51 protein-coding genes (2 of these 51 cut by a window edge) are annotated in these 57213 nt (G+C 68.1%); 17 read left to right on the top strand and 34 right to left on the bottom strand.

Annotation, left to right across the window (positions count from 1 at the left end):
- The 3 genes in view from efeB to efeU are tightly spaced (at most 38 nt apart) and all read right to left on the bottom strand, a layout consistent with a single transcriptional unit that may run on beyond the window.
- On the bottom strand, window positions 1-740 hold the 5' portion of the coding sequence (gene efeB / locus BQ2383_RS10635) for an iron uptake transporter deferrochelatase/peroxidase subunit (protein ID WP_091033549.1). It extends 565 nt beyond the left edge of the window; the window shows 740 of its 1305 coding nt (coding positions 1-740); the start codon lies at window positions 738-740; the stop codon falls past the left edge of the window.
- A gap of 38 nt (window positions 741-778) precedes the next feature.
- Complete coding sequence (efeO, locus tag BQ2383_RS10640; protein WP_091033551.1) at window positions 779-2011, bottom strand: iron uptake system protein EfeO; 1233 nt, start codon at window positions 2009-2011, stop codon at window positions 779-781.
- Window positions 2008-2952 (bottom strand): iron uptake transporter permease EfeU, encoded by a 945-nt coding sequence (efeU, locus tag BQ2383_RS10645; protein ID WP_091033554.1) that lies wholly within the window; start codon window positions 2950-2952, stop codon window positions 2008-2010. Before efeU ends, efeO begins: the two co-directional genes overlap by 4 nt.
- Window positions 2953-3121: 169 nt before the next feature.
- Here efeU and BQ2383_RS10650 point away from each other — a divergent pair, with 169 nt between their 5' ends.
- On the top strand, window positions 3122-4126 hold the full coding sequence (locus BQ2383_RS10650) for an isopenicillin N synthase family dioxygenase (RefSeq protein WP_091033556.1): 1005 nt from the start codon (window positions 3122-3124) through the stop codon (window positions 4124-4126).
- Window positions 4127-4134: 8 nt separating this feature from the next.
- On the opposite strand, the gene BQ2383_RS10655 is transcribed toward BQ2383_RS10650, so the two are convergent.
- From BQ2383_RS10655 to BQ2383_RS10670, 4 genes are all read right to left on the bottom strand, one after another.
- A complete protein-coding gene (locus BQ2383_RS10655) occupies window positions 4135-4464 on the bottom strand; it encodes a transcriptional regulator (protein ID WP_091033559.1) in 330 nt (109 codons plus the stop codon).
- A complete protein-coding gene (locus BQ2383_RS10660) occupies window positions 4457-5326 on the bottom strand; it encodes a hypothetical protein (RefSeq protein WP_091033562.1) in 870 nt (289 codons plus the stop codon). The genes BQ2383_RS10655 and BQ2383_RS10660 overlap by 8 nt, the downstream gene beginning before the upstream one ends.
- Before the next feature lie 75 nt (window positions 5327-5401).
- The gene (locus BQ2383_RS10665) at window positions 5402-6067 is read right to left on the bottom strand and encodes a GntR family transcriptional regulator (RefSeq protein ID WP_167381605.1); all 666 of its coding nucleotides are present in this window, start codon (window positions 6065-6067) and stop codon (window positions 5402-5404) included.
- A gap of 19 nt (window positions 6068-6086) precedes the next feature.
- Complete coding sequence (locus tag BQ2383_RS10670; protein ID WP_091033568.1) at window positions 6087-7553, bottom strand: chlorohydrolase family protein; 1467 nt, start codon at window positions 7551-7553, stop codon at window positions 6087-6089.
- 192 nt (window positions 7554-7745) lie between these two features.
- Here BQ2383_RS10670 and BQ2383_RS10675 point away from each other — a divergent pair, with 192 nt between their 5' ends.
- From BQ2383_RS10675 to BQ2383_RS10705, 7 genes are all read left to right on the top strand, one after another.
- Window positions 7746-8759, top strand: coding sequence for an ABC transporter permease (locus tag BQ2383_RS10675; protein ID WP_244175991.1), 1014 nt, complete (start codon window positions 7746-7748; stop codon window positions 8757-8759).
- Between the two features lie 46 nt (window positions 8760-8805).
- A complete protein-coding gene (locus tag BQ2383_RS10680; RefSeq protein ID WP_091033573.1) occupies window positions 8806-10530 on the top strand; it encodes an ABC transporter substrate-binding protein in 1725 nt (574 codons plus the stop codon).
- Window positions 10531-10599: 69 nt separating this feature from the next.
- Window positions 10600-11598: an ABC transporter permease gene (locus tag BQ2383_RS10685; RefSeq protein WP_091033576.1), complete on the top strand. Its 999-nt coding sequence runs from the start codon at window positions 10600-10602 to the stop codon at window positions 11596-11598.
- The gene (locus BQ2383_RS10690) at window positions 11598-12620 is read left to right on the top strand and encodes an ABC transporter ATP-binding protein (protein WP_091033578.1); all 1023 of its coding nucleotides are present in this window, start codon (window positions 11598-11600) and stop codon (window positions 12618-12620) included. The genes BQ2383_RS10685 and BQ2383_RS10690 overlap by 1 nt, the downstream gene beginning before the upstream one ends.
- Entirely contained in the window at window positions 12617-13648 is a 1032-nt protein-coding gene (locus BQ2383_RS10695; RefSeq protein ID WP_091033581.1) for an ABC transporter ATP-binding protein, read from the top strand. Before BQ2383_RS10690 ends, BQ2383_RS10695 begins: the two co-directional genes overlap by 4 nt.
- The gene (locus BQ2383_RS10700) at window positions 13635-14843 is read left to right on the top strand and encodes an amidohydrolase (protein ID WP_091033583.1); all 1209 of its coding nucleotides are present in this window, start codon (window positions 13635-13637) and stop codon (window positions 14841-14843) included. Before BQ2383_RS10695 ends, BQ2383_RS10700 begins: the two co-directional genes overlap by 14 nt.
- Entirely contained in the window at window positions 14827-16041 is a 1215-nt protein-coding gene (locus BQ2383_RS10705) for an MFS transporter (protein WP_167381606.1), read from the top strand. The genes BQ2383_RS10700 and BQ2383_RS10705 overlap by 17 nt, the downstream gene beginning before the upstream one ends.
- Window positions 16042-16114: 73 nt before the next feature.
- On the opposite strand, the gene rpsO is transcribed toward BQ2383_RS10705, so the two are convergent.
- A complete protein-coding gene (gene rpsO / locus BQ2383_RS10710) occupies window positions 16115-16384 on the bottom strand; it encodes a 30S ribosomal protein S15 (RefSeq protein ID WP_017830938.1) in 270 nt (89 codons plus the stop codon).
- Between the two features lie 186 nt (window positions 16385-16570).
- Here rpsO and BQ2383_RS10715 point away from each other — a divergent pair, with 186 nt between their 5' ends.
- Window positions 16571-17863: an MFS transporter gene (locus tag BQ2383_RS10715; protein WP_091033588.1), complete on the top strand. Its 1293-nt coding sequence runs from the start codon at window positions 16571-16573 to the stop codon at window positions 17861-17863.
- A gap of 33 nt (window positions 17864-17896) precedes the next feature.
- Here the strand turns inward: BQ2383_RS10715 and BQ2383_RS10720 are convergent, their stop codons facing one another.
- The 4 genes from BQ2383_RS10720 to BQ2383_RS10735 form a co-directional block, all read right to left on the bottom strand.
- The gene (locus BQ2383_RS10720; RefSeq protein ID WP_091033591.1) at window positions 17897-18451 is read right to left on the bottom strand and encodes a YceI family protein; all 555 of its coding nucleotides are present in this window, start codon (window positions 18449-18451) and stop codon (window positions 17897-17899) included.
- 181 nt (window positions 18452-18632) lie between these two features.
- Window positions 18633-19001: an FKBP-type peptidyl-prolyl cis-trans isomerase gene (locus tag BQ2383_RS10725; RefSeq protein ID WP_091033593.1), complete on the bottom strand. Its 369-nt coding sequence runs from the start codon at window positions 18999-19001 to the stop codon at window positions 18633-18635.
- 207 nt (window positions 19002-19208) lie between these two features.
- A complete protein-coding gene (locus BQ2383_RS10730; RefSeq protein ID WP_091033595.1) occupies window positions 19209-19889 on the bottom strand; it encodes an alpha/beta fold hydrolase in 681 nt (226 codons plus the stop codon).
- A gap of 39 nt (window positions 19890-19928) precedes the next feature.
- Entirely contained in the window at window positions 19929-21158 is a 1230-nt protein-coding gene (locus BQ2383_RS10735) for a PrsW family intramembrane metalloprotease (protein ID WP_279627351.1), read from the bottom strand.
- An 89-nt stretch (window positions 21159-21247) separates the two neighbouring features.
- Between BQ2383_RS10735 and BQ2383_RS10740 the strand changes: the two genes are divergently transcribed.
- The gene (locus tag BQ2383_RS10740; protein WP_091033598.1) at window positions 21248-22117 is read left to right on the top strand and encodes a fumarylacetoacetate hydrolase family protein; all 870 of its coding nucleotides are present in this window, start codon (window positions 21248-21250) and stop codon (window positions 22115-22117) included.
- A 67-nt stretch (window positions 22118-22184) separates the two neighbouring features.
- On the opposite strand, the gene BQ2383_RS10745 is transcribed toward BQ2383_RS10740, so the two are convergent.
- The 4 genes from BQ2383_RS10745 to BQ2383_RS10760 all read right to left on the bottom strand — a co-directional run bounded on the left by BQ2383_RS10745 (window position 22185) and on the right by BQ2383_RS10760 (window position 26398).
- Window positions 22185-23645: an aspartate ammonia-lyase gene (locus tag BQ2383_RS10745; RefSeq protein WP_091033603.1), complete on the bottom strand. Its 1461-nt coding sequence runs from the start codon at window positions 23643-23645 to the stop codon at window positions 22185-22187.
- Between the two features lie 61 nt (window positions 23646-23706).
- Window positions 23707-24627 (bottom strand): phosphodiesterase, encoded by a 921-nt coding sequence (locus BQ2383_RS10750; protein ID WP_091033605.1) that lies wholly within the window; start codon window positions 24625-24627, stop codon window positions 23707-23709.
- Between the two features lie 59 nt (window positions 24628-24686).
- A complete protein-coding gene (locus BQ2383_RS10755) occupies window positions 24687-25022 on the bottom strand; it encodes a peptidase (RefSeq protein WP_091033608.1) in 336 nt (111 codons plus the stop codon).
- The gene (locus BQ2383_RS10760) at window positions 25019-26398 is read right to left on the bottom strand and encodes an inorganic phosphate transporter (RefSeq protein ID WP_091033611.1); all 1380 of its coding nucleotides are present in this window, start codon (window positions 26396-26398) and stop codon (window positions 25019-25021) included. The genes BQ2383_RS10755 and BQ2383_RS10760 overlap by 4 nt, the downstream gene beginning before the upstream one ends.
- 156 nt (window positions 26399-26554) lie before the next feature.
- Here BQ2383_RS10760 and BQ2383_RS10765 point away from each other — a divergent pair, with 156 nt between their 5' ends.
- Window positions 26555-28654, top strand: coding sequence for a S9 family peptidase (locus tag BQ2383_RS10765; RefSeq protein ID WP_091033614.1), 2100 nt, complete (start codon window positions 26555-26557; stop codon window positions 28652-28654).
- A gap of 55 nt (window positions 28655-28709) precedes the next feature.
- On the opposite strand, the gene BQ2383_RS10770 is transcribed toward BQ2383_RS10765, so the two are convergent.
- The 6 genes from BQ2383_RS10770 to truB form a co-directional block, all read right to left on the bottom strand.
- The gene (locus BQ2383_RS10770) at window positions 28710-29738 is read right to left on the bottom strand and encodes a 6-phosphofructokinase (protein WP_091033617.1); all 1029 of its coding nucleotides are present in this window, start codon (window positions 29736-29738) and stop codon (window positions 28710-28712) included.
- 202 nt (window positions 29739-29940) lie between these two features.
- Window positions 29941-32085 (bottom strand): DEAD/DEAH box helicase, encoded by a 2145-nt coding sequence (locus BQ2383_RS10775; RefSeq protein ID WP_091033620.1) that lies wholly within the window; start codon window positions 32083-32085, stop codon window positions 29941-29943.
- A 233-nt stretch (window positions 32086-32318) separates the two neighbouring features.
- Window positions 32319-33272: a bifunctional riboflavin kinase/FAD synthetase gene (locus BQ2383_RS10780; protein WP_091033622.1), complete on the bottom strand. Its 954-nt coding sequence runs from the start codon at window positions 33270-33272 to the stop codon at window positions 32319-32321.
- On the bottom strand, window positions 33269-33706 hold the full coding sequence (locus tag BQ2383_RS10785) for a hypothetical protein (RefSeq protein WP_237682347.1): 438 nt from the start codon (window positions 33704-33706) through the stop codon (window positions 33269-33271). The genes BQ2383_RS10780 and BQ2383_RS10785 overlap by 4 nt, the downstream gene beginning before the upstream one ends.
- A gap of 57 nt (window positions 33707-33763) precedes the next feature.
- Window positions 33764-34132, bottom strand: coding sequence for a hypothetical protein (locus BQ2383_RS10790; RefSeq protein WP_091033627.1), 369 nt, complete (start codon window positions 34130-34132; stop codon window positions 33764-33766).
- A complete protein-coding gene (gene truB / locus BQ2383_RS10795; RefSeq protein WP_091033630.1) occupies window positions 34129-35028 on the bottom strand; it encodes a tRNA pseudouridine(55) synthase TruB in 900 nt (299 codons plus the stop codon). The genes BQ2383_RS10790 and truB overlap by 4 nt, the downstream gene beginning before the upstream one ends.
- 108 nt (window positions 35029-35136) lie before the next feature.
- Here truB and BQ2383_RS10800 point away from each other — a divergent pair, with 108 nt between their 5' ends.
- Window positions 35137-36033, top strand: coding sequence for an A/G-specific adenine glycosylase (locus BQ2383_RS10800; protein ID WP_091033634.1), 897 nt, complete (start codon window positions 35137-35139; stop codon window positions 36031-36033).
- A 5-nt stretch (window positions 36034-36038) separates the two neighbouring features.
- On the opposite strand, the gene BQ2383_RS10805 is transcribed toward BQ2383_RS10800, so the two are convergent.
- The 5 genes from BQ2383_RS10805 to nusA all read right to left on the bottom strand — a co-directional run bounded on the left by BQ2383_RS10805 (window position 36039) and on the right by nusA (window position 42942).
- Window positions 36039-37997, bottom strand: a complete 1959-nt coding sequence (locus BQ2383_RS10805) for a response regulator transcription factor (protein ID WP_140403339.1) — start codon at window positions 37995-37997, stop codon at window positions 36039-36041.
- A 279-nt stretch (window positions 37998-38276) separates the two neighbouring features.
- Window positions 38277-38702: a 30S ribosome-binding factor RbfA gene (rbfA, locus tag BQ2383_RS10810; protein WP_029263667.1), complete on the bottom strand. Its 426-nt coding sequence runs from the start codon at window positions 38700-38702 to the stop codon at window positions 38277-38279.
- A 94-nt stretch (window positions 38703-38796) separates the two neighbouring features.
- Window positions 38797-41547, bottom strand: a complete 2751-nt coding sequence (gene infB / locus BQ2383_RS10815) for a translation initiation factor IF-2 (protein WP_091033643.1) — start codon at window positions 41545-41547, stop codon at window positions 38797-38799.
- 94 nt (window positions 41548-41641) lie between these two features.
- Complete coding sequence (locus BQ2383_RS10820) at window positions 41642-41896, bottom strand: YlxR family protein (RefSeq protein ID WP_081859939.1); 255 nt, start codon at window positions 41894-41896, stop codon at window positions 41642-41644.
- Window positions 41897-41958: 62 nt separating this feature from the next.
- Window positions 41959-42942: a transcription termination factor NusA gene (gene nusA / locus BQ2383_RS10825; RefSeq protein WP_091033646.1), complete on the bottom strand. Its 984-nt coding sequence runs from the start codon at window positions 42940-42942 to the stop codon at window positions 41959-41961.
- Between the two features lie 127 nt (window positions 42943-43069).
- Between nusA and BQ2383_RS10830 the strand changes: the two genes are divergently transcribed.
- Window positions 43070-44425, top strand: coding sequence for a flavin monoamine oxidase family protein (locus BQ2383_RS10830; RefSeq protein ID WP_091033648.1), 1356 nt, complete (start codon window positions 43070-43072; stop codon window positions 44423-44425).
- Here BQ2383_RS10830 and BQ2383_RS10835 read toward each other — a convergent pair.
- A complete protein-coding gene (locus BQ2383_RS10835) occupies window positions 44394-45434 on the bottom strand; it encodes a TIGR00730 family Rossman fold protein (protein WP_091034489.1) in 1041 nt (346 codons plus the stop codon). The genes BQ2383_RS10830 and BQ2383_RS10835 overlap by 32 nt on opposite strands.
- Before the next feature lie 143 nt (window positions 45435-45577).
- Between BQ2383_RS10835 and BQ2383_RS10840 the strand changes: the two genes are divergently transcribed.
- On the top strand, window positions 45578-46081 hold the full coding sequence (locus tag BQ2383_RS10840) for a pyridoxamine 5'-phosphate oxidase family protein (protein WP_091033651.1): 504 nt from the start codon (window positions 45578-45580) through the stop codon (window positions 46079-46081).
- A 35-nt stretch (window positions 46082-46116) separates the two neighbouring features.
- On the opposite strand, the gene BQ2383_RS10845 is transcribed toward BQ2383_RS10840, so the two are convergent.
- Genes BQ2383_RS10845 through BQ2383_RS10855 form a run of 3 tightly spaced genes read right to left on the bottom strand, consistent with a single transcriptional unit; the run spans window position 46117 to window position 49791 of the window.
- On the bottom strand, window positions 46117-47874 hold the full coding sequence (locus tag BQ2383_RS10845; protein ID WP_091033654.1) for a proline--tRNA ligase: 1758 nt from the start codon (window positions 47872-47874) through the stop codon (window positions 46117-46119).
- Window positions 47875-47916: 42 nt separating this feature from the next.
- Entirely contained in the window at window positions 47917-48687 is a 771-nt protein-coding gene (locus BQ2383_RS10850; protein ID WP_091033656.1) for an isocitrate lyase/PEP mutase family protein, read from the bottom strand.
- Between the two features lie 48 nt (window positions 48688-48735).
- Window positions 48736-49791 carry a zinc-dependent alcohol dehydrogenase family protein gene (locus BQ2383_RS10855; RefSeq protein ID WP_091034491.1) on the bottom strand — a complete coding sequence of 352 codons (1056 nt, stop codon included), beginning with the start codon at window positions 49789-49791 and terminating at the stop codon, window positions 48736-48738.
- 107 nt (window positions 49792-49898) lie between these two features.
- Here BQ2383_RS10855 and BQ2383_RS10860 point away from each other — a divergent pair, with 107 nt between their 5' ends.
- On the top strand, window positions 49899-51314 hold the full coding sequence (locus BQ2383_RS10860) for an RNB domain-containing ribonuclease (protein WP_091033658.1): 1416 nt from the start codon (window positions 49899-49901) through the stop codon (window positions 51312-51314).
- Between the two features lie 61 nt (window positions 51315-51375).
- Here BQ2383_RS10860 and BQ2383_RS10865 read toward each other — a convergent pair whose 3' ends face one another.
- A complete protein-coding gene (locus tag BQ2383_RS10865; protein WP_091033660.1) occupies window positions 51376-52245 on the bottom strand; it encodes a hypothetical protein in 870 nt (289 codons plus the stop codon).
- Window positions 52246-52260: 15 nt separating this feature from the next.
- On the bottom strand, window positions 52261-53412 hold the full coding sequence (ispG, locus tag BQ2383_RS10870) for a flavodoxin-dependent (E)-4-hydroxy-3-methylbut-2-enyl-diphosphate synthase (protein WP_208617658.1): 1152 nt from the start codon (window positions 53410-53412) through the stop codon (window positions 52261-52263).
- Window positions 53413-53472: 60 nt separating this feature from the next.
- Between ispG and BQ2383_RS10875 the strand changes: the two genes are divergently transcribed.
- Both BQ2383_RS10875 and BQ2383_RS10880 read left to right on the top strand, forming a co-directional pair.
- Window positions 53473-54099, top strand: a complete 627-nt coding sequence (locus BQ2383_RS10875; RefSeq protein ID WP_091033665.1) for a pyroglutamyl-peptidase I — start codon at window positions 53473-53475, stop codon at window positions 54097-54099.
- Window positions 54100-54270: 171 nt separating this feature from the next.
- On the top strand, window positions 54271-56154 hold the full coding sequence (locus tag BQ2383_RS10880) for a chorismate-binding protein (protein WP_091033667.1): 1884 nt from the start codon (window positions 54271-54273) through the stop codon (window positions 56152-56154).
- Between the two features lie 4 nt (window positions 56155-56158).
- On the opposite strand, the gene BQ2383_RS10885 is transcribed toward BQ2383_RS10880, so the two are convergent.
- A protein-coding gene (locus BQ2383_RS10885; RefSeq protein ID WP_091033669.1) for a DUF4135 domain-containing protein crosses the window boundary here: on the bottom strand, window positions 56159-57213 show its end. 1681 nt of this gene lie beyond the right edge of the window; only the last 1055 of its 2736 coding nucleotides appear in the window; the start codon falls outside the window, past its right edge; it ends in the stop codon at window positions 56159-56161.

Below are 57213 nucleotides of genomic sequence, written 5' to 3' on the forward strand. Positions count from 1 at the left end.
GTCGCCTGGGCGGCGGTCGTGCGCGAGGTCTTGCCGAATCCCAGCTGCGACCAGCGCAGGCGGGCACGCCCGAAGGCGATGCGGCTGAGGTTGCGGATCGCATGCACCGCGACCTGCGGGTCGTCGGCGCACGCCTGGATGCAGAGATCTCCGTGGGACGCCTGCGGGTCGAGATCGTCGCCGAGGAACGCCGGGAGCCGTTCGAGCCCGGCCGGGCGCCGCGCGGCGATCCCGTAGCGGTCGCCGTCTTCGTTCTCGAAGAGGCCGGGCCCGAACCCGAAGGTGATCGTGAGGCCGGCCGCCGGGAGCCCCAAGGCCTCGCCGGTATCGTCCGGCGGCGCCTCGCCTGGCCCGCCGACCGCTCCACTCGCGCTGACCTCCAGTCCCTGCGACATGCGGGACGCGGCGTACGACCAGTCCTGCAACAAGGAGATGAGGTCATCGCGGTCGCTGCGCGGCATCATGTCGAAGCTCGCGAAGTGCAGATGATCCTGCACCGGCGTGGTGATGCCGGCCTGGTGCATACCGAAGAACTCGTACGCGGAATGCGCGTCCTCCGCCGCGCGGGCACGGCCCAGCGCCACCCCTCCGGCGAGGCCCGCGCCGGCGCCGACCGCAAGCCCTGCCACGCCACCGCCGATGGCGAGGCCGAGGAGTCCGCGTCTGCTCAGTCCGCCCGGAGCCGGGGCATCACCCGTCGATGAGGTGTCGGGCGAGGCCCCCGCGTCTGGTTCGTTCACGTCCGTGATGGTATCCGTTCGATTCCGCTCGACGCTGATCAGTCGAGGACGGTACTGGTGAGCTGCGAGAGCGGCTCGGCCAGTGCGTTGATCAGGTCGGTGAACTCGCGCTTGTCGTCTTCGGTCAGCTCCGCATAGGCGACGAACCCGTCGGTCAGCGAGCCGTGGGCGGCGAGAGACTCCTCGAGTGCGGCGTAGCCGCCTTCGATCTCGTCGACGAGGGCCTCACCGTCGTCACCCTGAGCTGCGGCGAAGTCCTGCACGAGCGAGAACGCCATCTTCGAGCCCTCGACGTTCGCAGCGAAGTCGTAGAGGTCGGTGCCCGACCACCAGTCCTCCTCGCCCGAGATCTTGCCGGTGGCGACCTCGTCGAGCAGCGCGATCGAGCCGTTCGAGATGCCTCCGATGCCCTGATCGTCGAGAGCCGTCGTGAAGTCGTCGGAGTGCACGTAGTCGTAGAGCTCCTGCACGTCGGCGAGCAGCAGGTCGCCGAAGTCGGCCCGCTCTGCCGGTGTCGACGGAGCCCAGTCCTGCCGGGCCGGGGTCTCGCCGTCGGCGTTCAGCGCGTCCTCCGCCGGCACCCACAGGTCCTTCTCGATGCGGTGGAAGCCCGTCCAGTCCAGCCCCTCGGCCACGGCGTCGACCTCGCGGTAGTCGATGCGCGGGTCGAGATCCCCGAGCGCCTCGGCGACCGGCTCGATGCGCTCGTAGAACGCGCGGGTCAGCGGGAACTGCTCGCGAGCGGTCTCGTCGTCACCCGATTCGTAGGCCGCGACGAACTCCTCGACGGCCGGGACGAGCTGGCCGACCTGGTCCTTGACGAACGCGGCGTAGAGGTCGACGGCCTTCTGCTTCTGCTCGGCATCGGGGCCGTCGACGGCGACGCGGTCGCCTGTGACGGTGAAGGCCGCCTTGCCGACGCCGTCGCCGAGCATGCCGGGCTTGCAGAGCGTGAAGTAGTCCCCCGGCTGTGCGACGACCGTGAGGGTGCGCGACGCGGCGGGCGCGATGTTCTCGACCTCGCCGACGATGCGCAGACCGTCCTCGGCCAGCAGATAGAACTCCGAGACCTGATCCGTGTCGTTCTTCACGTCGAACGTCAGCGTTCCGCTCTTCGCCGTGGCCTCCGAGACCGCGCAGTCCCCCTCGGTCGACGAGACGTCGAACGCGGCATCGGCGGCGACATCGCTCTTGGCGACGCAGCCACTCAGGACGAGAACCGCAGCGCCCGCGGCGGCGAGTGTCCCCAGGACACGGTGAGAGGTGGTCATGCTGCTCCTTGTGGTGAGAGAGAGGTCGTGTCGGATTCGGGTTCGGTCGAAGCGCGGGGCTTCGGAGCACGGCGCGAGCGGAGACCGCGGACGTACAGCGACCCGACGATGAGGATGTAGAGAGTCCAGGCGGAGACCTGCAGCCAGGTCATCGCGGGCATGAAGCCGACCGTGGCCTGCAGCACCGCCGCCAGCGGACCGCTCGGAGCGATGGCCGACGACACATCGAAGGCCCAGCCGAACGGGAAAGCCATCCACCCGATCGCGACCGCCCCGGTCGACGGGTCGAGCGGGGCCGCGGCCGTGAACGGGCCCGGCAGGGCGCCCGCCTCCTGGAGATCCATCAGGGCATACGCGAGCACACCAGCCGCGACGATGACGAGGAAGCCGCCGGTCCATGCGAAGAAGCGGCGGAGATCGAGCTTCACGGCTCCGCGGGAGATGAGCCAGCCGATGATGACGGCGGCGGCGAGGCCGAGCAGAGCACCGAGCAGAGCGGAGGGCGCATCGCCGAAAGCCTGCACCATCGACCACAGCAGCAGAGTCGTCTCGATACCCTCCCGCGCGACGGAGACGAATCCGATCGCGACGAGAGCCCAGAGCCCGCCGGTGGTGAGCGCGCGATCGAGTCCGCCCTCGAGCGTCGCCTTCATGGTGCGTCCGGCACGCTGCATCCAGAAGATCATCCACGTGACCATGGCGACGGCGAGCAGCGAGAGCCCTCCGCCGATCAGCTCCTGCGCCTTGAACGTGAGCTCATAGGCGCCGAAGGTGAGCACGGCACCGATGCCCAGGGCCAGGACGATCGCGAGGCCGACGCCGACCCACATCTTCGGCAGGGCGTCCTTCCGGCCGAGACGGCGGAGGTAGGCGACGAGGATGCCGACGACGAGCGCAGCTTCCAGACCTTCACGGAGGCCGATGAGAAAAGTGGCGAGCACGGAGACGATTTCTGTTGCGACGACTGAGGTAAGGCAGCCCTTACCTACGAGACTCTAGCACCGCGGTGACATCATGCCGGAACACCGTTGCCGCCGGCAGACGACGACCCGGCGGTAACGCGGCGCAACAGTCGCCCTCCCTCTCGGAAAGGCGACATACCCTCGGTCCATGCCTGAACTCTCGCTCCCGATCCTCGACCTGTCCCAGCTCGATGAAGGCCCGGAGGCCGCCGCGCGATTCCGCGACGACCTCAGGGCGGCGACGCACGACGTCGGCTTCTTCTATCTCACGGGCACGGGCATCTCCCCCGAGCTGGAAGCACGGCTGCACCGCGCGGCCCTCGACTTCTTCGCGCTCCCGGAGGCGGACAAACTCGCCATCGAGAACGTCAACAGCCCGCACTTCCGCGGGTACACCCGCATCGGCGGGGAACGCACACAGGGACAGGTCGACTGGCGCGAGCAGATCGATATCGGCCCCGAGCGCGAACCCGTCGAGGGCGGACCGGCGTTCAACCGCCTCGTCGGACCCAACCTGTGGCCAGCGGCGCAGCCGGAGCTGCAGGAGGTCGTCGCCGAATGGCATGCGACGCTGTCCGACGTCGCCCGGCGGTTGCTGCGGGAATGGGCGCAGACGCTCGGAGCCGACGAGACCTACTTCGACGATCACTTCGGTGAGCCCTCGACACTGATCAAGATCGTCCGCTACCCGGGAACACACGAGCCCGAGCCGCAGCAGGGCGTCGGCGCGCACAAGGACTCGGGCGTCCTCACGCTCCTCTGGGTCGAACCGGGCAAGGGCGGCCTGCAGGTCGAGCGCGACGGCGCCTGGGTCGACGCTCCCCCGGTGCCCGGCGCCTTCGTCGTGAACATCGGCGAGCTGCTCGAGTACGCCACCGGCGGCTACCTCAAGGCGACGAACCACCGGGTCGTGTCGCCGAAGGCCCCGAACGACCGGATCTCGATCCCGTTCTTCTTCAACCCCGCCCTCGACAAGCGCCTCCCGCTGATCGAGCTTCCGCCGGAGCTGGCGGCCGAGGCGAAGGGTGTCACGAAGGACCCGAGCAACCCGATCCACGCGCTCTACGGCGAGAACGCCCTCAAGTCACGCCTGCGCGCCCACCCCGACGTCGCGGCGATCCACCACGCCGACCTCGTGGAGGCCCCCGCCTGAGCGAACACTCACAGCGCCTGCCCACCGCCGAGAGCGACGATCTCACGCAGGGCCTGGAGGTGTGCAGCGAAGGCATCGCGACCCGTCGCCGTCGAACGGACCCAGGTGCGCGAGCGACCACCGACGTTCGCCTTGCGCGCGAACACGTAGTCAGCGGCCTGCAGATGCGTGATGGCCTTGCTCAGCGGCGAGTCACCGCACTGGAGGACTTCCCGAAGCGTCGGGAAGTCGAGCTCCATCCCGTCACCCAGCGCCGCCATCAAGGAGAACCGGATGGGCGAGGCGAAGTTGTCGTCCAGCTGGGTGCGCGGGTGAGGCCGGGAGGCCGACTCAGCCACGGCTCTCCCGCCCGGGGACGAAGGAGACGAGGGCGAAGAGCAGGATCACGACGACACCCCCGAGAAGTCCCGCCACCCCTCGGTCGCCGAGAGACTCTTCCCCGAGCGCGAGGCCGACGGGGATGCACGCCGCGACGAAGAAGGTGGCGACATGCGGCCAACGCCAGGCGGCTCCGACGGAGGGAAGCCCCAGCGGAGTGTTGAAGGCTACGATCCACGCGAGGAGCATCATCATCACCAGCAGCGGGATCACGCTCCGGAGCACGTCGTCGGGAGCCCCCGCCAGCATGGTGAGCACGCCGAGAGCGGCACCGACCAGGACCGTTCCCCACCGTACGGCGACGGGCAGCGGGGTCCAGGCAGGCCGCGGACGATGCGGATCACCTGACGCGCGGATGAGCTGCGCCACCCCGTAGCCGCCGATGCCGAGCAGAACCATGCCGGCAGGCAGGAGCACCCAGCCGACGGGGAGCGTGGTGTCCAGTGACACGAACCCGAACATCACGACGGCAGCGGCCAGCAGCACCCCTCCGCCCAAAATGACCGGCCACCGCGAACGAGTCATGCGCCACTGCATCCCGTTGCGCTGAGCCATGCCGCTCGCGAGCTGCCCCCACACCAGGAAGGTGAACAGGATCATCTGCGAGGCGATCACATCGTCGTTCCGGAGGACGAGCGCGAACGCGACGAGGTACGCCGCGGTGACCACTGCATTGAGGATCTGGAGCCAGGCGAGCGCACGTCGGTCGATCGCCCGGTCGCGGCGCCCCGCCACCGCATCAGCTGCAGCCAGATACTGCTGCGCGAGATCGGCATCCGGCGGGACGAGCGCGTCCTGACCGGGAATGGGCTTCTGCTCCACGATGGACCTCCTTCACTTTCCACACGGAAAGCTCCTACTTTCCTATCGGAAAGCAGGAGCGGGGTCAACCCGTCGTCACCAGTCAAGCGCCTGCGCGAGGGCTTCGATGATGGGTTCGCGCCCCTGATCGATGTGCGCGTAGGCCTGCGCAGCCGCCACCTCGCCGCGCCCGGCGACGATGGCGTCGAGCAGCTGTTGGTGCTCCACCGCGTGCTCCTGCTCCCGCGTGGCGTGCGTGATCCCGAAGATCCACTGCATCCGGCCGAGCATGGGCAGCAGACTGCGCTCGAGGATGCGATTGCCGGAGAGGCGGACGATCTCGAGGTGGAACCCGAGATTGGACTCCCCCAGCTCGGCCGTGTCACCCGGCGTGAGCGCACGCTCGAGGAGCTCGCGCAACCGATCCGCACTCGCCGCTCCCGAGTGGACACGGTGCGCCGCATGACGTGTCGCATAGGGTTCGATGCACAGCCGCGCGTCGTACAGCTCCTCGACGTCGGCTCTGGTCACCGGAGTGACACTCGCCCCCTTGTTGCGGGTCGTGACGACGAACCCGTCCGTCTCCAGCCGCTGGAGCGCCTGCCGGACGGGCACACGGGACACCTCGAACCGCTCCGACAGATCCCGTTCCTTCAGCCATGATCCCGGCGTGAGCTCTCCGACGATGATCCGGCGCAGCACACCGCGGTAGACCCGCTCGGCGAGGGCGGATCCGTCGGTGATCATGCTGTCGGAACTCATCGCGGAACCTCTCGGGGTATCAGGCATGACGGGGGAAGACCGGAGGGAAGAGCTCGTCCGTCGTTCCGCTCCGATGGTCGCGCCCAGTGTAGGCGTTCCGCATCCTCGCGAAGAGGATCTGCGTGTCGTCGCGGATCGCGTCGAGGTCGATCCCGTCGATCTTCCCGTCCCGCATGACGACCCGGCCGGCGACCATCGTCAGGCACGCATCGCGCGCCGTGCCGTTCAGCACGAGCGTGCGCAGCGGGTCATCGACGGCGCCCATCCGCACGTCGTCCAGCCGGAACGCCGTCAGGTCGGCCTGGGCGCCGACGGCGATCCGGCCAAGGTCCGGGCGATGCAGAGCCCGAGCTCCTCCGAGTGTCACCGCGTCCACGTAACCCGCGAGGTCACCGGCAGCCAGACTGCCGTTCTGCACCTTCGCCACCGACACCCCGGTGTCGATGCCGCGGATGAGGTCGGGCGGGAACGAATCCGTACCGAGGGCGATGTTCACCCCGGCGTCGCGATAACGCTGGAACGTCTCGAGCTCGGAGCCGTAACGCGCATTGGTCAGCGGACAATGCACGATCGACACCCCGGCGTCGACCAATCGGGCGAGGTCGCCGCGGTCTTCCCCGTGCACCCGCGGGTTCACGTCGAGGAACACGCCGTGCGGCACGAGGAGGCGATCGTTCAGCAGCCCCGACTTCTCGATCAAATCGAGCGGAGTGCAGCCGTGGGCATCGAGGATGAGCTCGCGTTCGACCTCCCCCTGCAGTGCGTGCAGCCGGACGATCGCACCACGCTCGGCCGCCGCCGCTCCCGTCGCCGCGAGCAGCTCGGGAGTCAGGGTCTCGATGCGACAGGGAAGGAAGACCGGGGTCAACAGCGGATCGTCGAGCGCTGCGAGTTCGTCGTGGAAGCGGACGGCGTCGGCGAATCCGGCCTCACCCTCCTCCGGAGCGAACCGCACGACGCGTTCGCCCGACGCTGTGACGGTGTTCACGCCCGAGCGATAGGACGGACCGAGGAATCCGCGCAGGCCGAGCCTCCGCGAGAAGTACGCCATCCGGTGGAGATCGGCCGCAGACTCCGCCCAGACCGAGTGCACCTCCGAAGCGATCGGCATGAACGAGGTGATGCCGTGCAGCGCGAGCTGCACCAGCGCGATCTCCCGGATCCGTGCGCGCTCGTCCTCATCGAAGACATGCCGTCGACGGTCGAAGTACTCGTCGGACCACTGCAGTCGGGCGGCCTGCTCCCGGGTGCCCCACGCGTCCAGGATCAGGTGATCGATGTCGGTGAGCGCGTCCAGATCGATGAGTCCGGGCATGAGCAGGCTCTCGCCGAGATCGATGCGCTCGTCGACGCCAGACGGCGCGTCCCCGGCCGGACCGACGTAGGCGATCACGCCATCCTCGACCACCACAGCCCCCTGCCGGAGTTCCGTGTGAGAAGTGCCGTCGAACGCCAGCACATGGTCGGCCGTGAGGAGTGTGCGCATGAGAGCCCCGATGATCTGAGATGCGATTTGGTATCCAAAAACTATCCCACGTCTCCGACCTTCTCAACACACACGCCCATCGCATTCGAGAAAACCGGCTATCTCGCCATGATCTCCGAATTTGGTATCCCAAGCTTGCCCACGCTGGTATACAATTCTGAGCACCCGCTCCCCGGACCATCAAGGAAGATCGTGACGGACACACAGACGCTGACCCCGAAGACGGAAGCGCTGCCCACCGCGCCGCCGAAGATCGCGACCGGACGCTCGCTCCTCGGGACGGCATGGCTGCGCATCCGTCGGAGTCCGGTCGCCCTCGTCTCCTTCGGGGTCGTCGTGGCGATCGTGCTCTTCGCTTTGCTCGCCCCGGTACTGGTCGCGATCGAGGGGCAGGATCCGTTCACCACGAACACCGGCCCGGAAGTCCTCGACAACTTCAACACCCCCGGCCTGCCGCTCCCCGCCTACATGTATCCCTCGGTGGAGCACTGGCTCGGCGTGGAGCCGGGACTCGGACGCGACATCTTCGCGCGCATCGCGTACGGAGCCCAGGTCTCGCTGCTGATCGCCCTGCTGTCTACCGTGGTCTCGGTCGTCCTCGGAACCGTGCTCGGGGCCGCGGCCGGTTACTTCGGCGGCAAGGTCGACATGGTCATCAGCCGCATCATCGACCTGTTCCTCGCTTTCCCGCACCTGCTCCTGGTGCTCTCGCTCACCCCGATCCTGCAGTCCCGGCTGCGCGACACGCCCCTGGGCCAGGGCAGCTTCGTCCCCATCGCCTCCCTCGTGCTGATCCTCGGATTCTTCGGCTGGGCATACCTGGCCAGAGTCGTGCGCGGCCAGGTGCTCAGCATCCGCGAGCAGGAGTACATCGAGGCGGCGAAGTCCTATGGGGCCTCGCACCGGACCATCATCTTCCGTCAGGTGATCCCGAACGTGCTCGGGGTGGTGCTCGTCTACGCGACCATGATGATCCCCGCGAACATCTCCGCCGAAGCCGCGCTGTCCTTCCTCGGTGTGGGCGTGAAGGACCCGACACCGTCCTGGGGGCAGATGCTCAACGCCGCGCAGGCGGGCAACTGGTACCTCAGCGATCCCTGGTTCCTCATCGTCCCCGGCACCGCGCTCATCATCACCGTGCTCGCCTTCAACCTGCTCGGCGACGCCGTGCGCGACGCGCTCGATCCCAAGGCCTCGCGCAGCTGACCTTCCCGACCCCGAACACCCGACCCCCACCGAAAGAGAACGCGTCATGAGACACCGCAGTCCCCTGCTCGCCGCTGCGACCGTGGCCATCGCCCTGGTCGTCACCGGTTGCACCAGCGTCACCGCACAGAACGGGCAATCCGCCCCCACCGGCTCGAAGGACCCGTATGCCGCGCACATCGTGCAGCCGGGCTTCGACGAGGCCGGCGGCAACGTCAACGTCCTGATGTCGAGCGACTTCATGACCCTCGACCCCGGCAACAGCAACTATGTGCAGACCGCGAACGTCGGCCAGCTCTACTACCGCACGTTGACGATGGCGAAGGAGACGGCCGGAGAGCCGCCCACGATCGTCGGCGACCTCGCAACCGACACCGGCACCGCCTCGGAAGACGGCCTCACCTGGACCTACACCCTCAAAGACGGCCTGAAGTACGAGGACGGCACGCCCATCACCGCCGCCGATGTGAAGTACGGCATCGCCCGCACGTTCGCGCGCGACGTCTTCACGCAGGCGCCGCAGGAGTTGAACTCCGCTCTCGACGCCGACCAGTACAAGGGCCCGTACTCGGGCGGCGGCGATCTGACGGCCGTCGAGACCCCCGACGACACGACGGTGATCTTCCATCTGAAGCAGCCGAACCCCGACTTCGCCGCCCTCGTGTCGCGCTCGAACACGGCGCCGGTGCCGCAGGCGAAGGACACGAAGCTCGACTACACGAACCACCCCATCTCCTCGGGCCCGTACATGATCGAGAGCTACGACCGCGGCCGGGAGCTGAAGCTCGTGCGCAACCCCTCCTGGGATCCCGCGACCGACGAGAACCGCACCGCGCTCCCGGACACCTTCACCTTCTCGCTCTCGACCGCGCAGGCGACCATCAGCCAACAGCTGATCTCGGATGCCGACCCGACCGCGATCACACTCGACTCGAACGGCGCCCTCCAGGCATCGGACACGTCACGCCTGACCGAGTCGTCCGTCGCCGACCGCACCGCCTCCGGACTGCTCGGCTGCACCGATGTGCTGAACTTCAACACCGAGACCATCACCGACCCCGACGTGCGTCACGCGCTCGCCCTGGCGATGGACCGTGCGGCGATCCAGGTGCAGTACGGCGGTGCGCGCTTCGGCAAGCTCACCAACTCGTACCTGAACGACTCGCAGGTCGGCTACGTCGCCGAGACCACCGACCTCGACATCGACGGCGCCCCGCAGCTCGAGGCCGCCAAGAAGCTGCTCGAGGGTAAGGATGTACCCGCCTCGCTCACGTACGGCTACTCGAACGCGATCGACCGGTACAAGAACCTCGGCACCGTGCTCCAGCAGAACTTCACCGAGCTCGGCATCGACCTGCAGCTCGTGCCGATCCCTGCCGCGAACTACTACACGGTGCTCGCCAGCGACGAGATGCCCGACCTCGCCCGCGCCGGCTGGTGCGGCGGTGCGGCCTCCGGCTCCACCCGGACAACGGTCGACCCCAACATCGGCCCGAGCCTGGACGGGACGACGTACGGCTTCAGCAACATCTCTCGCTTCTACGACACGAAGCTCTCCGGTGACATGTACGAGCTGCGCAACACCAACGGCACCTCCGAAGAGCTGAACACGCGCTGGGCCGAGCTCTACAACGAGGCCATGGAGTCGTACCCGCTCGTGCCGCTCATCCGCACCTTCACCAACAGCGTCGTGGGCTCGAAGATCCACAACGCCCAGGTGGGGTACTTCTTCGGAAGCATCGATCTGTCCACCATCGGCGTCGAGCAGTAACGGCCGACACCACACCTTCGGAAAGGACGGGGCCGACCGCTCGTTCGGTCGGCCCCGTACGGGACAGCAATGTTCGGATTCATCGTCCGCCGCGTGACCGCGCTGGTCATCCTCCTGCTCGTCGTGAGCTTCGTGACGTTCGCCCTGTTCCAGATCGGCCCCGCAGACCCTGCGGCAGCCGCCTGCGGCCAGGAGTGCACCCCTGAACGCATCGACCAGGCACGCGTCGCCCTCGGCATGGACAAGCCGTTCCTGGTGCAGTACTTCACCTACATCAGTGGATTCTTCGGCGAGCGACTCATCGGAGCGCCGGGCGCCGAGCAGGTCTGCGCCTGGCCCTGCCTGGGCAAGTCGTTCCAGACCAACGAGAACGTCACCGACGTCATCGTCAGGGCGCTCCCCTATACGCTCTCCATCGCCGTCGGCGCTGTCGTGCTGTGGACCGTGGTCGGCGTCGGCCTCGGACTGCTCGCAGCCCTCCGCAAGGGCAGGGCGACGGACAAGATCATCGTCGGAGCCGCATCCGTCGGCGTCTCGCTCCCCGTCCCCGTCACCGGGCTGCTGCTCCTGCTCGTGTTCGTGAGCGCACTGCACTGGCTGCCGTTCACGAGCAATCAGATCTCCTCCCCGTTCGGCCCCGCCGGACCCGGGGCATGGTTCACGAACTACCTGCTCCCCTGGGTGGCGCTGGCCATCCTGTTCAGCGCGCAGTACATCCGCATCACGCGGAACAACATGATCGAGACCTTCGGCGAGGACTACATGCGCACCGCGCGGGCGAAGGGTTTGAGCCCCGGACGGATCACGAGACACGGAGTCCGTGCCGGCATCACTCCGATCATCACGATGCTGGGCCTGGACATCGGTGCCCTGCTCGGCGGTGCCGTGCTGACCGAGCAGATCTTCTCGGTGCCCGGCCTCGGATTCACCGCGGTGCGGGCAGCCACCTCGGGAGACCTGCCGGTCACCATGGCGATCACGATGCTCGCCGCCTTCTTCATCATCACCGCGAACGTCATCGTCGACCTCGTGTACGCGAGCGTCGACCCGAGAGTGAGAGTCAACTGATGACCACGCCGATCCTCGACATCCGCGACCTGCGGGTGACCTTCCCCACCGACGACGGTCTGGTCAATGCCGTCAACGGCATGGACCTGACCGTGCAGCGCGGAGAGACCGTCGGCATCGTCGGCGAATCCGGCTCCGGAAAGACGGTGACCAGTCAGACCCTGATGGGGCTCCTCAAGGGGACCAGCGCCAAGGTCACCGGACAGGTGCTCTTCGACGGCACCGATCTGGTGCCGCTCAGCGAGAGCGAGATGCGCCCCTACCGCGGACGGAAGATCGGGATGATCTTCCAGGATCCGCTCTCGGCGATGCACCCCTTCTACACGGTGGGTCGGCAGATCGCCGAGGCGTATCGCGTGCACAACAGGGTGAGCGCGAAAGCCGCGAAGGCCCAGGCGATCGAGATGCTGAACCGCGTCGGTATCCCCGACCCGGTCGCGCGGTACGACTCCTATCCGCACGAGTTCTCGGGCGGTATGCGGCAGCGGGCGATGATCGCGATGGCGCTCATCTGCGAACCGGAGCTGCTCATCGCCGACGAGCCGACCACGGCGCTCGATGTCACCGTGCAGGCGCAGATCCTCGATCTGATCGGATCGCTCCAGGCGGAGACCGGCTCCGCCGTGATCTTTGTCACGCACGATCTGGGCGTCGTCGCCGAGGTCTGCAAGCGTGTCGTCGTCATGTACGGCGGCCAGTGCGTGGAAGAGGCCGACGTGCACGACCTGTTCTTCCGCACCGCGCACCCCTATGCCCAGGGCCTGCTCGCATCGATGCCCTCGATGGTCGACGAAGCAGGGCGGCTCACGCCCATACCCGGCTTCCCGCCGTCGCTGCTCGATCTCTCGCAGGGCTGCCTCTTCGCCGATCGCTGCCCCGTGGCAGCCCTGGTCCCCGACGACAGATGCCGCACCGAGCGCCCCGCCCTCACCCTCGTCGGCTCGGACCACCGCGCACGCTGTCACCTCGCGGAAGCCGACATCCAGACATCCGCGCTCGACCTGCAGGAGGTGGCCCGATGAGCGAACCGCTGCTGAGTGTCGAGAACCTCGCCAAGCATTTCAGCGTCAGCAAGGGATTCCTGCGCGGTTCCTCGCAGGTGAAGGCCGTGGACGGCGTCTCCTTCACACTCGAACGCGGATCGACGCTGGGGCTGGTCGGTGAATCCGGCTGCGGCAAGTCCACCACCGGACGACTGCTGATGCGTCTGCTCACGCCGACGTCGGGGCGGATCCTGCTGGACGGTGCCGACGTGTCGCAACTCCGCGGAGCCGACCTGCAGCAGTTCCGGCGCCGCGTGCAGATGGTCTTCCAGAACCCTTCGTCGTCGCTGAACCCGCGGCAGAGCGTGGGCGCCGCGATCGCGGCTCCCCTCCAGGCCCAGGGCATCTCCCCCCAGGAGGGCATGAAGAATCGGGTCGCGGCTCTCATGGACAGGGTGGGGCTGCGGCCGGAGCACTACAACCGGTTCCCCCACGAGTTCTCGGGCGGACAGAAGCAGCGCGTCGGCATCGCCAGGGCACTGGCGTTGGAGCCCGACGTCCTGGTCTGCGATGAGCCGGTCTCCGCTCTCGACGTCTCGGTGCAGGCGCAGGTCATCAACCTGCTGCAGGACATCCAGGCCGACACCGGCATCTCCTACGTTTTCATCGCACACGATCTGTCCGTCGTGAAGCACTTCGCCGACGAGGTCGCCGTGATGTACCTCGGACGCATCATGGAGCACGGCACCAGGGACGCGGTCTTCGGAGCTCCGCAGCACCCGTACACGCAGTCGCTGTTGTCCTCCGTTCCCAGTCCCGATCCCACCGCCGACCGCAGCCGACGTATCCGTCTCGTCGGAGATCTCCCCCACCCGTCGAATCCGCCCAGTGGCTGCGTGTTCCGCACGCGATGCCCGGTGCTGCCCCTCCTCGACGAGGACCGGCGCCGGCAGTGCGTGGAGCAGGTTCCCATCGGCGCCGCCGCGTGCCATCATCTCGCTGAAGCCGCCGACCTCGCGTCACGGCTCGGCTCCCCCGAAGAAAGGAAAGTCCATGCTGATTCGTGACGTGCGCCCCTGGGGCGGATCCGCCTCCGATGTCCTGATCGAGGACGGGCGCATCACCCGGATCCTTCCCCACGAGGCGGCGCCGGGGTCCGGTGACGACGTCGACGGACGCGGGCGGCTTCTGCTGCCCTCCTTCAGCGATGTACACGTGCACCTGGATTCGACACGGATCGGACTGCCGTTCCGTGAGCACACCGGCGCTCCCGGCGTCTGGGGCATGATGATGAACGACCGCGAGAACTGGCGCAACGCCGAGGTCGACCTCCCCACGCGGGTGGCCGGCACCCTCGAGCGCATGATCGCGCGGGGCACGACTCGCGTGCGCTCCTACGCGCAGGTCGACGTCGACTGCAAGCTCGAGAAGTTCGACGCGGTGATCGCGGCGAAGGAGAAGTTCGCCGCGCACGCCGACGTCCAGGTCATGACCTTCCCCCAGGCGGGCATCCTCCGCGAAGAGGGCACGGTCGAGTATCTGGAGGAGTCTCTCAAGCAGGGCGCAGACGTGATCGGCGGAATCGACCCGTCGCAGCTCGACCGCGACCCCGCGAAGCACCTGGACATCGTGTTCGGTCTCGCCGAGAAGTACCAGGTCGAGGTCGACATCCACCTGCACGAGCCCGGCGCGCTCGGTGTGTTCAGCACCGAGCTCGTGATGGAGCGCACACGCGCGCTCGGCATGCAGGGCAAGGTGACGATGTCGCACGCGTACGAACTCGGTTCGGTGAACGAGGCCACCAGCCGTCGTCTGATCGAGGAGTTCGCCGAGCTGGACATCTCGATGGCGACGGTCGCCCCGTCGACCAGCAACCAGCTCTCGCTGGTGCAGCTCGTCGAGGCCGGTGTGCGGATCGGGCTCGGTCAGGATGGCCAGCGCGACTACTGGAGCCCCTACGGCAACACCGACATGCTCGACCGCACCTGGCAGCTGGCCTTCACCAACGGTTTCCGTCGCGACGACCACATCGAGATGGCGCTCGCGGTCGCGACGATGGGCGGGGCCAGCATCATGTCCCTCGCCTCGCCGCGCCTGAACGGGATCGACGACCGACCCGGCCTGGCCGAGGGAGACCGAGCCGACCTGCTCCTCGTCGACGGCGAGACGCCCACCAGCGCGGTGATGGACCGGGGAACCGACCGACTCGTGATCCACGACGGCCGCGTGGTCGCCGATGGCCTTCGTGTCCTCGCGCTCTGAGCGACGAGGCAGCCAGTTCCGCGATCGGGCGGTCGGGCTCGGCGCAGCCCTGCTGATCGGACTCAACCTCCGCCCGGCGATCACTTCGGTCGCCGCCCTGCTCGAGCCGACCAGGGCGGCGTTCGACCTCGCTCCCGTGCAGTTGAACCTGCTGGCGACGCTGCCGGTGATCGCCTTCGGTGTCAGCGCCCCGATCGGGCCGCTGCTGGCCCGTCGCATCGGTGTGACCAGGGCACTGATCTGGGCCATGGTCGCGCTCGCAGGTGCGCTCACGCTGAGGGTCGTCGTCCCGGGCGGCATGCTCCCGGGAACGTTCCTCGCCGGGGTGTCGATCATGGCCGCGGGGACGCTGCTTCCCCAGTACCTGAAGTCGCTGCGGGCCGGCGGGCTCTGGATCGGGCTGAGCAGCATGTCTTTCAGCGCGGGTGCCGCGCTCGGAGCGGGACTCGCCGTGCCGTTGAGCACGGCGGTCGGCGGCCCCGCGCTGGCACTCGGCCTCTGGGCCGTGCCCGCTCTGATCGCCGCGGGCGCCATGGTCGGCGTGGCGCTGCGCTCGGATGCTCCCACACCCCCGTCGTCTCGGATGGCGCTCCCACGGTCGGCCCGATCGACGGTCGCCCTGATCACGGCGATGTTCGGACTCCAGGCGATGCTGTTCTTCGCGGTGGCCTCGTGGCTCCCCCGCATCCTCGGAGATCGCGGCGTGGACGCGCAGACCGCCGGCTGGCTGCTCGCGCTGACCAGCGTCGCGGGCCTCGTGCCGACGCTCATCGCGCCGATCCTCGCTCGACGCCGCCGCGTTCTGCGCCTGTTCGGTCCGGGCCTGGGCATCGTGATGCTGGCGGCGTTCATCTGGCTCGCCTCCGGCGACGAGTCGTACATCGCGATCACCGTCGTGCTCGGTGCCGTGCAGAGCGCGACGTTCGGACTCTCCCTCGCGCTCATCGTGATGCTCGCCGCCAACGAGGCCTCGGCGGGCTTGCTGTCCGCTGTCGCGCAGGGCGTCGGCTACGCCTTCGCCGGAGCAGGGAGCCTGCTCGTCGGGGTCCTGCACGACCTCACCGCCGGCTGGACGGCGAGCCTCGTGTTCATGATCGTGTGTGCCGCGGCGCTCGCCGTCGTCGTGGGGTTCGTGATCCGCTGCCGCCCGGTCGATCTGCAGGTGCCGGCCGAGGTGCCCGCACTCCCCCGAACATGACGAAGGCCGCCCCACACCGTGGGGCGGCCTTCTCAAGAATGTTCTGCGCGATTGTACGCAGGTTCGCAGTGCCTTAGCGGCGGAGTCCGAGACGCTCGATCAGCGAGCGGTAGCGCGCGATGTCGATGTCCTGGAGGTAGCCGAGCAGACGACGGCGCTGACCCACGAGCAGGAACAGCCCACGACGCGAGTGGTGGTCGTGCTTGTGCTCCTTGAGGTGCTCGGTGAGGTCCTTGATGCGCTGCGTCAGCATTGCGACCTGCACCTCGGGGGATCCGGTGTCACCGGGGTGCGTCGCGTACTCTTCGATGATCGCCTTCTTGACGTCTGCTTCCAGTGCCATAGATTCGATCCCCTCTCTGCTTGTTGCGCGGCGCCCGACGCCTGATACGTGGGCTCTCTTTATCCGCGGCCGATCAAACGGCAACCTGAAGAGTCTACCAGCCGAGGACTCCCCCGCGTGACAACGCCGAGAGGGGCGCTCGACCGGGGTCAACTAGGCTCGAACGGTGCAGAAGAAGATCGACGAGTGAGCGGCCGACGCGGTCTCCTGATCGACCTCACTCCACTGAAGACCAGTCCCGCCTTCGCACGGATGTGGATCGGATCGACGCTCTCCGGCATCGGCGGTCAGCTGACGATCGTCACCGTGATGCTGCACGTGTTCGTGCTCACCGAGAGCACATTCGCCGTGTCCATGATCGCGGTCGCGGGACTCATCCCGATGATCCTCGCCGGCCTGTACGGCGGGATGCTCGCGGACGCCTTCGACCGGCGTCGCGTGGCTCTGATCGCGGCCACAATCACGTTCGCATCCACTGCCATGCTCGCCGCCCTCACCTGGACGGGCACCGAGACCATCTGGTGGCTCTATGCACTGAGCATCGTCAACTCCGCCGCGAACTCCGTGGGCATGGCCACCCGTACCGCCATCGTGCCGCGTCTGATCCCCCGTGAGCAGCTCGCCGCGGCATCCGCGCTCAACGGCGTCGCCTTCGGGCTCACGGTCATGGCGGGCCCCGCGCTGGCCGGTCTGCTCGTGGCCCTCACCGGCTACGGCTGGACCTACACGATCGATGTCGTGCTGATGCTGTCGATGTTCCTCGGGTTGTGGACGCTTCCGACCCTGCGACCGGAGGGCGAGATCGTGCGCCCCGGCCTGGAATCGCTCGTCGACGGCTGGCGCTTCCTGCGCAAAGCGGGCAACATCCGGATGCAGTACATCATCGACATCATCGCGATGACGTTCGGGCAGCCCCTCGTCCTCTTTCCGGCCCTCGGAACCATCCTCTTGGGCGGCGGCGCCGTGACGACCGGAATCCTCACGGCGGCCGTCGCCGTCGGAACCTTCACGTCGAGCCTGTTCTCGGGGCGCGTCGTGCAGTACCGCTGGCACGGGCGCGGCATCGCGCGCGCGGTCGAGGCGTACGGCGCATCGATCCTGTTGTTCGGCGTCGTGCTGCTCGTCGGCGCCTTCTCATCGCCGGCCAGCGAGACGGCCCCGCACATCGGACTGATCGTCGCCGCCTGCGTCGCGCTGGCGTTGTCGGGCGCCTCGGACAACGTCAGCTCGATCTATCGCAACACGATGATGCAGGCGGCGGTTCCGGATGCGATGCGCGGACGACTGCAGGGCCTCTTCGTGGTGGTCGTCGCCGGCGGCCCGCGCGTCGGAGCCCTGTACGCCGGCACACTCGCCACGCTGACCACCCTGTGGTTCCCGCCCCTGCTCGGCGGTGTCCTGGTGATCGCCCTCGTCGCGATGCTCTCGCGCCGCAACCGCCGATTCCACGACTACGACGCAGAGAACCCCGAGCCCTGACGGACCCGGGGTTCGAGGAACTGCGTGACGGCGTCAGTCCTGCTGCAGCGCGCCCTGCAGGTCGAGGTTGATCGTGATGTCCTTGCCCACGAGCACGCCACCGGTCTCGAGTGCAGCGTTCCAGGTGAGGCCGAAGTCCTCGCGGTTGATCACGGCCTTGGCGGAAGCGCCCGCCTTGTAGTTGCCGTACGGGTCGGTGCCGAAGCCGCCGAAGTCGAGCTCGAAGCTCACCGGCTTGGTGATGCCGCGGATGGTGAGGTCTCCGTCGACGAACAGCTCGTCGCCCATGACACGCGCGCCGGTGGAGACGAACTCCATCGTCGGGAAGTTCTCGGTGTCGAAGAAGTCGGCGGAGCGCAGGTGGGCGTCGCGACCCTCATCGTTCGTGTCGACCGAGGTGACGTCGACAGAGGCTTCGACCTTGGCCTCGAGCGGGTTCTCGGGCGCGACCAGAGTCGCGTTCTTGACGCCGAAGGTGCCGCGCACCTTGGAGATCATCATGTGGCGGACGCTGAACGTCACCTCGCTGTGCGAGGGGTCGAGCACCCAGGTGCCGGGACGGTAGCCGGGAATGTCGATGCTGGTCATGGTTTCTCCTCCGGAGACATCGGCCGCTGATGCGGCTTCGGACAGGGGCCGCGTTCACCGCGACCTCTGTGACAACTTACATTCATTCGCATATATTCCCCTGAATGCGGAAGTTCTTCCGATATACAGCAGAGACGCCCCTCCTCTGAGGAGGAAGGGCGTCTCTGCGTGCAGTCCGGACTCAGCCGACAGCGACGAGATCGATGATGAAGATCAGCGTCTTTCCGGAGAGGAAGTGGCCGCCGCCGACCGGGCCGTAGGCCAGGTGCGGCGGGATGATCAGTTCACGGCGTCCGCCGACCTTCATCCCGGGGATGCCGTCCTGCCAGCCCTGGATCAGGCCGCGCAGCGGGAACTGGATGGTCTCGCCGCGACCCCAGGACGAGTCGAACTCCTCGCCGGAGTCGAACTCGACGCCGGCGTAGTGCACGGTCACGGTGTCGCCGGGCTTCGCCTCGGCGCCGGAACCCTCGATGATGTCGCGGATGACGAGCTCCGCGGGAGCAGGGGCGCTGGGGGCATCGAACTCAGGCTTTGTGCGATCAGTCATGCCTCCATCAAACCCGAGCCCGCGGAAGGGGTCAACGCGATCGCACCTGCTCACAGCGAACACTTCGACAGGCGCACCGGCAACAGCCTCTTGACACCCTCCACGGTCGGGTGCACCCTGATTACAGACCAACTCAGCGCCCGGGAGACTCGCAGGCATCGCCGCAGCACCGGGCGCTGAGTCTTGCCACGACAGGGGCTCCGGGGATCAATCCAGGTAGCCGACGAGCAGCTCCGCGAGTTCGACCGGCCTGCTCAGCATCGCGCAGTGCCCGCCGGGGATCTCGTCCGCGACGACCCCGAGCCGCTCTCGGGCGAGGTGGCGGAGAAACCTCGGCGGGAAGAACCGATCGTCCGCGAACACGATGAATCGTGTCGGCACATCCGGCCACTCCTCCAGAGGCCACGGCGCCTCCATGGCCGCCTGGGACGGATGTGCGCGCTCCTGCCGCAGTGCTTCGTCGGCCAGCTCTCGCGGCACATCGTTGTAAAAGCTCACGTACGGGTCCTCATTGCCCGTCAGCCCCCCATCGATCGCCGCCTGCGCTTCGGCGGCGGCGACATAGCCCGACTCGGCCCACCACCGCTCCGGCGGCTCACCGGCCGCCGGGATCATCCCGGCGGCCAGCACCAGGAGGTCGGCCGCCAGTCGCTCGGCGACCAGGGGCGCCGTGAAGGCCCCGAACGAGTGGCCGAGCACGACGACATCGCGTCGCGGCCCCACTTCTGCCACCACGGCGTCCGCGTAGTCCTCGAGAGTGAGGGAGTCGTCGTCGGCGGGGAGATCGGGCGCGAAGACCTCGTGCCCGCGCGCCACGAGTTCCGCGGCGACCAGATGCCAGGACCACCCGACATCTCCCCCGCCGTGGATCAGGATGAACGTGCTCATCGCGACCGCCTCCTCAGGACGAGTATCCCGATGTCGAGCTCAATACGCCAGCAATGCGGCCCTCGCGGCACGGGTGCGGATCAGCAGCGCGCGTTCGTCTTCGATGGCCAGCGGATCGCGTCCCGTGATCGCGCGCTGACGGACAGCGGCCAACGCGGTCGCATCCTTGATGAACTCGCGCATGATCGGACGCCGGTCGCCGCGAAGAGTTCGCGCCCAGGTGAGACCGGCCTTGCGTCCACTTGATGTCGCGAGCATCGTGACCTCTTCGGGCGTGAACCATCCGGCGTTCGCATACTCGGCGAGGCGCGCGCGAGTGAGACGCGCCTCCTCACGGCGGAGGGCGACGATGCCGAGGATGAAGCCGACGAAGAGCGGCACCTGCAGGGTGAAGTACAGCCCGAAGAAGTCGGCGAAGGTCGCGGACCCGTTCCAGAGTGCGTGCAGGAGAACCGCTCCGAGCATGCCCAGCAGGCCGGCACCGATCGCGGAACTCGCGGATCCGTGTCGCCGCGCGACCAGGCCGATCGCGAAGCCGGTGACCGCCGTGAACATGGCGTGCGCGAAGGGAGAGAGGATCGCGCGCACGGCGAAGGTGACGGTGAGCTGCTCGCCGCCGCCCTCGATCAGGCTGAGCGCGAAGTACTGGATGTTCTCGGTGAATGCGAACCCCGCCCCCACGAGCGCTCCGTACACGACACCGTCCACCGGACCGTCGAAAGCACGACGGGCGAGCAGGAAGATGAGGAAGATCCCGAGGCCCTTCCAGAACTCCTCGACGATCGGCGCCTGCACGACCGCGGTGAAGGCATCGGAGGTGGGGCCGATCAGGATCTTCAGGCCCACGTCGACAAGCAGAGTGAGCCCTGCGGCCGCCAGCGCGCCCCAGGCGATCGCGAAGAACACGAGGCGCTTCGGCTCCGGCTCCCAGCGGTCGATCATCCGGACCCCGAGGAAGACGACGGTCAGCGGGATGAGCGCGAGCACCAGGCCGACGACGGAGGCGAACACACCGAGCGCCCACCCGAAGTAGCCGACCAGAGCGAGCAGCAGGAAGCCCAGGAAACCGAAGAGCCACAGGGAGATCGTGCGCCCCTTGCGCGTCGGCACCGGCAGCGCAGGCAGCGATTCGGCCGGCGACGGCGCGACCGGCGCGGGAGGTGTGTACGGTGTCGGCTGAGCCAGACGCGAGGCATAGGCCGGCTGCCGCGGGGGCGGCGGCATGTGCGGCGAGGGCTGCTGCGGCGGCGGGGGTCCTCCGAAACTCATAGCCAAAGCTTATGGGGAACAAGAGAGGTGCCTCGGGTATGGCGGACTCCTCCACCCGCTCGTCGCCCGCCAGCCGGTAGCGTAGAACCATGCGGTTCGCTCACCTGCGCCGTCCTGACTCCCCGCGCACGGTTCTGGCCGTGGTGCAGGACTCGGACGCCATCCTCGTCTCTGATCTCCTGAACGACGCCCCTGCCACGCTGCAGCAGCTGATCGAGGGAGGGGACCCCCTGCTCGAGCGCCTGCGTGCCGCGCTGGCCGAGGGCGACGCCGTCCGCCATCCGCTCGGCGACTGGGCGTTCTCCTCCGCCGTGATCGCTCCCCCGGCCGTGCTGGCAGTGGGCCTCAACTATGCGGCGCATTCCAGCGAGCTGGGCTTGAAGACCGATGCCGCACCGACCGTGTTCACGCTGTGGCCGAACTCGCTCACCGGGCACGAACAGACCACTTCCTGGCCGCGGTCTCTCAGCGAGGCCGTCGACTACGAGGCCGAGCTCGGGGTCCTCATCGGAAACCCCGCCAAGGATGTCAGCGAGGCGGATGCGCTGTCGCATGTCTGGGGCTACACCGTGGTGAACGACATCACCGCCAGGAACATCCAGTTCTCCGAGGCGCAATGGTCGCGCTGCAAGTCGTTCGACGGGTTCACCCCGACCGGACCGTTCGCGGTGACGGCGGATGAGATCTCCGACCCGCAGGATCTGCACATCTGGGCGGTCGTGGACGGCCACACGGTGCAGGACGCCAGCACGGACCAGATGGTGCGCTCCGTCGCGAAACTGATCGCTCACCTCTCCCAGTCCCTCACGCTGCTGCCCGGCACTCTCATCTCGACGGGAAGCCCCGGTGGCGCCGGGTACTCGCGGGATCCGCAGATCTTCCTGCGCGACCACTCCACCGTGACCGTCGGCATCGACGGCATCGGCGAGCTCACAACGCACTGCCGCATCAGCGACTGAGAAGCCGGACGCACGAAGAGGGGGATGGATGCCGCGGCATCCATCCCCCTCCCACGTTCGCAGGGGGTCAGACCTCGACGCGGTCCTCCGGCGAGATCACCGGGATCGCCGCGGTGATCGTCTCGAGCCCGGAGAGACGCGCCGGCGAGAGCTGCTTGACGACCTCGTCACGCGACATCAGACCGGCTTCGACGACCAGGTCCGCGACGCTCCGGTTCGTCAGGAGAGCGGTCTTCGCGAGCGCCGCAGCGGCCGCGTAGCCGATGAACGGAGTCAGTGCGGTGATGACGCCAACCGATGCACCGACCATCGCGCCGAGACGATCGCGGTTGGCGGTGATGCCGTCGACGCAGTTGACGCGCAGGGTCCACATCGCCTGGCGCATCCACGTGATCGACTGGAAGATTGAGTGCGCGATGACCGGCTCGAACGCGTTCAGCTGGAGCTGGCCCGCCTCGGCGGCCATCGTCACCGTCATATCGGCGCCCGCGACGGCGAACGCGACCTGGTTCACGACCTCGGGGATGACCGGGTTCACCTTGCCGGGCATGATGCTGGATCCCGCCTGCATCGCCGGGAGGTTGATCTCGCCGAAGCCCGCCTGCGGGCCGGACGAGAGCAGACGGAGGTCGTTGCAGATCTTCGACAGCTTCATCGCATTGCGCTTGAGCGTCGAGGAGAACGACATGAACGAGCCGGTGTCGCTGGTGGCCTCGACGAGGTCGCCGGCCGTGCGCAGGTCGAGCTGCGTGATCTCCCGCAGGTGCTTGAGCACCGCGGGTGCGTAACCGGGGTGCGTGGTGATGCCGGTGCCGATCGCGGTGGCTCCCATGTTGATCTCGAACATGAGCGACGCGTTCTCGGTGAGCCGCGTGTGGTCGTAGCCGAGGGTCGTGGCGAAGCCGTTGAACTCCTGCCCGAGGGTCATCGGCACGGCGTCCTGCAACTGGGTGCGCCCGACCTTCAGCACGTCGTGGAACTCGCGGGACTTGCCGAGGAACGACAGCCGCAGCAGGTCGAGTTCCTCGAGCAGCGAGCGCAGCGTCAGCGACAGACCGATCTTCACTGCGGTCGGATACACGTCATTGGTGGACTGGCTGCGGTTGGTGTGGTCGATCGGCGACAGGAAGGCGTAATCGCCCTTCTCGCGGCCGGCCAGCTCGAGCGCGATGTTGGTGATGACCTCGTTCGCGTTCATGTTGGTCGAGGTACCGGCACCGCCCTGGATGACGCCCACCGTGAACTGCTCGTGGAACTCGCCGTCGATCACGCGCTGCGCGGCACGGTCGATCAGGTCGGCGCGCTCGTGATCCAGCACGCCGATCTCGCGGTTCGCCCGCGCACTCGCCTGCTTGACCATCGCCAGGCCGACCACGAGGTCCGGATAGACCGAGATGGGTCGTTTCGTGATCGGGAAGTTCGCGTCGGCGCGGGCGGTGTGGATCCCCCAGTACGCGTCGACGGGAATCTCCATGCTCCCGAGCGAATCGGTCTCGGTGCGGGTCGGGGTAGGCGCGGCAGAAGCCATGTCACATCCTCGTGGGTCGTGGCGGGTGAGAAAGGTGGGGGATGCCCTCAGTCTACGCCGCTCACCGGGCGGGCTTGCGGGAGAACGCCTCGAGTCGCTCCTCCGGCGTGAGCGCCGCCATCCGCTCGAGCCACTCCGCGGAGAAGTAGTCCCCGGTCGTGGCCTGGGTCACCGGCACCACCGTGTGCGTGATCGTCTGCGGATACACGTGCACGAGCTGGAAAGCCTGGGCTGCGTCCATGCCGTTCACCTCGGACGACGGACGCGCCACGTTCATCGTGTAGCACGTGGCTGACGCGACGCTCACGGGGACGCCGGCGAACGTGCCCTGCGACGAGTAGTGCAGATGCCCGGCGAGGATGCCGCGGACGTCGGTCCCGCGGATGACCTCTGCGAGCTCGTCCTGATGCCGCAGCTCCAGGATGTCGAAGAGCGGCAGATGACTCGGGAGCGGTGGATGATGCATCGCGAGCAGGGTGCCGTGAGGGGCAGGGTCCGCGAGCGCATCGGCGAGCCAGGACAGCTGCCCCTGATCGATGTCGCCGTGATGCCAGCCGGGGACGCTGGTGTCGAGAGCGATGAGGCGAAGCCCGTCGAGGTCCCAGATGCCCGTCACCGGGTCTTCGGTCGGCTCCGCGTCGAGCAGTCCTGCCCGCAGGGCCGGGCGTTCGTCGTGGTTGCCCGCGACCCAGATGAGCGGAGCATCCAACTCGTCCGCCACCGGCTCGACGGCGTTCCTCAGTCGACGATAAGCATCGGGCTCGCCCAGATCGGCGAGGTCGCCGGTGACGACGATCGCCGACGGATGCGGGTGCACGGCCTTGATCGCATCGAGCGTTCGGGCGAAGTTCGCCTCGACGTCGTACCGACCGCCGAGCCGGGCTCCCTCTGCGAGGAAGTGCGGATCGCTCACATGAATCAGCACATGGCTCGCGGGCTCATGGCGGCCGAAGGCATACACGTTTCCGGTTCCTGCGGACATGCCAACAGCCTAGGCCTCGACCCCGCGCCGGCGTTCGACCTGCAGACGCCGCGCTCGGGTCAGTGCCCGATGACGAGGAGCAGGATGCCGGCGACCACAGCGGCGGCGCACAGCGCGAAGCACCCGTACGCGCCGAAGAGCGCCAGGGTCTTCTGCCCCTCGGTGAGCGGGCTCTTGCGCGCCGCCTTCGCCGCCTGCTTCTCCGCGCGCTTAAGCTCCTTCTCCGTGATCACCGTGATCGCATCCGTGAACTCGGCGGGGCTCACCACCGGGGCGCGACCGCTGCGCACCAGCAGACGGAGGCCGAGGGCGTAGAAGGTGACGATGGCTGTCGCGCCGACGAGCGCGGCGAGGAACACCTGGAGGAACGCGATCCAGTCGATGACGACGTTCATTCCGATTCCCCATTCCGATTCGCGTCCGAGTCCTTCGACGACGAGGCAGACTTGGCGCCCTTGACGTTCGCCTTTGCCTGAGCCTTCTTCTTCGCCTTGGCCTGCGCATCCTTCTTCGCCTGAGCTTTCACCTGCTCACGGGCTTCGGCACGGGCCTTCGCCTCGGCCTTGGCCTGCTGGATGCGCTGCTGACGACGCGTCGGCGGCGGCATGTCCGGAAGCTCGATGGCCATGCCCGACTCGGCGACGTCGCTCATCGCATTCGCGGACGTGACCGCGTCGCGGCGCGAGCGCATGAACAGTCCGAGGATGATCAGCACCGCGATGACCGCGTCGATCACCACTCCCCAGTTTCCGAGCCACACGACGAGAAGGGCGGCGAGAGCGCCGACGGCTCCCGCTGCGGGGAGGGTGAGCAGCCAGCCGACGCCGATCCGACCCGCCGTCCGCCAGCGGACCGTGGAGCCCCTGCGACCGAGGCCGGAGCCGATCACAGAGCCCGATGCCACCTGCGTGGTCGAGAGAGCGAAGCCGAGGGCGCTGGAGGCCAGGATGGTCGCTGCCGTCGAGCTCTCCGCCGCGAAGCCCTGTGCGGGCTTCACATCGGTGAGTCCCTTGCCGAGGGTCCGGATGATGCGCCAGCCGCCGAGGTACGTGCCGAGTGCGATCGTGAAGGCGCAGGCGATGATCACCCAGAGCTGCGGTTCGTGGTGCACGCCGGACTGCCAGCCGATCGTGATCAGCGCGAGGGTGATGACGCCCATCGTCTTCTGCGCGTCGTTGGTGCCGTGCGCGAGGGCGACCAGGGAGGACGTGAAGATCTGACCCCAGCGGAAGCCGTCGCGACCGTCGGGCTTGCTGTCGTAGCGTCGTGTGATCGAGTAGGCGATCTTCGTCGCTGCGAAGGCGATGAGGCCTGCGGTGACGGGGGCGATGAGCGCCGGCAGCACGATCTTCGAGAGCACCATCCCGAAGTCGATCGCGCCCAACCCGGCCCCCACGAGCGTGGCGCCGATGAGGCCACCGAACAGTGCGTGCGACGAGCTCGACGGAAGGCCGAGGAGCCAGGTCAGCATGTTCCACGTGATGGCGCCGATCAGGCCCGCGAAGATCAGGGACAGGAACAGATCCGCCCCCGCGGAGATGATCGCATCTTCACGGATGATGCCACCGGAGATCGTCTTGGACACCTCGGTGGACAGGAACGCCCCCACCAGGTTCAGGACGGCGGCGAGGAGGACGGCGGTCTTGGGCTTGAGCGCGCCGGTGGCGATCGGCGTCGCCATGGCATTCGCCGTGTCGTGAAAGCCGTTGGTGAAGTCGAAGAAGAGTGCCAGCGCGATGACAAGCACGACGATGAGGGCTGCGGTTTCCACCGTTCGCTTTCGGTCGTTTGAGGAAGAAGGAGATGTCGACGTGATCGACGTGACGAACGAAGAGTTCACCGTGGGTTTGACTTCCGTTAACCGGCCCCGCTAAATCCTCCCACCCTCCCCCGTGCCGGTCAACTCGACCTGGGATAGCGTGGGACGGTGACTGACGCTCCTCTCGCTGCCCGCCGCTCCACGCTCCGCACGCACCACGGTGACACCTTCGACGACCCGTACGAGTGGATGCGGGCGAAGGACTCCGCAGAGGTCATCGCGCACCTCGAGGCGGAGAACGCCCACACCGACGCCGAAACGGCACACCTCGCCGATCTGCGCGAGCGACTCTTCGAGGAGATCAAGAGCCGCGTGCAGGAGACCGATCTGTCCGTGCCCACCCGACGCGGCGACTGGTGGTACTACAGCCGCACCGAAGAGGGCGCGCAGTACGGCATCCATTGCCGGGCCGCAGCAGCGCACGACGACTGGACTCCCCCGAAGCTCGAGGCCGGCGTGCCGGTTCCCGGCGAGGTCGTCCTGCTCGACGGGAATGTCGAGTCCGACGGGCACGAATTCTTCTCGCTCGGGGCGTTCGACACCTCCGACGACGCGACGAAGCTGCTGTGGTCGACCGACTTCGAGGGCGATGAGCTGTACACGGTGCACGTGCGCGACCTCGTCTCGGGCCAAACCCTCGACGACGAGATCCCGAACGCCGGCGGCGCGTTCTTCACCCCGGACGGCACCGGAGTTCTCTACACGACGCGGGATGAGGCCTGGCGGCCCGACACCCTGTGGCTGCACCGTCTCGGTACGCCGGTCGCGGATGATGTGCAGCTGTTCCACGAACCCGACGAGAAGTTCTGGCTCGGCGCCGGGATCACCCGCAGCCGCCGCTACCTCGTGATCGGCGTCGGTTCGAGCATCACCAGCGAGGAGTACCTCGTCGACCTGACCGGCGACCTCACCGCGGCACCGCGCCTGGTCTGGCCGCGCCAAGAGGGAGTGGAGTACTCGATCGATCACGCCGTGGTGGACGGCGAGGACCGGCTCTTCATCCTGCACAACGACGGCGCCCTCGACTTCGAGCTCGTCTCGGTGGCGGCGTCCGAGCCTCAGGGCGAGCGGCGCCGGGTCGTCGCCCATGAGGCGGGCAGGCGTCTGCTCGGCATGGATGCGTTCCGCGACTTCGCCACGATCGAATACCGCAGCGAAGGGCTCGAGCGCGTCGGGCTTCTCGACTACACCACGAACGCCGTCGACGAGATCCCCTTCGACGAGCCGCTGTACTCGGCCGGAGTGAGCGGGAACCCCGAGTGGCACTCCCCCTTCCTGCGACTCGGATACACGTCGTTCGTCACGCCCGGCACGGTATACGACCTCGACCTGTCGAACCGCGAGCTGGTCCTGCGCAAGCAGGTGACCGTCCTCGGCGGGTACGACCCGGACGAGTATGGCCAGAGGCGCGAATGGGCGACGGCATCAGACGGGGTGCGGGTGCCGATCTCGCTCGTGTGGAAGCGCTCATTCGGCGAGCCCGGCGTGGAAGCACGCCCCGTGCATCTCTACGGCTACGGTTCCTACGAGCATTCGATCGACCCCGGGTTCTCGGTCGCGCGGCTCTCGGAGCTCGATCGCGGCGTGATCTTCGCGGTCGCTCACGTGCGCGGCGGCGGCGAGATGGGCCGCCAGTGGTACGAAGACGGAAAGCTGCTCAGCAAGCGCAACACCTTCACGGACTTCGTCTCCTGCGGAGAGCACCTGGTCGCGACCGGCGTGACCACGCCGAGCCGGCTGGTCGCCGAGGGCGGCAGCGCCGGCGGCCTGCTGATGGGCGCGGTCGCCAACCTCGCGCCCGAACTCTTCGCCGGAGTCCTCGCGGGGGTGCCGTTCGTGGACGCATTGACGACGATCCTCGACCCGTCCCTGCCGCTGACCGTGATCGAGTGGGACGAATGGGGCGATCCTCTCCACGATGCCGACGTGTACGAGTACATGAAGTCGTACTCTCCGTACGAGAACGTCCGAGACGGCGTCCGTTACCCGCGAATCCTCGCGGTGACATCGCTCAATGACACCCGCGTGCTCTACGTGGAGCCGGCGAAGTGGGTCGCACGCCTGCGCGAGGCCGGTGCCTCCGATGTGCTCCTCAAGTGCGAGATGGTCGCCGGGCACGGCGGCGTGAGCGGACGCTACAACTCGTGGCGCGAGCGCGCCTTCGAGCTCGCCTGGCTGCTCGACACGCTCGGCCTCGCCGAGGTCTGAGACGCGACGACGAAGCCCGCCCGTGCGAACGGGCGGGCTTCGTGGAGCTGAAGGCTCAACCGAAGAGTGCGGCGGCCTCGTCGTAGCGGTAGCGCGGAACGGTGTTCAGCTCGCCCAGCGCGTCGGCGAACGGGACCCGGACGATGTCGGTGCCCTGCATCGCCACCATCTGACCCCAGGCGCCGTCGACGAGCGCGTCCGCGGCGTGCAGTCCCAGTCGCGTCGCGAGGACCCGGTCGAACGCCGACGGGGAACCGCCGCGCTGGATGTGGCCAAGGATCGTGGCGCGCGTCTCGATGCCCGTGATGCGCTCGATCTCGGGAGCGATCAGATCGCCGATGCCACCCAGCCGGGGCCGGTTGAAGGCGTCGAGCCCCTTGTCGCTGTATGCCTCGTCCATGCCGAGGAGCTTGAAGCCTTCGGAGACGACGACCAGGGGGGCACGGCCGCGGTCGTGGGCGCTGGTCACCAGCTCGGTGACGTCGTCGATCGACATCGGCACCTCGGGGATGCAGATCACGTGCGCGCCGGCGGCCATACCGGCGTGCAGGGCGATCCAGCCGACATGACGGCCCATGACCTCGGCGACCATGCACCGCTGGTGGGAGTCGCCCGTGGTGCGGAGCCTGTCCATCGCGTCCGTGGCGATGTTCACCGCCGTGTCGAAGCCGAACGAATAGTCCGTCGCCTGCAGGTCGTTGTCGATCGTCTTGGGGACCCCGATGACCTTGATGCCGTCCTTCGCCAGACGGTCGGCGGCGGCGAGCGTGCCCTCGCCGCCGATCGCGATGATGCCGTCGATCTTGTGCCCGTAGAGGGTCTTGGCGATGTTCTCCGCTCCGCCGCGCTCACCCTCGTAAGGGTTCGTGCGGCTGGTGCCGAGGATCGTGCCGCCGACCTTGGACAGGCCCTTCACCTCGTGACGCGTGAGCGGCATGAAGTCGCCGTCGACCAGCCCGCGCCATCCGTCACGGATGCCGACGAACTCCAGGTCGTACGTGGTGGTGCCCTTGAGCACGATGCCGCGGATGACCGCGTTGAGGCCGGGGCAGTCGCCGCCGCTCGTCAGGATGCCGATCTTCATGCTGGTGCCTTCAGACGTTCGGGAGATGGGGGAAAGAGGCGACGCTGCCTTCGATCGACACTAGCGCCCCGCGTACCCGGGCGCCATTCGAAGCCGACGAAAACCGTCGATCTTGACACCGCGATCCGCCGATATCGAGGAACTTCCTGATCTCGGACGTCGAAGAGGCAAAACCGACGTTAAGAATCGGCGTTCTTCGCGCCTATGCCGCGCCCAGAGCCTGACGCAGCAGGTGCATCAACGCGGCGAGCTGCACCGGCTCAGCGGCCGACTCCTCGACGGCCTCACCGTCGAGCGCGCGTGCTGCGAGGCCCTGCTTCTGGTCGATCAACTCCGCGATCTTGGTGTCGATCGTGTGCGCGGCGATGATGCGCCAGGCGGTGACGGGCTCGTCCTGACCGATGCGGTGCACACGGTCGATCGCCTGAGTCTGCTCGGCCGCCGTCCACGAGAGCTCGGCGAGGACGACGTTCGACGCCGCCTGCAGGTTCAGGCCGACTCCGGCTGCGGTGAGCGAGCAGACCGCGATCCCCACGGAAGGGTCGCTGTTGAAGTCGTCGATCGCCTGCTGGCGAGTCGTCGAGGTCTGGTCTCCGCGGATCGATACCGACCGGATGCCCACGGCGGCGAAGTGCGCCTCGGCACGGTCCATGACGTCGATGTGCTTCGCGAAGAAGACGACCTTCCCGACAGACCGCTGCAGCTGCGCGGCATAGTCCGCCGCGAGCTGCGCCTTGGCCTGTCCGATTCGGCGGACCATCGTGAAGACGTTGTCTCCCCCGGTGCCCGCAGCCTTCGACTCCTCGAGCTCGTTCTGGGCGACGAGACGAATGATGTCTTCGTCGATTTCGCCGGGCGCCAGTCCACGGTCTCCGCGGGCCTCGATGATGCGGCGATACCGAGCCGCGAGTCGCTCGCCGAGTTCGCGCTCGGCCTGACGGATGCTGCGTCCGAACTCGTCGTCGAGCTGCACCGGCAGGTCGGCGATCAGCTTGTCCGGCAGATCGGCGGCGACGTCCTTCTTCTTGCGCCGGACGATACCCATCGAGATGACGGCGTCGCGTGCCTCAGGGTAGAACGCCTTGTCGGCCGGGGTGAACCCCGTCGCATCGAGCTTCTCCATCAGCTCGGGACCCGGCTTCTCGCCCGTGGTCCACCCCAGGAAGCGCCAGATCGCGTCGAAGTCCTCGACGTCGTTGATCAGCGGCGTGCCGGTGAGGGCGAGCATCAGGGGATCGTGCCCCGGCGTGCGCTCGCGCACCTGAGCAGCCAGCGAGAGCACGTTCTGGGAGCGCTGCGACGAGAGGTTCTTGATGAAGTGCGCCTCGTCGACGACCATTCCGCGCAGACCGATCGAGGCCAGCCACGACATGTGCCGGTCGAGGATCTCGTAGTTCACGATGAACACGTCGGCGAACGCGTCGATGTCCGTGCCGTCGCCCTGGATGACCGTGGCGCGACGCTGCGGCGTCCACCGCTCCACCTCACGCGCCCAGTTCATCTTCACGACGTTGGGCACGACGACGAGCAGCGGGTAGGCACCGGCCACCGAAGCCGCGAGCACCGACTGCGCCGTCTTGCCGAGGCCGGGCTCGTCTGCCAGGAGGAAGCTGCGGTGCCCGGCCTTCACGGCCTCCAGGAACCGCGACTGATGCACCATGACCTCGAGGCCCTTGGGCGAGAGGTGGTCGTACTCCGGCGCGGGCGGCAGATCCATCGATGCGGCGGATCCGCCGGCACCGGTCTCGAACGCCTTGTACAGCGGGCCCATGAGCTCCCAGCCGTCGAGACGGCGGCGCGGCGTCGCAGCCGGTCGCGGCGTCAGGTCCGGAGCCAGGAACGGGTTCGCCAGCTGCCGAGACTCGACCGACGGCGGTGTGACCTGTCGCTCGGCGATCGCCGCGGGGACCGTGGAGATCTGAACGGGTGCAGCGTCGGCGATGATCAGTTCTTCGGGAGCGAGCTCCGCTCCCGATTCGAGGAGCCAGTCGCGTCGCATGCGCTTCGCCACCGGCGACGTCGCCTGGTCGGCCTCGAGCAGCTGGATGAGCGACGTGTCGCGCGCGGCCGTCTTCGCGAGGATCGTGGCCACACCGTCGAGCCGCTTCAGTAGTTCAGCGCGTGCGGGATCACCGATCTCGGCGTCGGCCTTCACTCTGGCGCGCTCCTCGCGCACCAGGAACGCGATCACCTGGAACTTCACCCGGTTGGTGGGACCGAGCTTCCCCCGCTGCGACTTCGCCTCGATCTCGCGCACCTTGCGCGCGAGGATCGGGATGAGGGGTGCCTCATCGTCGCGACGGGACGTCTTCTTGCGCCGTGTGGTGGCGGTTGCCGTGGTCGGCATGCTCCTCCTGAGCGTGAAGGCTCGGGCTTCCCCATGAAGCCTCGGGCCGTTCTCGTTGTCCGCGTGTGGCGTGAGCCAGGACCGTACGAACAGTGGGTCGTCTTCCCGTCGAAGCACGCGAGAAGCGTGAGAATCGGCGGGAGCCGACTCCATTCTATGTCATCGGACGGATGTCCTGCAGATCACCCACGCCGAGTCGTCGAACGACGACCGGGAACGCGGCGGCACGGTGACTACCCGGTCGTGATGCCGAGAGCCCGCGCGGCATCCGTGACGTCCGCCCCCATCTGCTCCATCAGCTTCTCGATGCCCTCGAAGGCGACCATGCCCCGCAACCTCGCCACGAACTCGACAGTGACGTCGTGTCCGTACAGGTCGAGTCCGGTCTCTCCGAGAACGTGTGCCTCGACCTGGCGCACCAGAACGTCGTCGAAGGTCGGATTCGTGCCGACAGAGATCGCGGACGGATGGCGGATGCCGGTGTCGTGATCGACGAGCCACCCGGCGTACACGCCGTCGGCGGGAACGAAGGCGTCGACGATCGTCGAGAGGTTGGCGGTGGGGAACCCGAGCTCCCGTCCGCGCTTGAGGCCGTGGACGACCTCGCCGCGGACATCGGGATAACGCCCGAGCACGGTGGCCGCCGACGCGACGTCCCCCTCCATCAGCAGCTCGCGGACCCAGCTGGACGAGACCCTCCGCGTGGAGCCGGAAAGATACACGTCGTCGACGACCTCGACGGAGAAGCCGTAGCGGGGGCCGAGCTCGCGCAGCAGCTCGGGGGTGCCCGCACCTCGGTGCCCGAAGCGGAAGTCCTGGCCGACCAGGACCGTCGAAACCTGCAGGGCACCGACGAGGATCTCGACGACGAAGTCCTCCGCGCTGCGGGCTGCCATCTCCTGGTCGAATGTGAGCACGAGGGTCGCGTCGATCCCGAGGTCGCCCAGCAGCTCGAGCTTCCGGTCGACGGTGACGACGTTCTCGGGACACCGATCCGGACGGATGGTGGCCAACGGGTTGCGGTCGAAGGTCACCGCCACGGATCGACTTCCGGTGGCGGCGGCTGCCTCGTTCAATCGCGCGATGACGGCGCGGTGTCCGGCATGGACGCCGTCGAACTTGCCGATGGCGACGGCGCTCGGTCCGAACCCGGTCGGTACTTCCTCCGGGCTGCGGAAGACGATCACGCGTGCACCTCGGCCGGAATCACGGCGTCGACGGGGCGGTGCGTGCGCAGCCACCAGATTCCGAACACCGGGAGGACCAGCGGGATGAACAGGTATCCGCGCCCGAACAGCGACCACACCGTCTCGTGCTGGAACAGTGCCGGCATCAGGATGCTCAGCAGCCCGACGACGAGAACGCCTGTCAGTTCGAAGACGATCGCGATCCAGGCGACGGTGTACCACCCGCGCCTGCGGGCGAGCACCAGCGCGAGGGTCGCGAGGATATAGACGACGGCAGCGAGTGCGGAGAGGGAGTACGCCAGCGGCGCCTCGTCGAATCGCCGGACGATCTGCACGAAGCTGCGGCCTGTGGCGGCCAGCGCCATGACGGCGTAGACGATCACGAGGACGCGACCGATTCCGGTCATCCGAGTGGAGGGGGCGGTGGAGCTCATAGCGCATTCCATCCTAGAGCCGCGGGAGGGCACCGGACTCCGCCGCGACGCCTCACGTCACGCGATCTGGACGGTCCAGATGACCTGCATGCGCCACAGCATGATCGCGATCGCGAGCGCAGCCACACCCAGGATCACCGTGCTCCACCGGCTGCGCTCCATGAGCGCCCACAGTACGGCTCCGATGGGCAGGAGCACCGCCGACACCAGGTAGACCCAGTACTCGAGCAGGTCGCCCGTCGGCGGGTTTCCCGCGAGGGGTGCGACGATCGCGACGATCACCTGGACGACGAGCAGCACCTCGACGAGGGCAAGCGCACCCACGCTGAAGTCACTCGGCCGTCTGCCGAGCAGACCCGCGACGAGGCAGAAGACGCCTGCGGCGACCGCGATGATGATCTGCGCGATCGTGAACCACAGGATCATCGGTCGGCCTCCGGCATGTTCATGGCGCTCTTGAGGTCGGCGCCGCGCTTCTCGACGATGCCCACCAGAGCGCCGTCCGGGTCGATGGCCGCCGTGACCGCGCCTGGGCCGTCGAAGCGGCCGGCCTGTCCCTGGAGCCGCTTTCCGTGGCGGAGGTCGCGCGCCTCATCGGCCGACACCTCGAGCACGGGAAGGATCCGCCCGGCGGCCTCCGCCGGAGTCAGCGTGTGGGCTCCCTCGAGCCCGTCGATTCCGACCGCGTCGCCCACGACAAAAGGCCCCACTCTCGTACGCCGAAGGGCCGTCAGGTGCCCGCCGACGCCGAGTGCCGCACCGAGGTCGCGGGCGAGAGATCGGATGTACGTTCCGGACGAGCAGTCGACGATCACATCGAGGTCGAGAAAGCCCTCCTGCCGACGCCGCTCCGATACGTCGAAGCGCGAGACGACGACGTTCCGTGCGGCGAGCACGACCTCTTCGCCGGCACGGACGCGATCGTATGCACGCCGTCCGTCGACCTTGATCGCGGACACCGAGCTGGGAACCTGCGAGATCTCGCCGGTCAACGCCAGGATGCCCTCGTCGACCGCGGCATCCGTGACCGCGCTCCATGCCTCGGGTTCGGCGGTCGTCAGGATCTCGCCCTCGGCGTCGTCGGTCCCGGTGGTCTGTCCGAGACGGATCGTCGCCTCATAGGTCTTGTCCGCGCCGACGATGTAGGTGAGCAGTCGGGTGGCTCCTTCGATGCCGATGACGAGGAGTCCGGTCGCCATCGGATCGAGTGTTCCCGCATGGCCGACCTTCCGTGTGCCGAACGCGCGCCGCGTGCGGGCGACCACGTCGTGGCTGGTCAGCCCAGCGGGCTTGTCGACGAGAAGGATGCCGGGCGAGACCATCCCCCCAGCCTACCGACGACGCGCCTGCCACCCGGTCCGGAAGGGCCGCCGGTGGCGCGCCGCGGATCGCCGACCGGCCGCGGGTCGCGGCTCACGTACGCTGGAGGGATGCCCGGACCGCAGGCCCCCTCCGAAGTCGTATCGCGCCTGCCGACGTGGTACCGCGCGACCGCTCGCGACCTGCCGTGGCGCCGCACCGAGTTCCATGACGAGTTCGGCGCCTGGGGCGTTCTGGTGAGCGAGTTCATGCTCCAGCAGACACCTGTCTCCCGGGTCGTCCCCCACCTCGAGGCGTGGCTCGCCCGATGGCCCACGCCGGCGGCGATGGCCTCTGCCTCGGCCGCGGACGTCGTGAACCAATGGGCGAATCTGGGATACCCCCGGCGCGCGCTCTGGCTGCACCGCGCCGCCGTCGAGATCACCGAGCGGCACGGCGGGATCGTGCCGCGCGACGTCGAGGCCCTCCTCGCCCTCTCCGGCATCGGCGACTACACGGCCCGCGCGGTCGCGGTCTTCGCGTACGGCGACCGCCACCCGGTCGTCGACACGAACACTCGGCGCGTCCTGGCCAGGGCTGTTCAGGGGCGGGCCCAGCCGGCACCGCCCTCGCGGCGCGACCTGGAGCTGATGGACTCCCTCCTGCCCGACTCGCTGGCCGACGCCGCGGAGTTCAACGCCGCCATGATGGAGCTCGGCGCGACCGTGTGCACGTCGCGGGCGCCGCGATGCGAGCAGTGCCCCCTGGCCAACAGCTGCGCGTGGCTGGCAGCCGGCAGGCCGGACACCGGGGATGAACGCCGTCGCCAGGCCGCCTACGAAGGCTCGGATCGACAGGCACGCGGTGCCGTGCTGCGGCTACTGCGCGACCGCTCCCCCGAACCCGTGCCGCTCGACCTCGTGCTCCCGGAGTGGCCGGATCCCCGTCAGCGCGACCGGGCGATCGACTCGCTCATCGCCGACGGTCTCGCCGAAGCCGACGGGATGGCCCTCTCGCTGCCGCGCTGACGAGCTCAGAGGTGATGGTCGGTGCGATGTGCCAGCACCGTCAGCTCGACCCGACTGCGGACATCGAGCTTCGTAAAGACCCGGCCGAGGTGCACCTCCACCGTACGGACCGAGAAACGGAGCATCTCGGCGATGTCACGGTTCGCCGCCCCGCCGACGGCATACATCGCGACTTCGAGCTCGCGCGCGGTCAGCTGCAGCGACCATGCTGCTCGACACGCCGCCAGCGGATCGACGGTGGGAACGATGCTCCCCTCCTTGGCGTCCAGCCTGTCCAGCCGTCCGCGGATCGTGCGCGCCCAGGCCGTCGCACCGCACAGCTCGAACAGCCTCTCGGCATGCTCCAGGTGGATGCGGGCTGAGGCGTGATCATCGCGGATGGCGTACTGGGTGCCGAGCATCGTCTCCACCCTCGCGCGCGCGAACGGGGAGCGGAGCGTCCGCGCCTCCTCGCGCACTTCGACGCACTCGGAACGCCAGCGACCATCCCCAGCCGTCGCCAGCCGGACGCGCAGACTCTGCGCGAGAGCGATCTCCGGCGGTTCGATGGATGGCGCGGGTGTCGAGCGTCCGTCCGGATCGAGCGCCAGCTCGTCGAGCGCGGGAACCGTCATGGTGGTCCGCGCCGATCCGAGGTCGGCCCAGAGACGGATGGTGGCGGCGGCGTCGTCGAACGAACCGGCGAGGAAAGACTGGATGCCGCGATCGACGAGGCGGTCGATCCTCGAGCCCGCCGGCAATCCCGCGGTGAGCGACCGGGCGTACGGTCCGAGTTCGCCGAGCACGGCGAGGTCGAGACGTCTGGCGAGCACCACACCCAGTCCGGCGAGTGGCAACGCCAGCGGCAGCACGAGTGCCGCCTGGATCAGCCGGTCGCGCGCCAGGCCGATGTCACCGCGCCACACCAGCAGCAGAACCTCGACGACCGCGCGATACGACTGGACGACGGGGCTGTGCTCGAATCCCGGGACGAACGGATCCGCCTCCGCGGACATCCCTGATCCGCCTCTCGCGAGCACGCGCAGCCCCAGGTCGATGTCCCCGTCCATCGCGGCCCGCAGCGCACGCAGCATTCCTCCCGTCACCGGCCCGGAGCCTACGGTCGCGTCGATGTCGCGTTCACCCGCGATCAGCCAGCTCAGCGCGACGACGGGGTCCCTGAGCTCACGCTCGACACCTGTTCGCGTGGCGCCTTCCCGCACGGCGTCGAGCCAGACGCGCATCCCTCGTCGATCGCCCCGTTCGGCGCACATCACCGCGGCCAGAGCAGCGGCCTTCGTCCAGTGGAACCAATCGGCGGCATCGTCGGTGCACGGACGCAGCACTCGCGGGTCCACTTCCGGCACTGCTCCCTGCTCGAACGCCTGAGCGACGAACAGGCCACCGAGTCCCCTGAGCCGCCGATGCTCCGCCGCGTGCGGGTACAGACCGCTGAACCACGCCACCGCTTCCGCGGCGAAACCGGCGCCGACGGCCGAAGTCCCCGCGACGAGATGCGCTTCGTCGCGGGCGCCGCCCACCGCGTGCCCCGCCGCCTCTCTCGCGAGCAGCAGTGCTCGTTCGGGGTGGCCGGCCTCGCTGAGTTGTCGCGCGATGACTGTCAACTCGGCCGCGCTGTCCGGAGCCGCCTCGAGGGAAGCGCGAGCGCGGTGCCAATCCTCGCTCACGCGGTCTCCGCGACGCCGGAAGATCACGCTCAGCCGCTCGTGGACCCCGGCGGTGACTGCGGTGCACGTGGTGGCTCTGATCCAGATGGAGAGCCGGGGATCGGCGAACCGCGAGTGACCGGCATGCAGACGGACGTGCTCCCCCACCGGAGCGGCGGCGATCGCGGCCGCCGACCTCCCATCGAACTCGAGGAGGGCGTCGAGTCCACCGTCGAGGCAGACCGAAAGCGCCGTCAGCAGCTCGCGATCCCTGCCATCGAGCTGCAACGTCTCGAATCTCCGTGTGATCGAGGGCACGAGCGGCAACGGGCTGGGTAGCGGGCGTAAGCCATGTCGTTGATCCGCCGACAGCCGCTCGGCGACTTCGCGGATCGTCGGAGAATCCGCGTCCAGCTCGGCAGCGAGACGGGCAAGCACATGGGGCGCGCAGGCGAGGTCGACCTCCAGGAGCTCGTCGAGCAAGAGGCCCAACGCGGCGGGCGCGACGAAGAGAGCCCCCTGTGTACCCGTACCCTCGATGCCGTTCCCCCAGCTTCACGGAAGCGTTCCCGCGAAGCCGAGCGTATCAAACGGCGATCACTCCGGGTCGTCCTCCGTGCGGTACGGATCGGTGTCGCCGGCGTGGGATGCGGAGGACGCGAGTTTCGCGACGTCGGCATCGCGCTGCTGCGCCTCGCGGAGCAGCGCACCGATGTGGTCCGCGTTCTCCGGGAGGGCATCCGGGATGAACTCGAGCGTGGGCACCAGACGGGTGCTCAGCTGCCGTCCGACCTCGCTGCGCAGCATGCCGGTCGCCGAGGTGAGCGCAGCACCGCTGGAGATGCGCTCTTCTTCCGTGCCCAGCACCGTGTAGAACACCGATGCGTGCTGAAGGTCACCGGTCACACGGACGTCGGTGATGGTGACGAAGCCGAGGCGCGGATCGCGCAGCCCCTTCTCCAGCCGCTCGGCGAGGATCACGCGGATACGATCCGCGAGTCGGGCCTGTCGTTCGCCTGCCATTGTTCTCTCCCTGTCCAGGAACCCTCAGGGCGTCCTCCTCTCCGCGCTCCGGAGGAGCGGGAGCGAAGGACGCCCGAAGGTGTTTCGAAATTGATCAGCCGCGAGGCTTCTCGATGAGCTCGGTCGTCTCGATCTCGTCGCCGATCTGGATGTCGTTGTACTTTCCGAGACCGATACCGGCCTCGTAGTCGGTACGGACCTCGGTGACGTCATCCTTGAAGCGACGCAGCGACTCGATGGCGAGACCATCGGCCAGCACGACGCCGTCGCGGATGACACGAGCCTTGGCGTTTCGCGTGATCGTTCCCGATCGCACGATGACACCGGCGATGTTGCCGAACTTCGAGGAGCGGAACACCTCGCGGATCTCGGCGACACCCGACTGGACCTCTTCGTACTCCGGCTTGAGCATGCCCTTGAGCGAGCTCTCGATCTCGTCGATCGCGTTGTAGATGACGGAGTAGAAACGGATGTCCACGCCTTCACGGGCGGCGCGCTCGCGCGCCTTCGTGTCGGGGCGGACGTTGAAGCCCACGATGATCGCGTTATCGATCGTCGCCAGGTTCACGTCGGACTCGGTGATCGCACCGACGCCGCGGTGGATGATGCGCAGCTGCACCGAGTCGTCGACCTCGATCTTGAGGAGCGACTCCTCCAGCGCCTCGACGGCACCGGAGACGTCACCCTTGATGATGAGGTTGAGCGACTCGACCTTGCCGTCTTCGAGAGCACGGGTGAAGTCTTCGAGCGAGATGCGCTTGCGGGCCTTGGCCAGCTGGGCGTTGCGCTCGACTGCTTCACGCTTCTCCGCGATCTGACGGGCCATGCGGTCTTCCTCGGTGACGATGAAGACGTCACCGGCACGCGGCACGGAGTTCAGACCCTGCACCTGCACCGGACGCGACGGGTAGGCCTCGAGGACCTGCTCGCCGTTCTCGTCGGCCATGGCACGCACGCGACCGTACGCCGTTCCGGCGACGATGGCGTCACCGATCCGGAGCGTTCCGGACTGGATCAGCACGGTGGCGACAGAACCGCGACCCTTATCGAGCTTCGCCTCGATCGCGACACCGCGGGCACCCTTGTTCGGGTTGGCGGTCAGATCGAGACCTGCGTCGGCCGTGAGCAGCACGGCGTCCAGGAGCTCCTGGATACCCGTGTTGGCGCGAGCGGAGACGTCGACGAACATGACGTCGCCACCGAACTCCTCGGCGACCAGACCGTACTCCGTGAGCTGCTGACGCACCTTCGACGGGTTGGCGTCGGGCTTGTCCACCTTGTTCACCGCGACCACGATCGGCACGTTCGCCGCCTGGGCGTGGTTCAGCGCCTCGACCGTCTGCGGCATGATGCCGTCGTCGGCTGCGACCACGAGGATCGCGAGGTCGGTGACCTGCGCACCACGGGCACGCATGGCGGTGAACGCCTCGTGACCCGGGGTGTCGATGAACGTGATGGCCCGCTCGATGCCCTCGTGCTCGGTCCAGACCTGGTAGGCACCGATGTGCTGGGTGATGCCGCCGGCTTCGCCCTCGATGACGTTGGTCTGACGGATCGCGTCGAGCAGTCGCGTCTTACCGTGGTCGACGTGGCCCATGACGGTCACGACCGGAGGACGGATCTCGAGGTCGTCCTCGCTCTCCGCCTCCAGCTCGGCCTCGAGGTCGAGACCGAAGCCCTCGAGGAGCTCCTTGTCCTCGTCCTCGGGCGAGACCATCTGGATCTTGTAGCCGAGCTCAGCGCCCAGGACCTCGAACGTCGCCTCATCCAGCGACTCGGTGGCCGTGGCCATCTCGCCGAGGTTGAAGAGGATGGTGACGAGGGTTCCGGGCTGGACCGTGTAGCCGGTCAGCGTCTCGATCTTGTCGGCGAAGTCCGAGATGGATGCGCCGCGGCGCATGCGGATGACCTCTCCGTTACCGCGGGTGACGTTGACGCCACCGACGACCGGAGCACTCCGCATCTCGAACTCTTGCCGCTTCGCCCGCCGCGACTTGCGCTGCTTGCTCTTGCCGCCGCCCTTGCCGAAAGCACCTGCGGTACCACCGCCGGGACCACGGCCACGACCGCCACCGCCACCGGGACGACCGGCGAAACCGCCGCCGCCACCGGGACGTGCGCCAGGACCGCCGGCACCGCCGGGTCCACCGGCACCGCCGGGACGACCGGGACCGCCGGGACGCTGCTGGAACGGAGCGCCGGGACGACCGCCGCCGCCGCTACGGGGTGCGCCGGGACGCGGCGAACCGGGACGCGGAGCACCCGGACGGGGCGCACCGGGGCGCGGAGCCTGCGGACGCGGGATGTTGCCCGGCGTCGGGCGCTGACCCATGCCCTGCGCGGATGCGAAGGGGTTGTTGCCCGGACGGGGTCCGGCCGGGCGCTGACCCATCCCCTGCGCGGAGGAGAACGGGTTGTTGCCGGGACGCGGGGCGCCGGGAGTCGGTGCGCCGCCCTCTGCGGGCTTGGATGCTTCCGCGGGTGCTGCTGCAGGGGCCTCTGCCACGGGGGCAGGCGCCGGTGCAGCGGGCGCGGGCGCCTCGGGGGCCGGAGCCTCCGGGGCAGGCTTGGGACCGGGCTTCGGACCCGGGGTGGGCGCGGGCTTGGCGCCCGGCTTCGCTGCCGACTTGGCGGCAGCCGGCTTGGCCGCAGGGGCAGCCTCGGCCGCACCCTTGAGCGACCCGTCGGCCTCGATCGCCGCGCGCAGCTTGCGCGCCACCGGCGGTTCGATGGTCGAAGAGGGGCTCTTCACGAACTCACCGAGTTCTTTGAGCTTTGCAAGAGCGACCTTGCTGTCGACGCCGAGTTCGGCGGCGATCTCATGTACGCGTGGTTTACCAGCCACAATTCTCCTGTCTGAGTCGGTCCACCCAGACAGGGCAGACCACTAGTCGCGGACGGGTCTCATTTCGAGCCGTTCACTTTGTTTCCATAGCTGTTCAGCCTTTGTTTCTTGGTGGGTGCTGTTCGAAGGTCCGCGTGTCCAGCTCAGTGGACACGCGCAGTGCTCTTCCGAATGCACGGCGCCGCAGAGCGGCATCCATGCATTCCCGGGTCGGATGGACCCACGCGCCGCGCCCCGGCAGGACAGCACGGTCATCGGGGATGAGGGTGTCGTTCTGGGCCACCACCCTGAGCAGGGCGGTGCGGGGAGCACGCGTGCGACAACCGACGCACGTTCGTACGGGTTCCATCTTACACCTGCGTTTCACCCCGCCTCGCCCGCACGCCGGGCGAGGCGGAAGGCCGGAGCCGGTCAGTCGAGGACGCTGTCCGGCTGGATGTCGATCTTCGCGCCCGTGAGCTTGGCGGCCAGACGCGCGTTCTGACCCTCCTTGCCGATCGCGAGTGACAGCTGGTAGTCGGGCACCAGCGCGCGGACGGCTTTGGTGCTCGCGTCGAGCACGAAGGCGCTCGTGACCTTCGCCGGCGACAGCGCGTGTGCCACGAACGTGGGCAGATCGGCGTCGTAGTCGACGATGTCGATCTTCTCCCCCGCAAGCTCCTCCGTCACGGCGCGCACGCGGCGTCCGAGCTCCCCGATGCAGGCGCCCTTCGCGTTGATCGACGGGTCGTTCGCCTTGACCGCGATCTTCGTGCGGTGACCGGCCTCTCGAGCCAGGGCCACGATCTCGACGAGACCGGCAGCGATCTCCGGCACCTCGAGCGCGAAGAGCTTGCGGACGAGCCCCGGGTGGGTGCGGGACACCGTGATCTGCGGTCCCTTGAGCCCCTTGGCGACGCTGGTGACGTACACGCGCAGGCGCGATCCGTGGGTGTACTCCTCGCCGGGCACCTGCTCCTCCGGGGGCAGGATCGCCTCGACGGCGCCGAGGTCGACGTGGATCATGCGCGGGTTCGGCCCCTGCTGGATCACACCGGCGACGATGTCACCCTCTTTGTCCTTGAAGTCACCGAGCACGACGTCGTCCGCGATGTCACGCAGACGCTGGCTGATGACCTGCTTCGCAGCGAAGGCCGCGATGCGACCGAAGTCGTCGGGGGTCGCATCCTCTTCGCCGATGATGGCGTCTTCCTCGTCGCGGACGACCTGCAGGATCGCGACATGCCCGGTCTTGCGATCGAGGTGCACGCGGACGCCCTCGGGCGTCGCACCGTCGTCGGAGACATGCTTCGAGTACGCGGTCAGGATCGCCTGCTCGATGATGGCGACGAGTTCGTCGAAGGGGATCGCCTTCTCCTTCTCGATCCCTCGCAGAAGACTCAGTTCGATGTCCATGACGGCCTCTCTATTCAGCTCTCGTCGCGCCTGTTCGCACGCGCGACATCCGTACCACGATACCCTGTGCCAACCGGCCCCTGCCACGACGGCAACAGTTTTCCGCGCCGGAAGTCGAGGAGGACAGATGGGATCGTTCGACACCATCGTGATCGGTGCGGGAATGTCGGGTGTCACAGCCGCCCGGATGCTCGCCGATGCCGGGCATCAGGTCGTGGTCCTCGAAGGACGCGACCGCATCGGCGGGCGTATGCACACCGACCGGGAAGCGGGGTTTCCCGTGGATCGCGGCGCCTCCTGGATCCATGGGATCGATGGTTCGCCGTTGTGGGATCTCGTCCAGGTGCTCCGGATTCCGACGATCGAGTACACGGTGGGCAGTTTCCAGGTCGGCGGGCGAGCCATCGAGAACTTCGACGGAGAGGGAAGGGCCATGGGCGCCGACGCCACCGCCCAGTGGATCGACGACGTCGACGCGGTCGATCGACTTCTCCTCGACGAGATCGACTCCTCCTCCCCCGACGACACCTATCGGGATGTGACCGAGCGCGCGCTCGATCGTTCCGGCCTCTCCCCGGAGCGCATCGACGACATCCGCGAATTCTTCCGCCACCGGGTCGAGGAGCAGTGCGGAGCCTGGATCGGAGACCTCGACGCCCACGGCCTCGACGAGGACGCGATAGACGGCGACGAGGTGATCTTCCCGCGCGGATACGACGAGGTGCCTCGACGCATCGGCGCCGGTCTCGACATCCGCTTCGAGACGACAGTGACGAAGATCATCCGCTCGACCGGAGGAGTGATCGTCCACGCCGGCGACACGGCGTTCACCGCGGATCGGGTCGTCGTGACGGTGCCGTTGGGAGTGCTCGAGGCAGGGTCGATCGAGTTCGAGCCGGCACTGCCGGATGCCGTGGCCGGTCCTCTCTCACGTCTCGGGATGGGAGTCTTCAACAAGGTGTTCATCCAGTTCGACCAGCGGTTCTGGAACGAGGACAGCTACGTGCTGCGCGCGCTCGGCGAAGCTGGCGAGCACTGGCATTCCTGGTACGACGTGTCCGCCGTCAGCGGGCTGCCGACCCTGCTGACCTTCGCCGCCGGACCGTTCGGGAGGCGCATGCAGGAGCTTCCGGAAGAGGAGGTGGTCGCCGACGTCGTGCGCGCGCTCCGTGCCCTCTACGGCGACGCGGTCGGCGAGCCCCGGGCACACTGGGTCACACACTGGGGCGACGACGAGTTCTCGAACGGCTCATACTCGTACCTCGCGCAGGGGTCGACCCATCACGATCATGATGACCTGGCCGGCCCCGTCGACGGAGTCCTGCACTTCGCGGGTGAGGCCACCTGGGGAGACGAGCCCGCCACTGTCGGTGCGGCCTACTACTCGGGGCAGCGGGCCGCGGAACGGATCCTCGGCCGGGCGATCGACCTCGGCGACTTCGCAGCCGGCATCATCGAGCGGGAGCAGAAGGAAGCGCGTTGATCGCGCCGATCAGCCGGAACAGATTGCCGACCTGACGCTGATCGAGGTGGAGTATCAGCCGCGGTAGCTCCAGCAGGTCGTCGTCGGCGACCTCAGGCTGCCGGGGTGCGGTGCGTTCGATCCGCCCGGAGGAGAGCATCGGGGCGAACTGCTCGTTCAGTGCATCGATCTCGGCATCCGTCGGCTCGGCACGCAGCCGCAGCACGAGCGCATCGCCGACCCATCGCAGCGAGTCGTAGTTGTGCCAGAAACCGGTGATCTCCGCCCGAGCGGCATCCACGGAATCGGTGATCACGACACGATCGAAGTCTCCTTCCGAGATGACTCCGGTCGGGGCGAGGTGGTCGTCGATGAAGCTGCGGAGGCCCTGCCAGAACGTCCCGCCCGGCTGATCCAGGAGCACGATCGGCGTCGGCTCGGCCTTGCCGGTCTGCTGGAGGGTGAGCAGCTCGAACATCTCGTCCAGGGTGCCGAATCCACCGGGCAGGCAGATGAACCCGGCCGATTCCTTGATGAGCATCAGCTTGCGGGTGAAGAAGTACTTCATCGCGACCACGTGATCCTGCCCCGTGACGAGGCCGTTCGCCTTCTCTTCGAACGGCAGGCGGATCGAGACTCCGAGCGAGAGTGCCGGCCCCGCGCCCTCGGAGGCGGCCTGCATGATGCCGGGGCCGGCGCCCGTGACGACCATCCAGCCATCGCCCGCCAGCGCTGCGGCGACATCGCGCGCGGTGAGGTACAGCGGATCGTCCTGCCGGGTGCGGGCCGAACCGAAGACCGTCACCTTGGGGACTCCGCGGAACGGGGCGAACAGACGGAAGGCGTCGCGCATCTCGGCCAGAGCCGCCGAGGCGATCTTCAGATCGAGGCGGTCGGCGCCGTCCTCGCCGAGCAGGATCGCCGTGCGCAGCATCCGCATCACCAGCCGTCGGTCGGCGTGCACCCCGGCCTCGTCGAGGACGGCGTTGATCTCGGCGCTGAGGGATTCGGGCAGTGGTTCGTCGATCATGACACCAGCGTGGCACGCGGCGCCGAGAGCGCGGCCCGCAACGCCGGGCATCGCGTCGACGTCCGACAGTGCGGTGGCGAGCACTGCCCGGCCGCGCTGTCAATGCCCGTGTCCTCCGCCGCCCCGCACGGCACTCTGATGACATGACAGAGATCACAGGACCCGAAGCCCTCGCCCGCGTCGCCGAACTCGTGGAGGACATCGACTTCACGATGCTGACGACGGTGGACGACGACGGCAACCTCGTCAGCCGACCGATGTCGACCCGGCAGATGGACGACGCCGGCGACATCTGGTTCTTCACCGCCGAGGACACGGAGAAGGTCGAGGAGGCCCGACGGCACCACGACGTGGGCCTCGCCTATTGCGACGCCAAGGGCATGCGCTACGTGTCCGTGGCAGGCACGGCCGAGATCGTGCACGACCGCGCGAAGATGGAGGAGCTGTACTCGAGCTCGCTGGAGATCTGGTTCGCGGATGGCCTGGACACGCCGGGCATCGCTCTCCTCCGGGTCACCCCGAAGGTGACGGAGTTCTGGGAGCCGGCGAAGGGCAAGCTCGCAATGGCAGCCGGCGCCCTGAAGTCGCTCGTCACCCGCGACACTCCGGACGACGACATAATGAACCACGGCCACATCGTCTGCTGACGACGCGGCCGTGGACTCTCAGGGAGCGAGGACTCTCAGGAAGCGGAGAGACGCCCCACGACATCTTCCACCGAGACCGTGTCGCGGTCGCCGGTGCGGCGATCCCACAGCTCGACCTGACCGTCGGCCGCCCCGCGTCCGACGATGACGATCTTCGGCACGCCGACGAGTTCGGCGTCACCGAACTTCACGCCGGGCGAGACCTTCGGGCGGTCGTCGTAGAGCACGTCGAGACCAGCGGCCTCGAGCTGTGTGGAGAGTCCCTCTGCCACCTCGAACGCGACCTGGTCCCGGCCGGCGGCGACGACCTGCACGTCGAACGGCGCGACGGAAGCGGGCCAGATCAGGCCCTTCTCGTCGTTGTTCAGCTCGGCGATGATCGCGAGGATGCGGGTCACGCCGATGCCGTACGAGCCCATCGTGACGGTGACGAGCTTGCCGTTCTCGTTCAAGACCTTGAGTCCCAGGGCCTCGGCGTACTTGCGGCCGAGCTGGAAGACGTGACCGATCTCCATGCCCCGGGCGAGCTCGACCGGGCCGGAGCCGTCGGGGGCGGGATCGCCCGCACGCACGTTCGCGATCTCCACGATCCCGTCGGCGGCGAAGTCGCGACCGGCGACCACCGAGTGCGCGTGCTTCTGATCGATGTTCGCGCCGGTGATCCAGCTCGTGCCCTCGCTGACGCGCGGGTCGACCAGATAACGGATGCCGGTGGCCGACTCCTCGCCGAGTACCGCGCCGGTCGGCGACCAGGGGCCGATGTACCCCTTGACCAGCAGTGGATTGTTCTCGAAATCGTCCGCCGTGGCCGTCTCGACCTCGGCGGGCGCGAACGCCACCTCGGCGCGCTTCTCGTCGACCTCGCGGTCACCGGGGACGCCGACGATGACGAGCTCGCGGGTGCCGTCCAGGTGGGTCAGGGCGAGCACCACGTTCTTCAGCGTGTCGGCCGCCGTGTACTCCCCCTCGAGCTCGCGGTTGCTGTGCGCGACCAGCGTCTCGATCGTGGGAGTGTCCGGCGAATCGAAGATCACCGGCGCGGCATTCTCGTCGAACGGGATCGCATCGGGAACCGCGGTGGTGAACGCCTCGACGTTCGCTGCGTATCCGCCCGCGCTGCGCACGAAGGTGTCTTCGCCGACAGGGGTCGGGTGCAGGAACTCCTCGCTGCGGGACCCGCCCATCGCACCGGCATCCGCCTGCACGATGACGTACTCGAGGCCGAGCCGCTGGAAGATGCGCTCGTAGGCATCGCGCTGCGCCTGGTAGCTCACGTCGAGGCCTTCATCCGACGAATCGAACGAGTAGGCGTCCTTCATCGTGAACTCACGGCCACGGAGCAGGCCGGCGCGAGGACGAGCCTCGTCGCGGTACTTGTCCTGGATCTGGTAGATCGTGAGCGGCAGATCCTTGTACGACGAGTACAGGTCCTTCACCAACAGCGTGAACGCCTCTTCATGCGTCGGCGCGAGGAGGTAGTCGCCGCCCTTGCGATCCTGCAGGCGGAAGAGCAGATCGCCGTACTCGTCCCAGCGACCGCTGGCCTCATAGGCCTCTCGCGGCATGAGCGCCGGAAAGTGGACCTCCTGCGCACCCGCTGCCGCCATCTCCTCACGCACGATGGTCTCGATCTTCGACTTCACGCGAAGCCCCAGTGGCAGCCATGCGAAGATGCCGGCGGCCTGCGGGCGGATGTATCCGGCCCGGATCAGCAGCCGGTGGCTGGCGACCTCTGCGCCTGCAGGGTCTTCGCGGAGCGTGCGGAGGAAGAAGTTCGAAAGACGAGTGACCACGGAGCAAGTCTACTGAGCCGTGGCCACTCGTCTTCGACGCCGTCAGTTGAGCGCGGGGAGGTTCGCCGGCACGACGCCACCGGCGTACAGGTCGGCCGCGAGCTCCTGCAGCGCGGTGAGCGCGACCCGCTGCGGAAGCGGACCGTAGGAGATCCGGGCGACGCCGAGCTTCTCGTACTCCGACGCGGCGAGAGCGCCGGGGATCCCGATCACGCTGACCTTGCGCTCTCCGATGCCCTCGACGAGCTGACGGGTGACGTTCATGTCGAGGATGCCGGGGACGAACACGGCGGTCGCCCCAGCGTCGAGGTAGGCCCGCCCACGCTGGATCGCGTCGGCGATGCTCTCCGGCACCGGGCGTGCGCCGGCGCGGACGAAGGCGTCGGTGCGGGCGTTGAGCGCGAACGGAACCCCTTCGGCCTCTGCCGCCTTGACGATCGCCGCGACGGCGGCGACGGATTCGTCCAACGGCTTGAGGCGGTCTTCGACGTTGGCACCCACGACACCGACCCCGATGGCGAGACGCGTGGTCTCGCCCGCGTCGCCGTAGCCGTCGTCGAGGTCGGCCGTGACCGGCACCTGCACGGCAGCGGCGATCCGCCCCACCATGTCGATCATGATCTCGCGCGGGGTCGCGCCGTCGTCGTAGCCGAAGGACGCGGCGATGCCGTGCCCCGCGGTGGCGAGCGCCTTCGTCTCCGGGAGGGCGGCGACCGCCCGCGCGGACACGACATCCCACACGTTCACGACCCGGAGGATCTCCGGAGCGTCATAGAGTCCGACAAGGGTCTGGGCCTTGGATGCAGTCGTCATGATTACACGCTAACGCGGGACACGGACGGTCGGGCCGAGTTCGACGCATCAGGCGTTGAGCACCACCTTGAGCGCCTTGGTCTCCGCCGCACGACTGAACGTGTCGTATGCGCTCTCGATGTCGTCGAGCGCGAACAGATGGCTGACGAAGCCGCTCGGATCGATACGCTGCTCCGCGACGAGTGCGGTCAGCATCCGCGCGGTGTTCGCGTTGACGAGACCCGTCGTGATCGTGAGGTTCTGAATCCACAGCCGGTCGAGTGGGAACTCCACCGGTGCACCGTGAACGCCCACGTTCGCCACATGACCGCCCGGCCGGACCATCTCCACCACCATCTCCCACGTCCGCGGAATTCCCACCGCCTCGATCGCGACGTCGACGCCGAGTCCGTCGGTGAGCGCCATCACCTGTTCGCGCCAGTCGCTGTCCGAGGAGACCACGGCGTGCGTGGCACCGAACTGCAGCGCGAGTTCTGCGCGATTGGCGTCGAGATCGATCGCGATGACTTTGCTCGGCCCGTAGAGCTGAGCCGTCATGACAGCGGCGAGGCCGACCGGCCCGGCGCCGACGACGGCGACGACGTCGCCCGCTTCCACCCCTCCGTATTGCACGCCGATCTCATGCCCGGTGGGCAGGATGTCGCTGAGGAGCACCGCCGTCTCGGGTGCGAGCCCTTCGGGCAACCTGTGCAGGGAGGTCTCCGCGAACGGGACCCTCACCAACTCGGCCTGGGTCCCGTCGATCAAGTGCCCGAGGATCCACCCGATACCCGATGTGCCCTCGGCCGCGAGGCAATGCGATTGCAGACCATCGACACAGAAGTCGCACTTGCCGCACGCACTGATGCACGAGATGATCACCCGGTCCCCGACCGCGAGTCCGGTCACGGCCTCGCCGACCTCGGTGATGACGCCGACTCCCTCATGCCCCAGGATCCGTCCGTCCGCGACGGCGGGGACGTCTCCTTTCAGGATGTGGAGATCCGTGCCGCAGATCGTCGTGCTCTCGATCCGGACGATCGCGTCGGTCGCGACCAGGATCGTCGGATCCGGCACCTCCTCCCACGCCTTCCGACCGGGACCGTGGAAAACAAGTGCCTTCATGAGCTTCTCCTTCATCGAGGATTCCTGGATCCCCTCTAGTAAAATTTTACCATCTGGAACGCCGTAGCGCCCGGGGTGATCGCCGTCGCGCCGCCTAGTGTGGACCCATGCCGCAGCGCCGATCGCATGTCTCTCCGTCCGCCGCTCAGACCGAGCTCGCCGCGGCCCTCGCCGGACTGCGGGAAGCCGCCGACGCGCCGGTCGGATTCCCACCCGCCGTGCTCGCGGAAGCGGAGTGGGCCACGCCGCCCCTGCCGTCGCTGGATCTGCGGGACCTCTCGTTCGCGACTCTGGATCCGGCGGGCTCGAGGGATCTCGATCAGGCGTTCCAGCTGGAGCGCACCGCATCCGGTTACACCGTTCGATACGCGATCGCGGACGTTCCGGCGTTCGTCGTCCCCGGCGGAGCAGTGGACGCCGAAGCTCGTCGTCGTGGGCAGACACTGTACGCGGCGGACGGCAGGATCCCCCTGCATCCGCCCGTGCTGAGCGAGGACCGCGCGTCGCTCCTCGCCGGGCTCGATCGCCCCGCATTGGTATGGACGTTCTTGCTCGACCCCACGGGCGCGGTGACGGATTTCCGGCTCGAGCGGGCACTGATCCGCTCCCGCGCGCAACTCGACTACGTGGGAACGCAGCAGTCGCTCGAGCGGGGCGAAGACGGACCGGCGTCGCTGCTGCCCGAGATCGGCGCCCTCCGCATCGAGCAGGAGCGACTGCGGGGCGGGGCGAGCCTCAACCTGCCAGACGAAGAGGTCGTGCGCGCCCCGGATGGCACGTATGCCATCGAACGCCGCAGCCCCCTCCCCGTCGAGGAGTGGAACGCACAGCTCTCGCTCATGACGGGGATGGCGGCGGCATCACTCATGCTCGACGCCGGCATCGGGATCCTTCGCACGATGCCGGAACCGGATGCCGAGGCCTTCGAAACCTTCCGCCACCAGACCGAGGCCCTCGGGCGCCCGTGGACGACGGGCACGTACGGCGAGTACCTTCGCGAACTCGATCGCCGCGACCCGATCACCCTCCCGGTGCTCGAGGCGGCGGCATCGCTGTTCCGGGGTGCCGGCTATCGCGTGTTCGACGGAGCGCCTCCGAAGGATGCCGTGCAGGCGGCGATTGCGGCCCCGTATGCACACGCGACCGCTCCTCTGCGCCGACTCGTCGACCGTTGGACGCTCACGATCTGCCTCGCCGTTTCGAACGGCGAACCGGTGCCGGAGTGGGTGCGAGGATCGCTCGACGAGCTCCCCACCCTCATGCAGGAATCCGGCCAGCGGGCGTCTCGGTTGAACGCGGCCACGATCAACACCGTCGAGGCTGCACTGCTCACCCCGCTCGTCGGGACGACGATCGATGCGACCGTGATCGAGCTTCGGGGTGAGCGGGCGTCGATCCAGATCGCTGAGCCGGCTGTCACGGCGACAGCGCCGGTTCCCCCCGGTGCGAAGCCGGGCGAGGTCGTGCGGCTTCGCACCGTTCGTGCGGACATCGCCGCCGGAGAGGTGGAGTTCGCTCTCTGAACCCGTCACCGCCACAGCCGCGCGCCCGCGTTCGGGTGCCGACCGAGTTCGTGCGCTGATGTCAGACGGCGGCCGTCGCCGTCGTCGTCATCACGAGCAGCTGGGGGTCGGTCAGATCGAGCGACACCGAGATCGAGGAGAACTCGGACAGCGCCCGCACATGGGTGCCGCCGCACAGGATCACGGCCTCACCTTCCGGGAGCGCGCAGTGCCATCGACGCCGATCGACGATCGTCGGCCCCTCCGTCTCGACCCGACTGGTGGCCCCTGCGGCGATCCACGCGGCGAGCTGCGCGTTGATCCGCTGCTCGCGATCGGCGAGGGTCGCGGCAAAGGTCTCGGTGTCGAAGCCCCCACGGCGAAGGCTCTTGCCGAGACGGTACTCATCCACCGCCCCGTCCTCGTGGATACGACTGGACTGATTGGCGCGCCCCTCGAAGTCGGGATTCCCGAGCGCGTCCTCACCCGGATCCTTTCGCCACAGGTCGGCGACAGCGAGATCCAGGGCAAGAGAGGCGAGGTGGCAGGCTGTGTGACCGCGGCTGAGGCCTGCGCGTCGCGCGGCGTCGACGGTCAGCCGCACGCGCGAGCCGTCGGTCAGCCACGCGGGAGCCGCGCCGTCGATCCGGTGCGCCACGAGCCAGGTCCACCCCTCAGCACCGCGCTTGACGGGGATGTCGCCTCCGACGGCGAACTCGCCCTCGTCGGAGACCGCAGCCATCAGCGCCTCGGTGACCGGTATCGTCACGTCGTCTGAGGAGAGGGTGCCGGTATCACCCGGCTGGTCGGGCCAGGTGTGGTCGACCGGATGGAACGGCGTCGCGTCGACGACGACGACGACCGTCCCGTCAGTGCCGCTCTCGACCCGGGTGACCGTACCGTCCCCGGCGATGGCGCCGCCGGCGAAGGACACGATGGTAGGCGTCGACATGGCTTTCCTCCGCGGTCAGACCGCGACGACCTGAGCGGTGCCGAGGGGTGCTTCCGGGCCCATCTCGGCGGCGATCCGGTTCGCCTCTTCGATCAGGGTCGCGACGATCTCCGCTTCCGGCACGGTCTTGATGACCTCGCCCTTGACGAAGATCTGCCCCTTGCCGTTGCCGGACGCCACGCCGAGGTCGGCCTCGCGAGCTTCTCCGGGACCGTTGACGACGCATCCCATGACGGCGACGCGCAGCGGCACGGTCATGTCCTTGAGCCCCTCGGTGACGTCTTCCGCGAGCGTGTACACGTCGACCTGGGCGCGACCGCATGACGGGCACGACACGATCTCGAGCTTGCGCTCTCGCAGGTTGAGCGACTGCAGGATCTGGTGCCCGACCTTGACCTCTTCGGCCGGCGGAGCAGAGAGGGACACGCGGATGGTGTCACCGATGCCCTCGCCGAGCAGGATGCCGAACGCCGTCGCGCTCTTGATCGTGCCCTGGAAGGCGGGGCCCGCCTCGGTCACGCCGAGATGCAGAGGCCAGTCGCCCCGCTCGGCGAGCTGACGGTAGGCCTTCACCATCACGATCGGGTCGTTGTGCTTGACCGAGATCTTGAAGTCGTGGAAGTCGTGCTCCTCGAACAGCGACGCCTCCCAGACGGCGCTCTCCACGAGCGCCTCGGCGGTCGCCTTGCCGTGCTTGGCGAGGATCCGACGATCCAGCGATCCGGCGTTCACACCGATGCGCAGCGAGACGCCGGCCGCCTTCGCAGCTTCGGCGATCTTGCCGACGTTGCCATCGAACTCGCGGATGTTCCCCGGGTTGACACGAACGGCGCCGCACCCGGCGTCGATCGCGGTGTAGATGTAGCGCGGCTGGAAGTGGATGTCGGCGATCACCGGGATCTGGCTCTTCATCGCGATGATCTTCAGGGCGTCCGCGTCGTCCTGGTGCGGCACGGCGACACGCACGATCTCGCAGCCGGACGCCGTGAGCTCGGCGATCTGCTGCAGCGTCCCGTTGATGTCGGTCGTCTTCGTGGTCGTCATCGACTGCACGCTGACGGGAGCGTTGCCGCCCACGAGCACCTTGCCCACTTTGATCTGCCGAGATTTCCGGCGCGGGGCGAGGACTTCGGGGATCTTCGGCATTCCGAGGTTCACTGCTGGCACCCCCCAAGCCTACGCCGCCAGGATGCAAGAGGGCTGGACGGACGCACCTACGCTGGAGGGATGGCGGTCGTTCTTCTCACGGGCTTCGAGCCCTTCGACGGCGCGGCGCGCAACCCCTCGGCCGATGCCGTGAACACCGTCGCCGCCGACTACGACGGTCCGCACGAGCTCATCGTCGCGACACTGCCGGTCGCATTCGAATCCTCCGCGCGACGCCTCCGCGCGCTGATCGACCGGCACTCCCCCGACGCCGTCATCGCTACCGGGCTCGCCGGCGGACGTCCACAGATCGCGGTGGAGCGCATCGGCGTGAACCTGATGGACGCGCGCATCCCCGACAACGACGGCGCCCAGCCCCTCGATGCGCCCTGCGAACCCGATGGTCCCGCCGCCCGCTTCGCGACGCTTCCGGTCAAGCACCTGGTCCGGGTCCTGACCACACACGGGCTGCCGGCACAGCTCTCGCTGTCGGCGGGTTCCTACGTGTGCAATCACGTGCTCTATACCGCGCTGGGGGCCGTCCCGGACGGCACGGTGACAGGATTCGTCCATCTTCCGTGGTCGACAGGCACCGCCCCGGCGGGTGCCCCGCATCTTGCCGATGAGGAGTTGGCACGTGCGGTGCGCCTGGTCGTGGACCATGCCCTCGACGCTGAGGTCGGGGAGCCCGGCGGAAGCATCTGGTGACGTCATCGCGCCGAAGCCGGCACCGGCGATGTGGTAGTTTCGGCCCCATGCTCGCGAACTTCACCTGGTGGCCCGCCTTCTAGGCGGTGTGTTCGCGTTCCCACGAATCCAGACCGCCTCCCGGGCGGTTTTTTCGTTGCGCCGAGCCGGAGCCTTGCACAGGAGACATCGATGACCCTCTCACGACTCGCCGAGCTCAACGCCGACCCGGCGGCATCCTTCGTCCTGATCGCCCGCGACGGCGCCGACACCGTCGAACTGCTCAGCGGCGATGTGGTGGATGTCGAGCTTCTCGCCGACATCCCGCTCACGATCGACGGCGCCCCCCGCGAGATCTTCGCGATGGTCCCCTATCGTCAGGTGCGCGAACGCGGATTCGTCGCCCAGGACGACGGCGCTCCGCTGCGATGCATCATCGTCGACGAGCATCTCCACCTGCCGACCTCGGAGCTGGTCGCGGCGCTCCCGTCGGATCCCGTCCCCCTGCACGACGACGGGTTCGACATCGCGGATGCGGAGTATGCGGCGATCGTCGAGAAGGTCATCGCGGAGGAGATCGGTCGCGGCGAGGGCGCGAACTTCGTCATCCGGCGCGACTTCACCGCGGACATCGACATGGACGACCGGACGGCGGCGCTGACCTGGTTCCGCGCCCTGCTCACGCACGAACGCGGCGCGTACTGGACGTTCGCCGTCTTCACCCCCGGCCACATCGCCGTCGGCGCGAGCCCCGAGGCGCATGTCGTCGCCCGCGAGGGCGTCGTCACGATGAATCCGATCTCCGGGACGTTCCGTCACCCCGCAGGCGGGGCCACCAAAGAGACCCTGATCGACTTCCTCGCCTCCACCAAGGAGACCGAGGAGCTGTTCATGGTCGTGGATGAAGAGCTGAAGATGATGAGTGCCGTGTGCTCCGACGGTGGACGGATCACCGGTCCGCACCTGAAGGAGATGTCGCGACTCACGCACACCGAGTACATGCTGCGCGGACGCAGCACCCTGGACCCGCGCGACATCCTGCGCGAGACGATGTTCGCACCGACCGTGACCGGGTCCCCGATGCAGAACGCCTGCGCCGTGATCCGACGTCACGAACGGAAGGCTCGCGGATACTACTCGGGCGTCGCCGCACTGTTCACCCCGAACGCGGACGGCGGACACGACCTCGATGCGCCGATCCTGATCCGCACCGTGTACCTGCAGGACGGCGCGCTCAGTGTGCCCGTCGGTGCCACCCTGGTTCGTCACTCCGATCCGCAGGGAGAGGTCTCCGAGACCCATGGAAAGGCCGCAGGGGTGCTGGGTGCGATCGGTGCCATCGACCGGGATCGCGTGGCCGAGGCGCGCAGCGATGCCGATGCACCGGCCGAGGAGCGTGCTCTCGCCGATGATCCCCAGGTCGCCGCGCTGCTCTCTTCACGCAATGCGCGCCTCGCCGAATTCTGGCTGAACCCGCAGGGCGAGGAGTTCACCGGCCCGTTCGTCGGACGCACCGCACTGGTCGTGGACGCGGAAGACCGGTTCACGACCATGCTCGCCCATCAGCTCCGTCACCTCGGTCTCACCGTGACCATCGCCGGATGGAGCGAGGTGCAGGATGCCGACCTCGATGCCGCCGACCTCGTCGTCGCGGGCCCGGGCCCCGGGGATCCCCGGGATCTGCAGAACCGCCGGATCGCCAGGATGCGCGACGTGGTCGCCCGTCGCCTCGATTCAGGAGCCCCGTTGCTGGCGGTGTGCCTCAGCCACCAGATCCTCGCCGACCGACTCGGTGTGGCGCTGACCCCGCTCGACGCCCCGCATCAGGGTCTGCAGAAGTCCGTCCCGGTGTTCGAGGAGAATGCCTCGATCGGCTTCTACAACACGTTCACCGCACGCGTCCTCCCCGAGACGACGACGGTCGGGCCGGCGGAGGTCTCGGCCGACGCCGCCTCCGGCGACGTGTTCGCTCTGCGCGGTGCCCACTTCGCATCCGTACAGGGACATCTCGAGTCGATCCTCTCGCGCGACGGCATCCGCACGCTCGAGCGCCTCGTGTCGCACGCTTTCGCCTGAGCGGTCAGCCGAGCTCGTAGGACAGGGAGGCCAGCCGCACACTGGCTCGGTCGCGGTGCGCCGCGAGATAGAGAAGCTTGCCGGACAGCCCGGTGAACAGCCCGACCCTGCTCGCGTAAGGCGGTTCGGCGACCTCACCGAGCGGATCGCGGATGAGCATCTCGAGCGCCTCACGACGCGTTCGATCGGCATCACGGCGTCCCCACCGGTCGATGTACGGCACTGACTGCTGAACGATCGCACGGCCGAGGCTGCCGTGACAAAGAGACGTCCCCGTGAGAGGAGAACTCACCATCCTCTCGCGCAGTTCATCGATGCCCGACTCATGCCCCACCTGCAACCGTGACTCGATCTGGCCGGTCGCTCCCCAGCACCAGGAACCGGAGAGCGCCTTCTGCGCCTGCTCCCTGTCCCCGGCAGCTTCCGCCTTGGTGAGGAGCGCCTGCTCGAGGTCGAAGCACTCGCTCACGAAGCCACGCACGTCGGGATCGTCGCCCTCAGCGGCAAGAGCGAGCACGATCCCGGACAACCCGTGGGCGAGGCCCGGCTCGGCACGCCCCTTCCTCAGCGTCGCGGCGACGATCTCGACCAGCCGGTCGCGAGCCGCCGAGCCGAGTCGCGACAACGGAGCTGCGCCGCGAATCCTCCCGAGACGCTCTGCAGCGAGCACCACACCGGCGGCGCCGTTGAGATGATCGGGGGAAGCCACGCTCGGAGACAGGCCGTCCAGTGCCGCACACACGACGCCCAGCCGATCGAGCGTCTCCGCGTCATCGCGCAGCCGGGCGGCCTCCCCCAACGCGAGCGCCGCGCCGAGTGGGCCCTCGCCCAGTCCGAGCGAGAGCACTTCATCCGTCGATCGTGCCCGGCTCTCGACGAATCTCTCCAGCGCGCGCAGCAGCGAGGCGCTCGTCAGACGATAGAGATCATCGGCCCGGTGACTCTCCAGGCCCGCAGCACCGGCGGCGAGGACGATCCCCGCCAGTCCGTCGTAGACGCCGTTCCGCGTCACGAAGATCTCGTGGCGACTCGGAGAGTGCTGAATCGACGAGACCCACC

Source organism: Microbacterium oxydans, assembly GCF_900095745.1.
GTDB classification, from domain to species: Bacteria; Actinomycetota; Actinomycetes; order Actinomycetales; family Microbacteriaceae; genus Microbacterium; species Microbacterium oxydans_B.

Excerpts from the sequence above, each read along its gene's own strand:
- efeO (WP_091033551.1), bottom strand. The coding sequence starts at position 2,011 with ATGACCACCTCTCACCGTGTCCTGGGGACACTCGCCGCCGCGGGCGCT.
- BQ2383_RS10650 (WP_091033556.1), top strand. The coding sequence starts at position 3,122 with ATGCCTGAACTCTCGCTCCCGATCCTCGACCTGTCCCAGCTCGATGAA.
- BQ2383_RS10665 (WP_167381605.1), bottom strand. The coding sequence starts at position 6,067 with ATGAGTTCCGACAGCATGATCACCGACGGATCCGCCCTCGCCGAGCGG.
- BQ2383_RS10670 (WP_091033568.1), bottom strand. The coding sequence starts at position 7,553 with ATGCGCACACTCCTCACGGCCGACCATGTGCTGGCGTTCGACGGCACT.
- BQ2383_RS10680 (WP_091033573.1), top strand. The coding sequence starts at position 8,806 with ATGAGACACCGCAGTCCCCTGCTCGCCGCTGCGACCGTGGCCATCGCC.
- BQ2383_RS10685 (WP_091033576.1), top strand. The coding sequence starts at position 10,600 with ATGTTCGGATTCATCGTCCGCCGCGTGACCGCGCTGGTCATCCTCCTG.
- BQ2383_RS10690 (WP_091033578.1), top strand. The coding sequence starts at position 11,598 with ATGACCACGCCGATCCTCGACATCCGCGACCTGCGGGTGACCTTCCCC.
- BQ2383_RS10695 (WP_091033581.1), top strand. The coding sequence starts at position 12,617 with ATGAGCGAACCGCTGCTGAGTGTCGAGAACCTCGCCAAGCATTTCAGC.
- BQ2383_RS10700 (WP_091033583.1), top strand. The coding sequence starts at position 13,635 with ATGCTGATTCGTGACGTGCGCCCCTGGGGCGGATCCGCCTCCGATGTC.
- rpsO (WP_017830938.1), bottom strand. The coding sequence starts at position 16,384 with ATGGCACTGGAAGCAGACGTCAAGAAGGCGATCATCGAAGAGTACGCG.
- BQ2383_RS10720 (WP_091033591.1), bottom strand. The coding sequence starts at position 18,451 with ATGACCAGCATCGACATTCCCGGCTACCGTCCCGGCACCTGGGTGCTC.
- BQ2383_RS10725 (WP_091033593.1), bottom strand. The coding sequence starts at position 19,001 with ATGACTGATCGCACAAAGCCTGAGTTCGATGCCCCCAGCGCCCCTGCT.
- BQ2383_RS10730 (WP_091033595.1), bottom strand. The coding sequence starts at position 19,889 with ATGAGCACGTTCATCCTGATCCACGGCGGGGGAGATGTCGGGTGGTCC.
- BQ2383_RS10735 (WP_279627351.1), bottom strand. The coding sequence starts at position 21,158 with ATGAGTTTCGGAGGACCCCCGCCGCCGCAGCAGCCCTCGCCGCACATG.
- BQ2383_RS10740 (WP_091033598.1), top strand. The coding sequence starts at position 21,248 with ATGCGGTTCGCTCACCTGCGCCGTCCTGACTCCCCGCGCACGGTTCTG.
- BQ2383_RS10745 (WP_091033603.1), bottom strand. The coding sequence starts at position 23,645 with ATGGCTTCTGCCGCGCCTACCCCGACCCGCACCGAGACCGATTCGCTC.
- BQ2383_RS10750 (WP_091033605.1), bottom strand. The coding sequence starts at position 24,627 with ATGTCCGCAGGAACCGGAAACGTGTATGCCTTCGGCCGCCATGAGCCC.
- BQ2383_RS10755 (WP_091033608.1), bottom strand. The coding sequence starts at position 25,022 with ATGAACGTCGTCATCGACTGGATCGCGTTCCTCCAGGTGTTCCTCGCC.
- BQ2383_RS10770 (WP_091033617.1), bottom strand. The coding sequence starts at position 29,738 with ATGAAGATCGGCATCCTGACGAGCGGCGGCGACTGCCCCGGCCTCAAC.
- BQ2383_RS10775 (WP_091033620.1), bottom strand. The coding sequence starts at position 32,085 with ATGCCGACCACGGCAACCGCCACCACACGGCGCAAGAAGACGTCCCGT.
- BQ2383_RS10785 (WP_237682347.1), bottom strand. The coding sequence starts at position 33,706 with ATGAGCTCCACCGCCCCCTCCACTCGGATGACCGGAATCGGTCGCGTC.
- BQ2383_RS10790 (WP_091033627.1), bottom strand. The coding sequence starts at position 34,132 with ATGATCCTGTGGTTCACGATCGCGCAGATCATCATCGCGGTCGCCGCA.
- truB (WP_091033630.1), bottom strand. The coding sequence starts at position 35,028 with ATGGTCTCGCCCGGCATCCTTCTCGTCGACAAGCCCGCTGGGCTGACC.
- BQ2383_RS10800 (WP_091033634.1), top strand. The coding sequence starts at position 35,137 with ATGCCCGGACCGCAGGCCCCCTCCGAAGTCGTATCGCGCCTGCCGACG.
- rbfA (WP_029263667.1), bottom strand. The coding sequence starts at position 38,702 with ATGGCAGGCGAACGACAGGCCCGACTCGCGGATCGTATCCGCGTGATC.
- BQ2383_RS10820 (WP_081859939.1), bottom strand. The coding sequence starts at position 41,896 with ATGGAACCCGTACGAACGTGCGTCGGTTGTCGCACGCGTGCTCCCCGC.
- nusA (WP_091033646.1), bottom strand. The coding sequence starts at position 42,942 with ATGGACATCGAACTGAGTCTTCTGCGAGGGATCGAGAAGGAGAAGGCG.
- BQ2383_RS10830 (WP_091033648.1), top strand. The coding sequence starts at position 43,070 with ATGGGATCGTTCGACACCATCGTGATCGGTGCGGGAATGTCGGGTGTC.
- BQ2383_RS10835 (WP_091034489.1), bottom strand. The coding sequence starts at position 45,434 with ATGATCGACGAACCACTGCCCGAATCCCTCAGCGCCGAGATCAACGCC.
- BQ2383_RS10840 (WP_091033651.1), top strand. The coding sequence starts at position 45,578 with ATGACAGAGATCACAGGACCCGAAGCCCTCGCCCGCGTCGCCGAACTC.
- BQ2383_RS10850 (WP_091033656.1), bottom strand. The coding sequence starts at position 48,687 with ATGACGACTGCATCCAAGGCCCAGACCCTTGTCGGACTCTATGACGCT.
- BQ2383_RS10855 (WP_091034491.1), bottom strand. The coding sequence starts at position 49,791 with ATGAAGGCACTTGTTTTCCACGGTCCCGGTCGGAAGGCGTGGGAGGAG.
- BQ2383_RS10860 (WP_091033658.1), top strand. The coding sequence starts at position 49,899 with ATGCCGCAGCGCCGATCGCATGTCTCTCCGTCCGCCGCTCAGACCGAG.
- BQ2383_RS10865 (WP_091033660.1), bottom strand. The coding sequence starts at position 52,245 with ATGTCGACGCCTACCATCGTGTCCTTCGCCGGCGGCGCCATCGCCGGG.
- BQ2383_RS10875 (WP_091033665.1), top strand. The coding sequence starts at position 53,473 with ATGGCGGTCGTTCTTCTCACGGGCTTCGAGCCCTTCGACGGCGCGGCG.
- BQ2383_RS10880 (WP_091033667.1), top strand. The coding sequence starts at position 54,271 with ATGACCCTCTCACGACTCGCCGAGCTCAACGCCGACCCGGCGGCATCC.